General features: G+C 72.9%; 48 protein-coding genes (1 of these 48 only partly in view). 24 read left to right on the plus strand and 24 right to left on the minus strand.

Translation table 11 applies throughout. The features are described 5' to 3' along the window. Positions 1 to 94 precede the first annotated feature (94 nt). From AB0C78_RS29035 to AB0C78_RS29050, 4 genes are all read left to right on the plus strand, one after another. Entirely contained in the window at positions 95 to 1,543 is a 1,449-nt protein-coding gene (locus tag AB0C78_RS29035; protein ID WP_360753801.1) for an FAD-linked oxidase C-terminal domain-containing protein, read from the plus strand. Beyond that, positions 1,543 to 2,748 (plus strand): FAD-binding oxidoreductase, encoded by a 1,206-nt coding sequence (locus AB0C78_RS29040; RefSeq protein WP_360753804.1) that lies wholly within the window; start codon positions 1,543 to 1,545, stop codon positions 2,746 to 2,748. Before AB0C78_RS29035 ends, AB0C78_RS29040 begins: the two co-directional genes overlap by 1 nt. Continuing rightward, positions 2,749 to 4,035 carry a heterodisulfide reductase-related iron-sulfur binding cluster gene (locus tag AB0C78_RS29045; protein WP_360753807.1) on the plus strand — a complete coding sequence of 429 codons (1,287 nt, stop codon included), beginning with the start codon at positions 2,749 to 2,751 and terminating at the stop codon, positions 4,033 to 4,035. Between the two features lie 141 nt (positions 4,036 to 4,176). Continuing rightward, positions 4,177 to 4,881, plus strand: coding sequence for a hypothetical protein (locus AB0C78_RS29050; RefSeq protein ID WP_360753810.1), 705 nt, complete (start codon positions 4,177 to 4,179; stop codon positions 4,879 to 4,881). 6 nt (positions 4,882 to 4,887) lie between these two features. Here the strand turns inward: AB0C78_RS29050 and AB0C78_RS29055 are convergent, their stop codons facing one another. The 4 genes from AB0C78_RS29055 to AB0C78_RS29070 are packed head-to-tail and all read right to left on the minus strand — an operon-like array spanning position 4,888 to position 10,512. Then, complete coding sequence (locus tag AB0C78_RS29055; RefSeq protein ID WP_360753812.1) at positions 4,888 to 6,570, minus strand: ABC transporter family substrate-binding protein; 1,683 nt, start codon at positions 6,568 to 6,570, stop codon at positions 4,888 to 4,890. Next, positions 6,567 to 8,612 (minus strand): ABC transporter ATP-binding protein, encoded by a 2,046-nt coding sequence (locus AB0C78_RS29060; RefSeq protein WP_360753815.1) that lies wholly within the window; start codon positions 8,610 to 8,612, stop codon positions 6,567 to 6,569. Before AB0C78_RS29060 ends, AB0C78_RS29055 begins: the two co-directional genes overlap by 4 nt. Beyond that, a complete protein-coding gene (locus tag AB0C78_RS29065; protein ID WP_360753817.1) occupies positions 8,609 to 9,514 on the minus strand; it encodes an ABC transporter permease in 906 nt (301 codons plus the stop codon). The genes AB0C78_RS29060 and AB0C78_RS29065 overlap by 4 nt, the downstream gene beginning before the upstream one ends. Continuing rightward, entirely contained in the window at positions 9,511 to 10,512 is a 1,002-nt protein-coding gene (locus AB0C78_RS29070) for an ABC transporter permease (RefSeq protein WP_360753820.1), read from the minus strand. Before AB0C78_RS29070 ends, AB0C78_RS29065 begins: the two co-directional genes overlap by 4 nt. 327 nt (positions 10,513 to 10,839) lie before the next feature. Here AB0C78_RS29070 and AB0C78_RS29075 point away from each other — a divergent pair, with 327 nt between their 5' ends. Next, positions 10,840 to 12,804 carry a sensor histidine kinase gene (locus AB0C78_RS29075; protein WP_360753822.1) on the plus strand — a complete coding sequence of 655 codons (1,965 nt, stop codon included), beginning with the start codon at positions 10,840 to 10,842 and terminating at the stop codon, positions 12,802 to 12,804. 268 nt (positions 12,805 to 13,072) lie between these two features. Here the strand turns inward: AB0C78_RS29075 and dapF are convergent, their stop codons facing one another. Together dapF and miaA are read right to left on the minus strand one after the other, a co-directional pair. Next, entirely contained in the window at positions 13,073 to 13,897 is an 825-nt protein-coding gene (dapF, locus tag AB0C78_RS29080; protein ID WP_360753825.1) for a diaminopimelate epimerase, read from the minus strand. Positions 13,898 to 13,927: 30 nt separating this feature from the next. After that, positions 13,928 to 14,818: a tRNA (adenosine(37)-N6)-dimethylallyltransferase MiaA gene (gene miaA, locus AB0C78_RS29085; protein WP_360753951.1), complete on the minus strand. Its 891-nt coding sequence runs from the start codon at positions 14,816 to 14,818 to the stop codon at positions 13,928 to 13,930. Between the two features lie 125 nt (positions 14,819 to 14,943). Here miaA and AB0C78_RS29090 point away from each other — a divergent pair, with 125 nt between their 5' ends. After that, positions 14,944 to 15,156: an antitoxin gene (locus AB0C78_RS29090; protein WP_151538379.1), complete on the plus strand. Its 213-nt coding sequence runs from the start codon at positions 14,944 to 14,946 to the stop codon at positions 15,154 to 15,156. On the opposite strand, the gene AB0C78_RS29095 is transcribed toward AB0C78_RS29090, so the two are convergent. Both AB0C78_RS29095 and miaB read right to left on the minus strand, forming a co-directional pair. After that, the gene (locus AB0C78_RS29095) at positions 15,153 to 15,905 is read right to left on the minus strand and encodes a hypothetical protein (RefSeq protein WP_360753827.1); all 753 of its coding nucleotides are present in this window, start codon (positions 15,903 to 15,905) and stop codon (positions 15,153 to 15,155) included. The two genes, AB0C78_RS29090 and AB0C78_RS29095, sit on opposite strands and share 4 nt — an antisense overlap. Before the next feature lie 7 nt (positions 15,906 to 15,912). Next, the gene (gene miaB / locus AB0C78_RS29100; protein WP_360753829.1) at positions 15,913 to 17,448 is read right to left on the minus strand and encodes a tRNA (N6-isopentenyl adenosine(37)-C2)-methylthiotransferase MiaB; all 1,536 of its coding nucleotides are present in this window, start codon (positions 17,446 to 17,448) and stop codon (positions 15,913 to 15,915) included. 261 nt (positions 17,449 to 17,709) lie between these two features. Between miaB and AB0C78_RS29105 the strand changes: the two genes are divergently transcribed. The 5 genes from AB0C78_RS29105 (at position 17,710) to AB0C78_RS29125 (ending at position 23,326) form a co-directional block, all read left to right on the plus strand. Then, a complete protein-coding gene (locus tag AB0C78_RS29105; RefSeq protein WP_225991328.1) occupies positions 17,710 to 18,432 on the plus strand; it encodes an amino acid ABC transporter ATP-binding protein in 723 nt (240 codons plus the stop codon). A gap of 39 nt (positions 18,433 to 18,471) precedes the next feature. After that, positions 18,472 to 19,341 (plus strand): glutamate ABC transporter substrate-binding protein, encoded by an 870-nt coding sequence (locus AB0C78_RS29110; RefSeq protein WP_151538375.1) that lies wholly within the window; start codon positions 18,472 to 18,474, stop codon positions 19,339 to 19,341. Between the two features lie 106 nt (positions 19,342 to 19,447). Continuing rightward, on the plus strand, positions 19,448 to 20,131 hold the full coding sequence (locus tag AB0C78_RS29115) for an amino acid ABC transporter permease (RefSeq protein ID WP_360753833.1): 684 nt from the start codon (positions 19,448 to 19,450) through the stop codon (positions 20,129 to 20,131). Next, the gene (locus AB0C78_RS29120; RefSeq protein ID WP_360753836.1) at positions 20,128 to 21,135 is read left to right on the plus strand and encodes an amino acid ABC transporter permease; all 1,008 of its coding nucleotides are present in this window, start codon (positions 20,128 to 20,130) and stop codon (positions 21,133 to 21,135) included. The genes AB0C78_RS29115 and AB0C78_RS29120 overlap by 4 nt, the downstream gene beginning before the upstream one ends. 199 nt (positions 21,136 to 21,334) lie before the next feature. After that, complete coding sequence (locus AB0C78_RS29125) at positions 21,335 to 23,326, plus strand: prolyl oligopeptidase family serine peptidase (protein WP_360753838.1); 1,992 nt, start codon at positions 21,335 to 21,337, stop codon at positions 23,324 to 23,326. A gap of 112 nt (positions 23,327 to 23,438) precedes the next feature. Here AB0C78_RS29125 and AB0C78_RS29130 read toward each other — a convergent pair whose 3' ends face one another. The 4 genes from AB0C78_RS29130 to recA all read right to left on the minus strand — a co-directional run bounded on the left by AB0C78_RS29130 (position 23,439) and on the right by recA (position 28,820). Beyond that, positions 23,439 to 24,377 (minus strand): trypsin-like serine protease, encoded by a 939-nt coding sequence (locus tag AB0C78_RS29130; RefSeq protein WP_360753841.1) that lies wholly within the window; start codon positions 24,375 to 24,377, stop codon positions 23,439 to 23,441. 53 nt (positions 24,378 to 24,430) lie between these two features. After that, entirely contained in the window at positions 24,431 to 26,002 is a 1,572-nt protein-coding gene (rny, locus tag AB0C78_RS29135) for a ribonuclease Y (RefSeq protein WP_360753844.1), read from the minus strand. 438 nt (positions 26,003 to 26,440) lie between these two features. After that, on the minus strand, positions 26,441 to 27,031 hold the full coding sequence (locus AB0C78_RS29140; protein WP_360753846.1) for a regulatory protein RecX: 591 nt from the start codon (positions 27,029 to 27,031) through the stop codon (positions 26,441 to 26,443). 640 nt (positions 27,032 to 27,671) lie between these two features. Further along, entirely contained in the window at positions 27,672 to 28,820 is a 1,149-nt protein-coding gene (recA, locus tag AB0C78_RS29145; protein ID WP_360753848.1) for a recombinase RecA, read from the minus strand. Between the two features lie 244 nt (positions 28,821 to 29,064). On the opposite strand from recA, the gene AB0C78_RS29150 reads away from it, so the two are divergent. The 3 genes from AB0C78_RS29150 (at position 29,065) to AB0C78_RS29160 (ending at position 31,598) form a co-directional block, all read left to right on the plus strand. Beyond that, a complete protein-coding gene (locus AB0C78_RS29150) occupies positions 29,065 to 29,934 on the plus strand; it encodes an ATP-grasp domain-containing protein (RefSeq protein WP_360753849.1) in 870 nt (289 codons plus the stop codon). A 186-nt stretch (positions 29,935 to 30,120) separates the two neighbouring features. Continuing rightward, positions 30,121 to 30,438, plus strand: coding sequence for a hypothetical protein (locus AB0C78_RS29155; RefSeq protein WP_192808608.1), 318 nt, complete (start codon positions 30,121 to 30,123; stop codon positions 30,436 to 30,438). A gap of 2 nt (positions 30,439 to 30,440) precedes the next feature. Beyond that, positions 30,441 to 31,598 (plus strand): glutathionylspermidine synthase family protein, encoded by a 1,158-nt coding sequence (locus AB0C78_RS29160; RefSeq protein ID WP_360753851.1) that lies wholly within the window; start codon positions 30,441 to 30,443, stop codon positions 31,596 to 31,598. Positions 31,599 to 31,616: 18 nt separating this feature from the next. On the opposite strand, the gene AB0C78_RS29165 is transcribed toward AB0C78_RS29160, so the two are convergent. Next, positions 31,617 to 31,811 (minus strand): DUF3046 domain-containing protein, encoded by a 195-nt coding sequence (locus tag AB0C78_RS29165; RefSeq protein ID WP_151538366.1) that lies wholly within the window; start codon positions 31,809 to 31,811, stop codon positions 31,617 to 31,619. 9 nt (positions 31,812 to 31,820) lie between these two features. Continuing rightward, on the minus strand, positions 31,821 to 33,128 hold the full coding sequence (locus AB0C78_RS29170) for an alpha/beta hydrolase (RefSeq protein ID WP_360753854.1): 1,308 nt from the start codon (positions 33,126 to 33,128) through the stop codon (positions 31,821 to 31,823). A gap of 99 nt (positions 33,129 to 33,227) precedes the next feature. Here AB0C78_RS29170 and AB0C78_RS29175 point away from each other — a divergent pair, with 99 nt between their 5' ends. Further along, entirely contained in the window at positions 33,228 to 37,883 is a 4,656-nt protein-coding gene (locus AB0C78_RS29175; protein ID WP_360753856.1) for an ATP-dependent helicase, read from the plus strand. 6 nt (positions 37,884 to 37,889) lie between these two features. Here AB0C78_RS29175 and secA2 read toward each other — a convergent pair whose 3' ends face one another. Beyond that, positions 37,890 to 40,223: an accessory Sec system translocase SecA2 gene (secA2, locus tag AB0C78_RS29180; RefSeq protein ID WP_360753858.1), complete on the minus strand. Its 2,334-nt coding sequence runs from the start codon at positions 40,221 to 40,223 to the stop codon at positions 37,890 to 37,892. Positions 40,224 to 40,455: 232 nt separating this feature from the next. Between secA2 and AB0C78_RS29185 the strand changes: the two genes are divergently transcribed. Beyond that, entirely contained in the window at positions 40,456 to 40,590 is a 135-nt protein-coding gene (locus AB0C78_RS29185) for a hypothetical protein (RefSeq protein WP_360753861.1), read from the plus strand. Positions 40,591 to 40,728: 138 nt separating this feature from the next. Here AB0C78_RS29185 and AB0C78_RS29190 read toward each other — a convergent pair whose 3' ends face one another. Next, a complete protein-coding gene (locus AB0C78_RS29190) occupies positions 40,729 to 41,952 on the minus strand; it encodes an ROK family transcriptional regulator (RefSeq protein ID WP_360753862.1) in 1,224 nt (407 codons plus the stop codon). Positions 41,953 to 42,204: 252 nt separating this feature from the next. Here AB0C78_RS29190 and AB0C78_RS29195 point away from each other — a divergent pair, with 252 nt between their 5' ends. The 6 genes from AB0C78_RS29195 to AB0C78_RS29220 all read left to right on the plus strand — a co-directional run bounded on the left by AB0C78_RS29195 (position 42,205) and on the right by AB0C78_RS29220 (position 48,616). After that, on the plus strand, positions 42,205 to 43,479 hold the full coding sequence (locus AB0C78_RS29195; RefSeq protein WP_360753865.1) for an extracellular solute-binding protein: 1,275 nt from the start codon (positions 42,205 to 42,207) through the stop codon (positions 43,477 to 43,479). Positions 43,480 to 43,569: 90 nt separating this feature from the next. Then, positions 43,570 to 44,541, plus strand: coding sequence for a sugar ABC transporter permease (locus AB0C78_RS29200; RefSeq protein ID WP_360753868.1), 972 nt, complete (start codon positions 43,570 to 43,572; stop codon positions 44,539 to 44,541). Continuing rightward, complete coding sequence (locus AB0C78_RS29205; protein WP_360753871.1) at positions 44,538 to 45,428, plus strand: carbohydrate ABC transporter permease; 891 nt, start codon at positions 44,538 to 44,540, stop codon at positions 45,426 to 45,428. The genes AB0C78_RS29200 and AB0C78_RS29205 overlap by 4 nt, the downstream gene beginning before the upstream one ends. Beyond that, on the plus strand, positions 45,425 to 46,891 hold the full coding sequence (locus AB0C78_RS29210; RefSeq protein WP_360753873.1) for a glycoside hydrolase family 3 N-terminal domain-containing protein: 1,467 nt from the start codon (positions 45,425 to 45,427) through the stop codon (positions 46,889 to 46,891). The genes AB0C78_RS29205 and AB0C78_RS29210 overlap by 4 nt, the downstream gene beginning before the upstream one ends. Positions 46,892 to 47,346: 455 nt before the next feature. After that, complete coding sequence (locus tag AB0C78_RS29215) at positions 47,347 to 47,811, plus strand: Rrf2 family transcriptional regulator (protein WP_151538359.1); 465 nt, start codon at positions 47,347 to 47,349, stop codon at positions 47,809 to 47,811. A gap of 16 nt (positions 47,812 to 47,827) precedes the next feature. Then, the gene (locus AB0C78_RS29220) at positions 47,828 to 48,616 is read left to right on the plus strand and encodes a DNA-formamidopyrimidine glycosylase family protein (protein ID WP_360753876.1); all 789 of its coding nucleotides are present in this window, start codon (positions 47,828 to 47,830) and stop codon (positions 48,614 to 48,616) included. Here the strand turns inward: AB0C78_RS29220 and AB0C78_RS29225 are convergent. Both AB0C78_RS29225 and AB0C78_RS29230 read right to left on the minus strand, forming a co-directional pair. Next, the gene (locus AB0C78_RS29225; protein WP_360753879.1) at positions 48,613 to 49,194 is read right to left on the minus strand and encodes a hypothetical protein; all 582 of its coding nucleotides are present in this window, start codon (positions 49,192 to 49,194) and stop codon (positions 48,613 to 48,615) included. The genes AB0C78_RS29220 and AB0C78_RS29225 overlap by 4 nt on opposite strands. Further along, the gene (locus AB0C78_RS29230; RefSeq protein WP_360753882.1) at positions 49,191 to 49,769 is read right to left on the minus strand and encodes a TetR/AcrR family transcriptional regulator; all 579 of its coding nucleotides are present in this window, start codon (positions 49,767 to 49,769) and stop codon (positions 49,191 to 49,193) included. Before AB0C78_RS29230 ends, AB0C78_RS29225 begins: the two co-directional genes overlap by 4 nt. 202 nt (positions 49,770 to 49,971) lie before the next feature. On the opposite strand from AB0C78_RS29230, the gene AB0C78_RS29235 reads away from it, so the two are divergent. Continuing rightward, positions 49,972 to 50,856 carry a LysR family transcriptional regulator gene (locus AB0C78_RS29235; protein ID WP_360753886.1) on the plus strand — a complete coding sequence of 295 codons (885 nt, stop codon included), beginning with the start codon at positions 49,972 to 49,974 and terminating at the stop codon, positions 50,854 to 50,856. Between the two features lie 305 nt (positions 50,857 to 51,161). Here AB0C78_RS29235 and AB0C78_RS29240 read toward each other — a convergent pair whose 3' ends face one another. From AB0C78_RS29240 to AB0C78_RS29255, 4 genes are all read right to left on the minus strand, one after another. Next, positions 51,162 to 51,629: a DNA starvation/stationary phase protection protein gene (locus AB0C78_RS29240; protein WP_190856244.1), complete on the minus strand. Its 468-nt coding sequence runs from the start codon at positions 51,627 to 51,629 to the stop codon at positions 51,162 to 51,164. Between the two features lie 154 nt (positions 51,630 to 51,783). Further along, positions 51,784 to 52,137 carry a helix-turn-helix transcriptional regulator gene (locus AB0C78_RS29245; RefSeq protein WP_151538353.1) on the minus strand — a complete coding sequence of 118 codons (354 nt, stop codon included), beginning with the start codon at positions 52,135 to 52,137 and terminating at the stop codon, positions 51,784 to 51,786. 111 nt (positions 52,138 to 52,248) lie between these two features. Then, on the minus strand, positions 52,249 to 53,544 hold the full coding sequence (locus AB0C78_RS29250) for a CinA family nicotinamide mononucleotide deamidase-related protein (RefSeq protein WP_360753889.1): 1,296 nt from the start codon (positions 53,542 to 53,544) through the stop codon (positions 52,249 to 52,251). Between the two features lie 522 nt (positions 53,545 to 54,066). After that, positions 54,067 to 54,579 (minus strand): DUF1990 domain-containing protein, encoded by a 513-nt coding sequence (locus tag AB0C78_RS29255; protein WP_360753891.1) that lies wholly within the window; start codon positions 54,577 to 54,579, stop codon positions 54,067 to 54,069. An 88-nt stretch (positions 54,580 to 54,667) separates the two neighbouring features. Here AB0C78_RS29255 and AB0C78_RS29260 point away from each other — a divergent pair, with 88 nt between their 5' ends. Continuing rightward, complete coding sequence (locus tag AB0C78_RS29260; RefSeq protein ID WP_360753893.1) at positions 54,668 to 55,450, plus strand: MOSC N-terminal beta barrel domain-containing protein; 783 nt, start codon at positions 54,668 to 54,670, stop codon at positions 55,448 to 55,450. A gap of 13 nt (positions 55,451 to 55,463) precedes the next feature. Here AB0C78_RS29260 and AB0C78_RS29265 read toward each other — a convergent pair whose 3' ends face one another. Further along, entirely contained in the window at positions 55,464 to 56,039 is a 576-nt protein-coding gene (locus AB0C78_RS29265; RefSeq protein WP_225991319.1) for a CDP-alcohol phosphatidyltransferase family protein, read from the minus strand. 8 nt (positions 56,040 to 56,047) lie between these two features. After that, on the minus strand, positions 56,048 to 57,294 hold the 3' portion of the coding sequence (rimO, locus tag AB0C78_RS29270) for a 30S ribosomal protein S12 methylthiotransferase RimO (protein ID WP_360753897.1). The gene runs 169 nt beyond the window's last position; only the last 1,247 of its 1,416 coding nucleotides appear in the window; the start codon falls outside the window, past its right edge — the gene reads right to left on this strand; its stop codon occupies positions 56,048 to 56,050.

The following is a 57,294-nucleotide window of genomic DNA, read 5'->3' on the forward strand; positions in this document are numbered from 1 at the left end:
ATGCAGACCCAGGTCCCCGACCACTCCGCCACGCTGCGCTCCTGATCGGGGACGCTGGTCAGGTCCGTTCCCATCCGCGGCGGACCGGGACCGCGTGGAACCGCTACTGGAGGCGCTGGGCCCGCGCCTGGACGCGCTGCTCGGGCCCGACCGGGTGATCACCGACCCGGTGCGGCTGCGCACGTACGAGTGCGACGGCCTCACCAACCACCGCTCGACGCCCGGGATCGTCGTGCTGCCCGACACCGCCGAGGAGATCGCGGCGATCGTGCGCGCGTGCGCGGACGCGGGCGTCCCCTACGTGGCGCGCGGGTCCGGGACGGGCCTGTCCGGCGGGGCGCTCCCCCGCGCGGACGGGGTGCTGATCGTCACGTCCCGGATGCGGCGGATCCTGGAGATCGACATCCCGGGGCAGCGGGCCGTGGTCGAGCCCGGCGTGATCAACCTGGACGTGACGCGGGCCGTCCGCCCGTACGGGTACTACTTCGCGCCCGACCCGTCCAGCCAGCAGATCTGCTCGGTCGGCGGGAACGTGGCGGAGAACTCCGGCGGCGCGCACTGCCTGAAGTACGGGTTCACCGCCCACCACGTGCTCGCGTGCGAGGTCGTGACGCCGGACGGCGAGCTGGTGGAGCTGGCGGCGGACGGTCCCGGCTACGACCTGCTCGGCGTGTTCGTCGGGGCGGAGGGCACCCTCGGCATCACCACCAAGATCACGGTGCGGCTGACGCGGGTGCCGGAGACGGTGCAGACGCTGCTCGCGGCGTTCGAGTCGATCGAGGCGGGCGGCAGAGCGGTGTCGGCGATCATCGGCGCGGGGATGGTGCCGGCGGCGATCGAGATGATGGACGCGCTGTCGATCGAGGCGGCGGAGGCGGCGGTGCGCTGCGAGTACCCGCCGGGCGCGGGCGCGGTGCTGATCGTGGAGCTGGACGGCCCGGACGCGGAGGTCGCCGCGCAGTTCGCCGAGGTGGAGCGGCTGTGCCGGGACGCGGGCGCGTTCGAGATCCGGATCGCGGCGGACGACGCGGAGCGCGCGCTGATCTGGAAGGGGCGCAAGTCGGCGTTCGCGGCGGTCGGCCGGATCAGCCCCGCCTACATCGTGCAGGACGGCGTCATCCCGCGCACGGCGCTGCCGCGGGTGCTGGCGCGGATCGACGCGCTGTCGGCCGAGTCGGGCGTGCGGGTCGCGAACGTGTTCCACGCCGGGGACGGCAACCTGCATCCGCTGGTGCTGTTCGACGACGCCGAGCCGGGCGCCGCGGAGCGCGCCGAGGAGGTGTCGGGCGCGATCCTCGACCTGTGCATCGAGCACGGCGGGTCCATCACCGGCGAGCACGGCGTGGGCGTCGACAAGTCCCGCTACATGCCGCGGATGTTCACCGACACCGATCTGGACACGATGCAGATGGTCCGCTGCGGGTTCGATCCCGCGGGACTGTGCAACCCGGGGAAGGTCTTCCCCACGCCGCGGCTGTGCGGCGAGGTCCCGGGCGTGCGGAAGGGCCCGCACCCGTACGAGGGAAAGGCGGACATCTTCTGATGCGGCCGTTGGAGGCTCTGGCGAAGGTCTGCGACGACGTCCGCGCCGGCGAGCCCGAGGAGGGCGTGCTGGGTGTGCAGCCCGCGCTGGTGGCGGCGCCGTCGTCGGTCGCGGAGGCCGCGGAGGTGATGCGCGTCGCCGCCGAGCAGGGCCTGTCCGTGGTCCCGCGCGGCGCCGAGACGCGGCTGGACTGGGGGACTCCCCCGGAGCGCTGCGACCTGCTCGTGGACACCCACCGGCTGGACAGGCTGGTCGAGCACGCCTCCGGCGACCTCGTCGCCACGGCGGAGGCCGGCCTGCCGCTGGAGACGCTGGCGGAGAGGCTCGCGGAGAAGGGGCAGCGGCTGTCCCTGGACGTCCCGCTGCCCGGTTCCACGGTCGGCGGGACGATCGCCACCGGGGCCGCCGGCCCGCTCCGGACGCTGTTCGGGACGCCGCGCAACCTCGTCATCGGACTCACGGTCGTGCGGGCGGACGGGAAGATCGCACGGTCCGGCGGGAAGGTCGTCAAGAACGTCGCGGGCTACGACCTGGGGCGGCTGTTCTCCGGCTCGTACGGGACCCTCGGGCTCATCGTGGAGGCGACGTTCCGCCTCCATCCGGTGCCGGCCGCGACGGCGTGGGTCACGCGCCGGGTGAGCGGCCCGGAAGAGGCACACGAAGCCGTCCAAGCCGTCCTGCACTCCCCCACCTCGCCGAGTGCTCTCGAGTACATCGGTCCTGGGACGGTCGCGGCGCTGCTGGAAGGCGTTCCGGACGGTGTCGCCGCGCGCGCTGGGCAGCTCGTCAAGCTCCTCGGTGGCGATGCCCGGGTCACCGAGGATGCGCCGGACGGCTGGGGCCTGTACCCGGACGGCACCACCCTCATCGACGTGACCGCACCACCGCCGTCCCTCCGCGAACTCATCGGCCTTGTCGACGGCCTACAGCACGACGTGGCGATGACATGGAGCGGCAGCGGACACGGACAGATCGGTCTCCCCTCCGGGATGGCGGCCGAGGAAGTGGCCACGACGCTCGGCGCACTGCGCGACGTCCTAGGCCGCCACAAGGGCGGCGCCGTCGTCCGCTACGCGCCGCAGGATGTGCGCGGTGAGATCGATCTGTGGGGGCCGGTTCCGGCCCTCTCGTTGATGCGCCGGGTGAAGGACCAGTTCGATCCCGATCATCGGCTGTCCCCCGGCCGCTTCGTGGGAGGAATCTGAATGAGCGCCCAGGACGACCTCCCGAAACTCCTCGGGGACTGCGTGCACTGCGGTTTCTGCCTGCCGACCTGCCCCACCTACGTGCTGTGGGGCGAGGAGATGGACTCCCCGCGCGGACGCATCCACCTCATGCAGCAGCACGTCGAGGGCGCGCCCCTCAACGCGCCGATGGTGCAGCACTTCGACCAGTGCCTCGGATGCATGGCGTGCGTGACGGCGTGCCCGTCCGGCGTGCAGTACGACCGGCTCATCGAGACGACGCGGGCGGAGGTGGAACGCGAGCATCCCCGTTCGCTCAAGGAGCGGGCCATACGCGAGGCGATCTTCCGCCTGTTCCCGTACAGGCGGCGTCTGCGCGCGCTCCGCGGCCCACTGCGCGCCTACCAGAAATCGGGCCTGGACCGGCTGGTGCGGCGCAGCGGCGTCCTGGAACGCATCTCGCCGTCCGTCGCGGCGATGGAACGGCTCGCGCCGCCCCTGGGCAAGGCGCCGCGCCTGCCCGAGTTCGTCGCCGCGCGCGGCAAGCGCCGCGCGACGGTCGGGATGCTGACGGGCTGCGTCCAGGGCGAGTTCTTCCCCGGCGTCAACGCGGCCACCGCGCGCGTCCTCGCGCTTGAAGGCTGCGACGTGGTCATCCCCCGGGACCAGGGCTGCTGCGGGGCGCTGTCGCTGCACTCCGGCCGCGAGGACGAGGCCCGCGCCTTCGCCCGCCGGACGGTCGAGACCTTCGAGTCCGCCGACGTCATCGTGGTGAACTCGGCGGGCTGCGGCTCGGCGATGAAGGAGTACCGGGCGCTGCTCGCCGACGACCCGGCCTGGGCCGCCCGAGCCGAGGCGCTGTCGGCCAAGACCAGGGACCTCGCCGAGTTCCTCGTGGAACTCGGGCCCCGCGCGGAACGTCGGCCACTTCCGGTCACGCTCGCCTACCACGACGCGTGCCATCTGTCCCATGCGCAGGGCGTCCGCGCCCAGCCGCGGGCCCTGCTGGGCGGCATCCCGGAGCTGACCGTCGTCGAGATCGCCGAACCGGACCTCTGCTGCGGATCCGCCGGCACCTACAATCTCCTCCAGCCGGAGGCCGCCTCCGCGTTGGGCGACCGCAAGGCGGTGAACGTGGACGCCACCGGAGCCGAACTACTCGTCGCCGCCAACCCCGGCTGCTCCATGCAGATCGCCACCGCGCTGCAACGCCGCGGCGCGCACATCGCGGTCGCGCACACCGCGCAGGTGCTCGACGCCTCGCTGCGTGGGCTCGGCCGCGACGCCCTTGTCGGACGCACTTCGTAAGGTCCTGACCAGGTGGTTCCGCCGCTTCCCCGGCCGGGGAGGCCCGGCCGCCACGGTTCCGGCCGTCCTGTATCGTGACTGGCCCCTGCAGGCAGGACGCGCTTACTGGGCAGGAAACGGGCCCGAGGGAGCACGAGGAACGTGTCGAACAGCTACCACTCACACCGCCGAAGAAGGAAGAGCGGCGCGGGCCGGCTCGGCCTCGCCGGCGCCGTCACGGGCGTCGTGGGCATCGCCGCCGTCGCCGCCGGGATCGTCTACTTCCGGCCGTCCGGCGACGCGGGCGGCACCGGCCGGCCGTCGCTCGCCAGCCAGGGCGAGACCGGGTCGCAGAGCGCCGCCCCGCTGCCGAAGACCGGGCCGCCCGTCAACTTCACCACCCCCGAGGGCTACGGCTACAGCCTCGCCGCGGTGAAGGCCGGGACGGACCGGCAGCCGCTCGGCGCGACCGAGGCGCCGCCGTCCGGCACGACGTACGCCTACGCCGACTACGTCCTCACCAACAGCCAGCGCAGGCCCGTCCTGCTGGACTTCCCGGCGGACCTGTTCATGCCGAAGTCGCAGGTCCCCCCGGACGCGCAGTCCCGCTGCATGCCGCAGCCGGGCATCCCCGACGACCTGTGCACGCTGCCCAACCACAGCAAGATCACCGCCCGGCTCGGCGGGTCGAAGGCGCCGGTCAACGACGACGGCGACCAGATGATGCCCGCGGGCGCCTCCTACCTGGTGCGGATCGCGACGGACCTGCCGGTCAAGGACGCGCTGTCCGCCGGCGACCTGAAGATGTACGTGTGGAACGCCCGCTACACCAGCGACCGCAAGGGCGTCGAGATCGGCTTCCCCTAGCCGCGATCATCCCGGGCTCGTGAAGCCGATGTCCTGGTAGCCGGGTTCGTAGAAGCCGCGGGCGCCGATGTTGGCCAGGTCGGCGCGCACCGCGACGAGCTGGGGACGCTGGTAGAGGGGCAGGACGGTGGCCTGCTGCCAGACCAGCCGGTCCGCCTCGTTCACAAGGACGTGAATCCTCGCAGGATCGACCTCCGCGATCGCGCGGTCCATGGCCGCGTCGATGGCGGCCGTTCCCGTGCGCGAATAGTTCTGCTGGACGCGGTCCCCGTGCGGCCGCGCGAAGACCGCTTTCATGGGCGACACAGGGAACGACGTGCCCAACCAGGAGAACGGGACGATGTCGAAGTTCCCGGGGGTGACGTAGTGGTCGAACACGTCGTCGGCGGGGACGGCGTCGATGTCCACCCGGACGCCTACGCGCCGCAGTAGCGCGCGCGTGAGCTCCCCTTCCTGCTCGCTGATCGGGACGCCGGAGGGGATGACGAACCGCAGCGCGAGCGTCCGGCCGCCCTTCGCGCGGTACCGGCCGTGCCGGGTCCAGCCGGCCTGGTCGAGGAGCCGCCGCGCGGCCGCCGGGTCGTAGCCGCCCAGGTCCCCCGAGTCGTCCTGGTAGCCGTCCTGGGTGTTGACGTAGAAGTGGTTGCCGAGCGTCTGGATCGGCACGCCCAGCCCGGACAGGTCGGAGCGGGCGATGGCGCGGCGGTCGATGCCGAGCATGATGGCGCGCCGGACCCTCAGATCGGACAGAATCGGCCCGGCGGCGTTGAACGTGAAGTGCCGCCAGTCGGGGCCGCCGGCCCTGCGCACGACGGCCCCGGGGACGGACTCGGCGCGGCGCAGGGCGCCCGCGTCCATGCCGACGTCCATCAGGTCGATCTCGTTGGCGGCGAACGCGCCGGGCATCGCGCTGGTGTCCATCGCCCGGTAGACGATCCGGTCGAGCTTGGCGGGCGGGCCCCACCAGCCCGAATCGCGGACCATCGTGACGGTCTCGGCCGTCTGGTCGATCCTCTCGAGGCGGAACGGGCCCGCGGTGACCGGCATGCGGTCGATCCAGCCCGTGTTGAACGCGGCGGGCGTCGAGTAGGCCACCGCCGGATAGAGGGGGCTGAACAGGCTCCGCCAGTCCGCGTACGTCCCAGCGAAGGTCACCTTGACGGTCTGAGGGTCCGCGCCTTGCTCGACGCGCTGGATCTCCTTGTATCCGGTGACGGTGGAGACCTCGTAGCGGGGGTCGCGGCCGGACAGCGCGCGCGCCTGCGCGGCGAAGTCGCGATAGCTGAGGGGCCGGCCGTCGGACCAGTGCGCGTCGGGGTTGAGCCGGTAGGTGACGACCTGGCCGTGCCCGCTGCGCCGCAGTTCCGCCGAGCGGAGGTACTCGGGCACGGGGTGCGGGACGGCCTTCTCGTCGGCGCGCATGAGGTGGGGCAGCGCGCCCTGGATCACCTGCTCGACGGAGCCTTTCGTCCCGTTGACGTCGTTGAAGTTCCACTGCGACGGGAACTCGGGGAGCGGCCAGCGGAGCGTGCCGCCGTTGCGGACGTGGTCGCGCGGCGTCGGGTTGACGTCCGACGCGGGCAGCCCGCCGGCCGCGCGGGTCGTCGCCTCTCCGGGGCCCGGGCCGCCGCATCCGGCGGCGACCGCGGTCGCGGCGGCGAGCAGGAGGGCGCCCAGGGGGCGTTTCACGAACCGGCTCCGGCTTCGGCGAGGGGGTGATGGCAGGCGGCCCATTGATCGCTTTCTCGGTCGGTGCTCATGGGGCGGGGCATGGGGTCGTGCTCTTCGCATCGGCGGGCGTCCACCGCGCCCAAGGCCGCGTACCGCGGGCAGCGCGACCGGAAACGGCAGCCCGCGGGCGGGGCCATGGGGTCGGGGAGATCTCCCCGCAGCGGGACGCGTCGTCTGCGGCGCTCCAGACGCGGATCCGGTAGCGGCACCGCGTCCAGCAGCGCGCGCGTGTAAGGGTGGGCGGGCCGTCCGTACACCTCGTCCACGGAACCGATCTCCACGATGCGTCCCATGTACATGACGGCGACGCGGTCGGCGATGCGGTGCACGACCGCCAGATCGTGCGCCACGAACAGGTACGCGATGCCGAGGCGGTTGCGCAGGCCTTCGAGCAGGTCCATGACGCCCGCCTGAACCGACACGTCCAGCGCCGCGACGGGCTCGTCCAGCAGCAGCAGCCGCGGCTCCAGCGCGAGCGCCCGCGCGATGCCGACGCGCTGCCGCTGCCCACCGGACAGCCCGTGCGGGTACCGCCCGGCATGGGCCGGCTCCAGCCCCACCAGGTCGAGCAGTTCCCGGACGCGCCCGCGCGGCGCCCGCAGGCCGTGCGCCGCGAACGGCTCGGCGATGATGTCGGCGACGCGCATCCGGGGATCGAGCGACGTGAACGGGTCCTGGAAGACGACCTGGACGTCGCGCCGCAGCGCCTTGCGGCGCGCCGGACGCAGCGCGGCGGTGTCCTGCCCGAGCACGGCGACGCTTCCGCGCTGCGGGCGCGCCAGCCGCAGGATCTCCATCAGCGCCGTCGTCTTGCCGCAGCCCGACTCCCCCACGAGCGCGAGCGTCTCGGCCTCCCGGACGTCGAACCCGATGCCGTCCACGGCGTGGACGGTGCCCGCGCGCCGCCTGAGCAGCGTCCCCCGGTACAGCGGATGGTGGCGGACCAGGCCGTCCACCTCCAGGACGACGGGGCGCTCGCGCCGGGGCGGGCGCGCGGGCCGCGGCACGGCGTCGGGCAGCGGGAACACCGCGTCCGGGTCGGCGGTCGCCTCGGTGTTGACGCACGCGGCCGTGTGCCCGGACGGCCCGACCAGGACCGGTTCCGGGTCCCGGCCGCCGCACGCGTCCACCGCGACGGGGCAGCGCGGCCGGAAGGCGCACCCGCCGCCCGCCGCCGGCGCCGCGGGCGAGGCCCCGTCGACCGGCACCGGGCGGGCGGCCCCGGCCGCGCCCATCCGGGGCAGGGACTGCAGCAACCCGATCGTGTACGGCATCCGCGGGCGCCGGTACACCTCCTCCACCGGCCCCGACTCCACCGCCCGGCCCGCGTGCATCACCATGATCCGGTCGGCGAACCCGGCGACGACGCCGAGGTCGTGGGTGATCAGCACGATCGCGGCGCCGGTGGCCTCCTTCGCCGCCTTCAGCACGTCCAGGACCTGCGCCTGCACGGTCACGTCCAGCGCCGTCGTCGGCTCGTCCGCGACGATCGCGACCGGGTCGTTGGCGATCGCCATCGCGATCATCACGCGCTGCCGCATCCCGCCGGAGAACTCGTGCGGGTGGGCGCGGGCCCGCCGCGCCGCGCCGGGGATGCCCACGAGGTCGAGCAGCTCGACGGCCCGTGCCCGCGCCGCCGCCCGGGTGGCGCCCGAGTGGACGCGGACGGCCTCGGCGATCTGGTCGCCGACCGGGTGGACGGGCGTCAGCGCGGACAGCGGGTCCTGGAACACCATCGCCAGGTCCCTGCCGCGGATCCGGGACAGCTCGGCGTCGGACCGTCCGACCAGCTCCTCGCCGCGCAGCCGGACCGAGCCGGTGACGCGCGCGTCCGGCGGCAGCAGCCCCACCATCGCCAGCGCCAGTGCCGTCTTGCCCGACCCCGACTCGCCGACGACGCCGAGGACCTCGCCCGCTCCGACATCGAAGCCCACGCCGCGGACGGCGGGCACGCCCGGCGCGTACCGGACCGTCAGGTCCCGCACCGCGAGGAGCGTCACCGGTCGCCCCGCCGCGGGCCGGCCTCCGGGTCCAGGACGTCGCGCAGCCCGTCCCCGAGCAGGTTCACCGCCAGGACGATCAGCACGAGCATCGTCGCGGCCGCCGCGAACGGCCACGGGCAGGCGGGCGCGGCGCCCTGCCCCGCGGCGACCAGCGTGCCGAGCGAGACGTCCGGCGGCCGCACGCCGAAGCCGAGGTAGGACAGCCCGCTCTCGGCGACGACCGCGACGCTGACGTTCACGCTCGCGTCCACGACCAGCAGCGACGCCAGCTGCGGCAGCACGTGCCGGACGATCACCCGCGCCGGGCCCGCGCCGAGGAAGCGGGCGGCGAGCACGTACTCGCGCTCGCGCAGCGAGACCGTCATGCCCCGCACCGACCGCGCGCCGACCATCCACAGCACCGCCGCGAGCAGCGGCACCAGCGCCCCGCCGCCGAGCAGCGGCGCCAGCACGGCGACGAGCAGGAACGACGGCACGACCAGCAGCAGGTCGGTGCCCCACATCAGGATCCGGTCGAGCCGGCCGCCGGCGAACCCGGCGACGGTGCCGACCAGCCCCGCGAGCCCGGTCGACAGCACGGCCACGGACAGGCCGATGACCAGCGACCGGCGGGTCCCGCGCAGGGTGAGGGCGAGGACGTCCCGGCCGCTCTGCGTGGTGCCGAGCCAGTGCCGCGCGGACGGACCCTGCCGGAACGCGGTGAAGTCGGTGTCGTCCCAGCCCCAGCGGGACAGCAGCGGCCCGCAGAACGCGACCGCGAACAGGGCCGCGAGCAGGACGAGTCCCGCGACGGCCCGCCTGTTGCGCGCGATGCGGCGGGGCAGCCGGGGCGGTCCGGCGGGAGATGGCGTGCCGGCCGGCTGCTCGGGTGCCGTGCGGGCGGCGAGTCCGGTGGTCACGCGGCGGCCCCGGACCGGACGCGCGGGTCGAGGACGCCGTGCAGGACGTCCGACGCCAGCCCCGCCGACAGGACGCCGCCCGCCGCGAGGCAGCTGATCGCCGCGACCACGTTGACGTCGCCGCGCGAAATCGCCTCGACCAGCCATTCGCCCATGCCGTGCCAGCCGAAGGCCTGCTCGCAGAACATGCCGCCCAGGACCAGGAACCCGAACGAGTAGGCGAAGTAGGTCGTCATCGGTATCAGCGCGGTCCGCAGGCCGTGGCGCAGCAGGGCCGTGCGGTGCCGCAGCCCTTTCGCCCTCGCCGTCCGGACGAAGTCGGCGTGCAGGACGTCCAGCATCAGGCCACGCTGGTAGCGGCTGTAGAAGGCGATCTGTGTCATGGCGATGGTGACGGTCGGAAGGAACAGGTGGCGTGCGCGGTCCGCCAGTCCGCCGAGCGCGCCGAACGGTCCGTAGGCCGCCCCTGGGCTGGTCTCCCCCACCCAGGCGAACAGGTGCATCCCCATCGCGTCGTTGGCCTTGGCCGCGACGATCTGCAGCAGCACGGCCAGCACGAACACCGGCACGGCCAGCAGCAGGTACGAGCCGAACGTGATGAACCGGTCCGCCGCACGTCCCTGCCGTATCGCGGCGTAGGCGCCGAGCAGGATCCCTAGGGCCGACCCCAGTACCGCGCCCGGAGACAGCAGCCGCACGCTCACTCCCAGCCGTCGCCACAGTTCCGCGTTGACGGGCCGTCCTTCCCACGTGCGGCCGAAGTCGCCGTGCAGGACGCCCGCCGCCCAGGTGCCGTACCGCACGGCCAGCGCCGTGCGGTCGTTCAGGTTGAGGCGGGTGAGGCGCGCGTCCACGACCGACTCGGGCGGGCGGGGCGCGCGGTCGTCGAAATTGGACCGCGGGTCGAGCGCGACGGCGGCGAGCAGGTAGGCCAGGCTCGTGGCCGCCACGGCGAGCACCGCGTAGTTCGCGAGCCGCCGCAGCAGGAACGCCGCCATGTCCCTCCTCCCGCCGCACGCGCCGATCACACACTGTCATGGATCGATCACGCGAAGCGTGGGAGAAACGCCGACGGTTCCCGTTTCCGTTACCGGACGCCGCTGCGCGGGCCGGCGCGAAGCCGCTCCCTCGCGCCCGCGACCGTCCGGAGTGTCCTGAGCTGGGACATCTGTTCCCTGTGCCGGGTTCCGCGGCTACCATCACGGCACGCGCGCCCCCGCCGCGCGGCGCGCCGGACCCGCTGTCCTGAGGCGGACGCCGCCATCAGTGCAGGACGGTGCGCCGGACGTTTTAACATTCCATTACTTTTGATTCGGGGAGCCGCCATGGACACCGCCGGGCACGGCCGCGGGCACGCGGCACGCGCGGCGGTCCCGCTCGCCCTGGCGGCGGTCCTGGCCGTCGCCGCGACGCTCCTGCTCGGCACCCGCCTGCCCGCCGGCACGCGGCTGGTCTGGTGGCACCCCGAGATCGTCATCGCGCTGTTCTGGACGCCGGTGGCCGCCGCGCTGCTGCGCAAGCGGGCCGGGCTGCGGGTCGGCTGGCTGATGCTCGGCTCCGGGTTCAGCGCGGCGGTGTACGTCCTGGTCCTCAACCTCGCGCCGTGGTTCACGCTGCACGGCTGGGCCGGGGCCGCGTTCCTGCGGTGGCTCGGCACGTGGCTGTGGGCCGTCGACACCTACGCGCTCACGCTGGTCCTGCCGCTGATCTTCCCGGACGGGCGGGTGGTGACGCGCTGGTTCCGGCCCGTGCTGTGGCTCGCCTGGCTGGTACCGGTCGTCGTGTGCGTCCACCTGACGATCGACCCGGGCGCCCGCCGGTTCCACAACGGCGTGTCGGTGTACCCGTTCGAGGAGATCCCGGTCCCGATCAGCGTCCTGATCCTCGGGACGCTCGCCGGGGGCCTGCTGTCGCTGGTGGTCCGGTTCGCCCGGTCCGCTCCGGACGTGCGGCGGCAGATCGCGTGGGTCGTCTACCCCGGCGTGATCGCGCAGGCCGTGATCTTCGTCGGGGAGAACAGCGCGATCGGCGACCCGCTGCGCGACCTCAGCATCGCGGCCGTGCCGATCTGCATCGGGATCGCCATCCGCCGCTACCGGCTGTACGACATCGACCTCGTGGTCAGCCGGACGCTGGTCTACGCCGGGCTGGTCGTGGTGATCACCGGCGTGTACTTCGCGCTGGTCGGGGCGGCCGGCCTGCTCGCGCACGGCTACGGGACGCTCGCCGGGCTCGCGGGCGCGATCGTCGCCGGCGCGGTGTTCGAGCCGGTCCGGCGGCGGCTCCAGCGCGCCGTGGACGGGCTGATCCACGGCGAGCGCGACCCGTACCGGATCGCGGACCGGCTGAACCGGCGGCTCCAGACCGCCGTCGACCCGGCCGCCGCGCTCGCGGTCGCCGCCGAGGTGGCCCGCTCGGCGCTGCACGCCACGGGCGTCGTGATCGAGGTGCTGGACCGCGAGGGCCGGACGGTCTCGGCGGAGGACGGCGTGCTCGGCGACCGCCCGCAGCTCGTCCCGCTGGTGTGGCACGGCGAGCCGGTGGGCCGGCTGCTGTTCGGCGTCTCCCGGCCGCCGGACGCGCGGATGTCCGGCATCCTGGCCCGCAACCTCGCCGAGCTGGCGAACGCCGCCCGGCTCACCGCGGACGTGGCGCGCTCCCGCGAGCGCATCCTGCGCACCCGGGAGGAGGAGCGCCGCCGCCTGCGCCGCGACCTGCACGACGGCCTCGGCCCGACGCTCGCCAGCCTCGCGATGACGGTGGACGCGGCGCGCATCACCCTGAAGACCGACCCCGAGGCCGCCGACGCGCTGCTGGAGAACCTGCGGACGATGATGGGCCGCACCATCGGCGACATCCGCGAGCTGGTGTACGGGCTGCGCCCGCCCGCGCTGGACGACCTCGGGCTCGCGGGCGCGATCCAGGCGCTCGGCGGCGTCGTCGCGACGGGCGACGGCCCCCGGGTGGACGTCCACGTCGAAGGCGATCTGGAGCGGCTCCCCGCCGCCGCCGAGGTCGCCGCGTACCGGATCGTCCAGGAGGCCCTGACGAACGTACACCGGCACGCCAGGGCCGACTCGGCGGTGGTGCGGCTTTACCTGAACGGCGATCTGCACGTGACCGTCGACGACGACGGCGTGGGGCTTCCCCCGCAGATGCGTTCGGGGATCGGCATGTCGTCGATGCGCGAGCGCGCGGCGGAACTCGGCGGCTCCTGCACGGTGGGTCCCGGTCCCAAGGGCGGGACGCTGGTCCGCGCGCGGCTGCCGGTCAACGGCGCCCGCGGCTGAGTCCCCCGCCGGCCGTCCCGTGCCTCTGCTGCGTCCCGTGCCTCTCCTGGTGGGAGGGCCGGTGACCGCCCCCCGCCAAGAAGGTCGCCACCGGCCCTCGGGCTCCGTACGGCGCCGGGGCTCCCATCCCGGTCCATACGGGCCATTCACCAGAGGGTGTGCAAGAGAGAACTTACGCGGTGCGCGGTCCCGTTGCGGAGGGACACTTGTCCCGATCGATCCGGGACCGCGACGGAAGCACCGTCTGCCCTGGTCAGGGCGGAGTTCGTCAGATCCAGCCGGGCCGGGTCTCGCCCTCGGCGACCAGGACGGCCGGGCCGCGCAGGTGGCTGGTGCGGCCGTCGAGGGTGACGGTCAGCCGCCCGCCGGGGACGTCCACGGTCCACTCGCCGGGCCCGGTCCCGCCGGCGGCGGCCACCGCGGCGGCCACGGTCCCGGTGCCGCAGGAGCGGGTCTCGCCGGAGCCCCGCTCGAACACGCGCATCTCCAGGTGCCGGTCCCCGATGGGGCGGTAGAACTCGACGTTCACGCCGTCCGGGTAGACCGCGGGGTCGAAGTCCGGGGCGCGGGAGAGGTCCAGCGCGGCGACGGGCCGGTCGGTGCGGCACGCCAGGTGCGGGTTCCCCATGGACACGCGCTCGCCGCGGAAGACGGCGCCGCCGATCGAGGCCTCCCCCGGGCCGAGCGCCACGGGCGCGCCCATGTCGACGCTCACCTCGCCGGACGCGCCGAGCGTCACCCGCTTGAGCCCGGCCCGCGTGGCGATGTCCCACTCGCCCGGGGCGGCGAGGCCCGCGTCGACGAGGTAGCGGGCGAACACGCGGGTGCCGTTGCCGCACATCTCGGCGATGCTGCCGTCGGCGTTGCGGTAGTCCATGAACCACTCCGCCTCGCCGAGCCCCGCGTCGTCGAGTCCCGCGCCGTCGAGGTCCATCGCCTTCGTCCGGACGACCCGCAGCACGCCGTCCGCCCCGATGCCGGCGCGCCGGTCGCACAGCCGGGCCACCGCCTCCGCCGTGAGGTCCAGCGCGCCGTCCGGGTCGGGCAGGATCACGAAGTCGTTCTCGGTGCCGTGCCCCTTAACAAACCGCATTCCCCGATCGTACGGTCTCGGCCGGGCGGCTCATCCGACCAGGCCGAGGGCCCGCTCCAGCAGGTCGGGGGCGTCGTGGGGCAGCCAGTGGACGCGGGGGTCGCGGCGGAACCACGACTCCTGGCGGCGGGCGAAGCGCCGCGTCGTCCGGACGGTCTCCTCCTTGGCCCGCTCCTCCGTCCACTCCCCGGCGAGGAACCGGAGGACCTGCGCGTAGCCGAGGGCGCGGCCGGCGGTCAGGCCGTCGCGCAGCCCCCGCTTCTCCAGGGCGCGGACCTCGTCCACCAGCCCCGCGTCCCACATCCGCTCGACGCGCAGCGCGATCCGCTCGTCCAGCCGCTCGCGCGGGACGCTCAGCCCCACCTGGACGACGGAGCCGTAGCGGTAGGCGTGCTCGGGCAGCGTGGCGGTGAACGGGCGGCCGGAGATCTCGATGACCTCCAGCGCGCGGACGATCCGGCGGCCGTTGCTCGGCAGGATCGCCTCGGCCGCCGCCGGGTCCCGCTCGCGGAGGCGGGCGTGCAGGGCGACGCTCCCGTCCCGTTCCAACTCGGCTTCGAGACGCGCCCGGACGGACGGGTCGGTGCCGGGGAACTCCATCCGGTCCAGCGCGGCCCGCACGTAGAGGCCGGACCCGCCGACCAGGACGGGGAGGCGCCCGCGGGCGCGGATCCCGGCGATCGCATCGGCGCTGAGCCGCTGGTACTCGGCGACGCTCGCGGTCTCGGTGACGTCCCAGACGTCCAGCAGATGGTGCGGGACCCCGCGCATCTCGGCGGGCGTCAGCTTCGCCGTGCCGATGTCCATGCCGCGGTAGAGCTGCATCGAGTCGGCGTTGACGGCCTCACCGCCGAGGCGGAGCGCCAGTTCCACGGCGAGGTCGGACTTGCCCGCGGCCGTCGCCCCCACGACCGCGATCACATCTGGAGAGGTCACGCCTGCAATTGTGGCAACAGATTGGGTATGGGCCTGCTTGTACGGGCTCCGCGCGAGGCCGCTCGAGGCCGCGGGGAGCCGCCGAGCCGAGGGATCCGGGGGGAATCGCGATGTCCTTCGTCGACAAGGTCAAGGAAATGCTGGGCCAGCACTCCGACCAGGCCAAGAAGGGCGTGGACAAGGCCGGGGACATGTTCGACCAGAAGACCGGCGGCAAGTACGCCGACAAGGTCGACAAGGTCCAGGACAAGGGGAACGACTACATCGACCGCAGCAGCGAGGGCGGTACCGGTGGCGAGGCCGGCCCGAACGAGCCCCGCTAGGACGTCCTGAGGCCTTCCATAGACCAGCTCGCGACGAAGTAGCCGACTCCATAGGGCGCCTCGTCCGCCAGTAGAGCGGCCGCCGACGCGGCCGTGGCGGGCGGAGCGCCTTCGGCGTCCATGGCCATGGCGGCGCCTGCGAGCACCTGCCACGCCGCGCGCCCGGCCGCCTGGAGTTCCGCGGAGACGCCGGGATCCAGCGCGGCGAGGGCGGCGGCGTCGGCCTTGCCGAGAGCGCGCGCGACGCCCTCGTCGTAGCCCTGCGCGCGCGTGTCGAGATACCCGGGCGCCTTCTCCGTCCGGCACGCGGATCCGTCGCCCATCACCAGCAGCGCCACCCGCGCCGCCGACCCGGCGAGTTCCGCGCCCAGCCGCAGGCAGGCGTCCGGATCCGCGTCGGACGCGACGGACTGGTAGCGCGCGTCCGCGGCGAAGCCGTGCCGTTCGAGAAGCCAGTACCCGATGGTGAGGGACAGCGGCAGCGCCTCGCCGCCGTATCCGTCCGCCAGGTCGACCGGGCTCGTCCAGTCCAGCCCGTACGGGCGGAGGGTCGCGTAGGCGCCGGCGCCGTAGGCGCGCGTCTCCGCGGCCCCGCCGACGACGATCAGCGCGTCCGCGTCGCGCACCCCGAGCCGGCCGACGGCCTCGTCGCAGGCCGCGCGCAGGCCGTCCAGCTCCGGGGCGGCCCCCGCCGCGAGAGCGGGCACGAGGATGGGCGGATGCGGGCACACCGCCGCCGAGATCAGCACCGGACGATCATGCCTGGGTCGGGGCGGGGACGGCGCATCCGGACGCGGCGGCCTGGCTCGGCGCGGGGCGGCCGATGGTCGGCATGCCCAGCGAGACGCCCTTCGGGCCCTCGCCCTGGCGCGCCTCCCACGCGTCGCCCGCCCGCGTACGGCGGACGTTCTGGACCGGCTTGTCGGCCACCAGGTGGTGAGGCGCCGCATAGGTCACCTCTACGGTGACCATGTCGCCGGGACGGACGGGCTCGTCCGGCGCCTGGAAATGCACCAGGCGGTTGTCGGGCGCGCGGCCCGACAGGCGGCGGGTCTCCTCGTCCTTACGCCCCTCGCCCTCGGCCACGAGCACCTCAAGCGTGCGGCCGAGCTGCTTCTTGTTCTCCGCCCAGGAGATCTCCTCCTGCAGCGCGATCAGCCGCTCGTACCGCTCCTGCACGACCTCCTTGGGCAGCTGCCCGTCCATGGTGGCGGCGGGCGTCCCGGGGCGCTTGGAGTACTGGAACGTGAACGCCGAGGAGAAGCGCGCCTCGCGCACCACGTGCAGGGTCTGCTCGAAGTCGGCCTCGGTCTCGCCCGGGAAGCCGACGATGATGTCGGTGGTGATCGCGGCGTCCGGGATGGCGGCGCGGACCTTCTCGATGATGCCGAGGTAGCGCTCCTGCCGGTACGACCGGCGCATCGCCCGCAGCACCGCGTCCGACCCCGACTGCAGCGGCATGTGCAGCGACGGCATGACGTTCGGCGTCTCGGCCATCGCCGCGATCACGTCGTCGGTGAAGTCCTTGGGGTGCGGCGAGGTGAACCGGACGCGCTCCAGGCCGTCCACGTTCCCGCACGCGCGCAGGAGGCCCGCGAAGGCGGAGGACCCGTCCGCGGTCATCGCGCGCACCTCGTCCGGCGCGGCGGACAGCGCCCCGAAGCCCGAGCCGTAGGCGTTCACGTTCTGGCCCAGGAGCGTGATCTCCAGGACGCCCTCGGCCACCAGCGCCTCGACCTCGGCGAGGATCTCGCCGGGCCGGCGGTCCCTCTCCTTGCCGCGCAGCGACGGGACGATGCAGAACGTGCAGGTGTTGTTGCAGCCGACGGAGATCGACACCCACGCGGCGTACGGGGACTCGCGGCGCGTCGGCAGCGTCGACGGGAACGTCACCAGCGACTCTTCGATCTCGACCTGCGCCTCGCTCTGCACCCGCGACCGCTCCAGCAGCGCCGGCAGCGACCCGATGTTGTGGGTGCCGAACACCACGTCCACCCAGGGGGCGCGCTTGACGATCGTGTCGCGGTCCTTCTGCGCCAGGCAGCCGCCCACGGCGATCTGCATGCCCGGATGACCGTCCTTGACGGGCCGCAGATGCCCCAGGTTCCCGTAGAGCCGGTTGTCGGCGTTCTCCCGCACCGCGCAGGTGTTGAACACCACCACGTCGGGCTCCGCCTCGCCCGCGCGCACGTAGCCGGCCGCCTCCAGCAGGCCGGACAGCCGCTCGGAGTCGTGGACGTTCATCTGGCACCCGTAGGTACGGATCTCGTACGTGCGGGGGCTCGTCTCCATAGGCGCACTCATGACAGTCCCCAAGCGTACGCGCCGGAGGGTGCGCGCCGGGCACGGATGATCACGCTGCGGCGCCCGATCCACCCGCCGAACTGCGCAGTCGTGATCGGATCGGTACCGCGACGGGACCAATGCGTACAACCGCATGACGTAGAGTCCGACCGCATGACGGACAGCGAAGGCGGGCCCGACCTGACCAAGGGGCAAGGGCCGGAGGACGCCATCACGCAGGCCGCCGCAACCGGCACGGGACCGCTCGTCGTGGTCGAGCACGTCCACAAGCACTTCGGCGAGCTGCACGTGCTCAAGGACATCAACCTCACCGTGGACCGCGGCGAGGTCGTCGTCGTCATCGGCCCGTCGGGCGGCGGCAAGTCGACCCTGTGCCGGTCGATCAACCGGCTGGAGCCCATCGACGGGGGCCGGATCCTGGTCGACGGCAAGGAGCTGCCCAAGGAGGGCAAGGAGCTGGCACGGCTCCGCGCGGACGTCGGGATGGTGTTCCAGTCGTTCAACCTGTTCGCCCACAAGACGATCCTCGAGAACGTCACGCTGGGGCCGGTGAAGGTCCGCAAGCAGGGCAAGCAGGAGTCGGAGAAGCACGCGATGGAGCTCCTCGAGCGCGTCGGCATCGCGAACCAGGCGGCCAAGTACCCCGCCCAGCTCTCCGGCGGGCAGCAGCAGCGCGCCGCGATCGCCCGCTCCCTCGCCATGAAGCCGAAGGTGATGCTCTTCGACGAGCCCACCTCGGCGCTCGACCCCGAGATGGTCAACGAGGTCCTCGACGTCATGACCGGCCTCGCCAGGGAGGGCATGACGATGATCGTGGTGACCCACGAGATGGGCTTCGCCCGCCGGGCCGCGCAGAAGGTCGTGTTCATGGCCGACGGCCAGATCGTCGAGGAGAACACGCCCGACGAGTTCTTCACCAACGCGCGCACGGACCGCGCGAAGGACTTCCTTTCCAAGATCCTCACGCACTGAGCCGCGGGGCTCCTCAGAGAAGCAGAGGTGTGACGAGTAATGCGATTCAAGCGTTTCGGCGCTCTGATCGGCGCGGGCCTGGCCCTGTCGCTGGCCGTGTCGGCCTGCGGCAGCGACAAGGAGAAGACCGAGGCGAAGACGGTCGTCCAGAAGGCCAAAGAGGACAAGAAGCTGACGATCGGCATCAAGTTCGACCAGCCCGCCCTCGGGCTGAAGAAGCCGGACGGCACGTTCGCCGGCTTCGACGTCGACGTCGCCCGGTACATCGCCAAGCAGCTCGGCGTCCCCGAGAGCGGCATCACCTTCAAGGAGACGACCTCCGCCAACCGCGAGTCGTTCCTCGGCGGCGGCCAGGTCGACCTGGTGGTGGCGACCTACTCCATCACCGACGCGCGCAAGCAGCAGGTCACCTTCGGCGGCCCCTACTACGTCGCGCACCAGGACACGATGGTCCAGGCCAAGAACACCTCCATCAAGAAGGCCCAGGACCTCAAGGGCAAGAAGCTGTGCCGCGCGGCCGGGTCGAACTCCTTCCGCCGCGTCACCGAGCCGCCGCCGGACGGCAAGCTCAACATCAAGGGCGTCACGCTGGTCGACGCGAACAGCTACTCCGACTGCGTCAGCAAGCTGAAGTCGGGCGCGCTGGACGCGGTCAGCACCGACGACCTGATCCTCGCCGGCTTCGCCGCGCAGCAGCCCGGCCAGTTCAAGGTCATCAACGACCCCTTCACCGACGAGAAGTACGGCGTCGGCATCAAGAAGGGCGACAAGGAGACCTGCGAGGCCGTCAACGCCGCCATCCAGAAGATGTACCAGGACGGCAGCGCCAAGACCTACCTGGAGAAGAACTTCACGGGCACGGGCCTGAAGCTCAACACGACCGTCCCGCAGATGGAAGGCTGCGCCTGATCCCAGGCTGAGGCTCCCCCTCGGCCGGTGCCTCCCCGGGGACGCGCTCCCCGGGGAGGCACCGGCGTGGACTCGACCGGCTGGAACGCTATGGAACAGCTAAGCAATGTTTGACTTCAGCGCCTTCTTCGACCACTTCGACGAGATCCTCCAGGGGTTCTGGGCGACGATCCGCCTGGCCGCGGCGTCGGCGGTCCTGTCGCTGATCATCGGCACGCTCCTCGCGAGCTTCCGGGTCTCCCCGGTGCCGGTGCTGCGGTCCTTCGGCGCGGGCTACGTCAACATCGTCCGCAACACCCCCCTGACCCTGGTGCTGCTGCTGTGCGCCCAGGGGCTCAACGACACGCTGCACCTGACGTTCTCGTCGAACTCCTCGACGACGTACTACTGGTGGGCGGTCCTGGGCCTGTCGGGCTACACCGGCGCGTTCGTCTGCGAGACGCTGCGCTCGGGCATCAACACGGTGCCGCTCGGCCAGGCCGAGGCGGCGCGGTCGATCGGGCTGACCTTCACCCAGTCGCTGCGGATGATCATCCTGCCGCAGGCGTTCCGCTCGGTGATCGCGCCGATGGGCAGCATCCTCATCGCGATGATCAAGAACACGACGGTCGCGGCGGCGGCCAGCTACGCCGAGGTGGCGCTGGTGAGCAAGACGCTGCTGGACGCGCCGACCTTCACCGGCGGCGCGATCCCGCTGTTCATCGGGGTGGCCGTCGGCTTCATGATCCTCATCCTGCCGACCGGGTTCTTCTTCGGCTGGCTGGCCAAGCGGATGGCGGTGGCGCGATGAGCAAGGAAGCGACGGTCCTCTTCGACGCCCCCGGCCCGCGGGCGCAGGCGCGCAACCGGGTGATGACCGTCGTGTCGGCGGTCGTCCTCCTGGCGATCTTCGCCGCCCTGATCTGGCGCTTCAACGACAAGGGCCAGTTCGCGGGCGAGCTGTGGAGCCCGTTCGTGAAGTGGACGGTCTGGAAGGAGCTGATCCTTCCCGGCCTCGGCAACACGCTGAAGGCCGCCGCGGTCGCCGCGGTGCTGGCGATGCTGTTCGGGATCGTGTTCGGCCTCGGCCGGCTGTCGGACCACCGGTGGATCCGGATCCCGGCGGGCGCGGTGGTCGAGTTCTTCCGGGCGATCCCGCTGCTGATCCTGATCTTCCTGATGTTCTTCGTGCCGAACAAGATCAGCCCGTCGATCGCCGACTCGCAGTTCGGCACCCTGCAGCGGGTGCTGGTGGACGACTTCTTCTCGCTGTTCGGCGTGGAGATCAACGCCGGGACGATCATCGTGCCGGCGTTCGCCGCGGTCGTGTTCGGCCTGGTGCTGTACAACGGCTCGGTGCTGGCGGAGGTCGTGCGGGCGGGCGTGCTGTCCATCCCGAAGGGGCAGGCGGAGGCCGCCTACTCCATCGGGCTGCGCAAGAACGGCGTCATGCGGCTGGTGCTGCTGCCGCAGGCCATCCGGGTGATGATGCCGGCGATCGTGAGCCAGCTCGTCGTCCTGCTCAAGGACACCGCGCTCGGGTTCATCATCGCCTACAGCGAGCTGCTCAACGCGGGCTTCAACCTGATCCCGGCGAACTACCACAACAACAAGATCCAGGCCGGGATCGTCATCGCGATCATCTACATCGCGATCAACATGGCGGTGAGCCGGTTCGCGACGTGGCTCGAGGGCCGCGGCCGCCGCAACCGCAAGACCGGCGGGACGACGCTCGGCGCCGGGGCGCCCGCGGCCGCGCCCGGGATGTCGGTCAAGGACGTGACCGCCGGCGAGATGGGATCCGGCGCGATCTGACCTGCGCCGGGAGCGGGCCCGACCGCTCCCGGCGGCCTCGCGGGGCGCCACCGGCCACCGGTGGCGCCCTCCGCTTTCCCGCCCTCCGCCGCGCGTACCGCGGAACGCCGCCGATCACCCGTGACCGGCACATATCTTTCCGAAGTCAAAGCGCCCGTCATGGCCCCAACCGATCCCCGTATGCGGGACGATTCCTGGTATGACCGCTCGTGCGACCCTCCCCTACGGCTCCTGGCCTTCCCCCATCTCCGCGGCCGATGTGGCCCGCGCCCGGCTGCGCCTCAGTTTCCCCACCGTCGCGGGTGATGACGTGTGGTGGCAGGAGACCCGTCCCGAGGAGGGCGGGCGTACGACGGTCATCCATCTGAAAGGCGGTCACCGTACCGAGGTCCTCCAGGCCCCCTGGGACGCCCGTACCCGCGTGCACGAGTACGGCGGGCGGTCGTACCTGCCGGTCCGCACCGCCGACGGCGTGTCCCTGGTGTTCTCCAACTACGAGGACCAGCGCCTCCACCGGCTGGACGAGGGCGACCCCAAGCCGTACCCGCTCACGCCCGAGCCGGCCGTCCCGGCGGGGCTGCGCTACGCCGACTACGTGCTGTCCCCCGACGGCACCGAGATCTGGTGCGTGTGCGAGGGGCACATCGCCGAGCCGCCCGAGGGCGGGGACACCGCCGCCGGGATCCGCCGCGCGATCGTCGCCGTCCCCCTGGACGGCAGCGCCGCCGACGACGCCGGGGCCATCCGCGAGCTCGTGACCGGCGCGCACTTCTACGCGTCGCCTGCGCCGTCGCCGAGCGGCGGGCACCTCGCCTGGGTGCAGTGGAACCACCCCCGCATGCCGTGGGACGGCACGGAGCTGCGCGTGGCGGCCATCGAGGACGGCACCACGGTCGCGCCCCGCACCGTCAAGGGCGGCCTCACCGAGTCCGCCGTCGCGCCGCTGTGGCGCGACGACGAGTCCCTCTACGTCATCTCCGACTGGCCCGGCTGGTGGAACATCTACCAGGTCGGCCTGCACGGCGAGTCCCCGCAGGCGCTGTACCCGGCCGAGGAGGAGTTCACCGGGGCGCTCTGGCAGCTCGGCGGCATGCCGTACGCGCTGCTGGGCGACGGGCGCCTCGCCGTCCTGCACGGCGAGGGCGACATGCGCCTCGGCATCTACGACCCCGAGACGCTCGACCTCGTCGACCTGGAAGTGCCCTACGAGGACTGGCACCCGCAGCTGTCCGCCGACGGCACCACGATCGTCGGCATCGCGGGCGGCCCGGACCTGCCGACGTCGGTGGTCCGCGTCGACACCACCACGAGCCGCGTCGAGGGCCTGCGCCGCGAGCTCGCCGAACTGCCCGACGTGGCGTACCTGTCCAAGCCGCGCACCGAGCGCCTCGAAGGCCCGTTCGGACGGCCCGTCCACGCCTACGTGTTCCCGCCGACCAACCCGGAGGCCGCCGCACCGGAAGGCGAGCTGCCGCCCTACGTGGTGTTCGTGCACGGCGGCCCGACCGGCCGCGTCTCCAAGGACCTCGACCTGGAGCGGTGCTACTTCACCAGCCGCGGTATCGGCGTCATCGACGTCAACTACGGCGGATCCACCGGGTACGGGCGCGCCTACCGCGAGCGGCTGCGCCGCCAGTGGGGCGTGGTGGACGTCGAGGACGCCATGGCCGCCGCCCAGGCGCTCGTCGACGGCGGCATAGCGGACCCGGCGCGGCTCGCCATCCGCGGCGGCTCCGCGGGCGGCTGGACGACGCTCGCCGCCGCCACCCAGACCGACCTGTTCAAGGCCGCCACGTCCTACTTCGGGATCAGCGACCTGCAGAGCTTCGCCGCGGCCACGCACGACTTCGAGTCGCACTACCTGTTCGGGCTGATCGGCCCGCTGCCCGGCTTCGAGCGGGCCTACGAGGAGCGCTCGCCGCTCAACCGGGCCGACCGGACGGCGTGCCCCGTGCTGCTCCTGCAGGGCCTCAACGACCCCGTGGTGCCGCCGGACCAGTCCGAGCGGTTCGCGGTCGCGCTGGCCGCCAAGAAGATGCCGTACGCCTACCTGACGTTCGAGGGCGAGTCGCACGGCTTCCGCCGCGCCGACACCGTCATCAGGTGCCTGGAGGCCGAGCTGGCGTTCTATGGCCAGACCCTCGGGTTCGAGCCGCGGGATGTCGCTCCCATCGACCTGACGGTGGCTTGAGCCCCCCGTCCCGTCCGCCGGCGGCCTCCGGGCCTCGGCGGACGGCACCGGCCCTTCGGGCCACGGCCCGGACGGGCGCAGGCCAAGCGAGTGCGGGTCAGGCGGGCGCGGGTCAGGCGGCGCGCTTGTCGGCGGCGGCGCGCAGGTTGTAGACGTCCTTGTCGAAGTACGCCGAGAACGACCGGTCCGCCGTCCAGCCGCCGCCGTGGTAGCCGCCGATGACGCCGTTGATGTCGCCCTTCTGCGTCGTGTAGCTGTAGTTCAGCAGCCACGGGCTGCCGCTCGTGCCGCCGTAGAAGCCGGTGCAGTCCATCCGGATCTGGTACGTGGACTGCCGCGCCGTCGTCGTCCGGCAGTAGATCGGCCGGTCGCGCGGGTCGAAGGTGATCTTCGGGTAGCCGGCCACGTTCACCGTCTTCCCGACGCCCTGGTTGATCGCGAGCCGGTTGTAGCCGACCGCCTTCTGGATCGTCTTGCCGCTCCGGTCGTTCAGCGCGATGAACCCGAAGTCCAGGTCGGGGTCGGTGCTGGTGATCCAGCGCTGGTCGACCAGCAGCATCTTGGCCGTCCACGTGCCGTAGGGGCGCTTGCCCTGGTCGTACTTCGGGACGAACGCCACCTTCGTCGCGTACTGCTTGCCCTTGCCGCCGTGGATGCAGTGCGCGGCGGTGATCAGCAGCCGCTGCGACGAGCTCTGCACGACGCTCGCCGTGCAGAAGTGGTCGCCCTGGCCGTTGTTGAAGAACAGCGCGCCGATCGTCGGCACGCCGCCGAACGCCTTGGACTGCGGGATCGACTGCGCGGTCAGCGTCCGCCCTGACGCCGCGCCGCCCGGCCGGTCGATGGGCGTCGCCGCGGCCATCCGCTTCGCCGTCCAGTAGCGGGACGCGTCGCCGGCGTCGGCCGCGCTGATCCGCATGCTCGCGGACGTGTCGGCCACCGTGCGCCCCTGGGCGTCGCCCTCCGTGTACCAAACCGTCGCGGCCCCCGCCGCGACGATGCCGGCGCAGGCGCCGCCCGCGGCCGTCCACCGCATCCACCGATTGCGCATCGCGCAAAACTACCGATCTCCACGCCCCCGCACAACGAGAACGATCACACCGGTCAGCGCGCGAACTCGATCGCCCGGGACTCGCGGACCACGGTCACCCGGATCTGCCCGGGATAGGTCAGCTCGTCCTCCACCTGCTTGGCGATGTCGCGGGCGATGACCTGCGCCTGGATGTCGTCCACCGAGTCCGGCTTCACCATCACCCGGATCTCCCGGCCCGCCTGCATCGCGAAGACCTTCTCGACGCCCTCGTGCTTCTCCCGGGCGATCTGCTCCAGCCGCTCGAGCCGCTTGACGTAGGCCTCCAGCGACTCCCGGCGCGCCCCCGGGCGGCTGCCGCTCACCGCGTCCGCCGCCTGCGTGAGCACGGCCTCCACCGTGCGGACCTCGACCTCGTTGTGGTGCGCCTCGATCGCGTGCACCACGTCCTCGTCCTCGCCGTACCGGCGCGCTATCTCCGCCCCGATGAGCGCGTGGCTGCCCTCCACCTCGTGCGTGAGCGCCTTGCCGATGTCGTGCAGCAGCGTGCACCGCTTGGCGACCTCCACCGGCAGCCGCAGCTCGCTCGCCATGATCCCGGCGATGTGCGCGGATTCGATGAGGTGCTTCAGCACGTTCTGCCCGTAGGACGTCCGGTACCGCAGCCGGCCGAGCAGCGCGATCAGCTCCGGGTGCATGTCGGCGATGCCGACCTCCACGAGCGCGTCCTCGCCGGCCCGCACGCACCGCTGCTCGACGTCGCTCCGGCTGCGGTCGTAGACCTCCTCGATCCGCTGCGGGTGGATCCGCCCGTCCAGCACGAGCTTCTCCAGGGTCAGCCGCCCGACCTCCCTGCGCACCGGGTCGAAGCAGCTCAGCAGCACGGCCTCCGGCGTGTCGTCGATGATGAGGTTCACGCCGGTGGTGGTCTCGAACGCGCGGATGTTGCGGCCCTCGCGCCCGATGATCCGGCCCTTCATCTCGTCGCTCGGCAGGTGCAGCACCGACACGACCGACTCGGCGGTCTGCTCGCTGGCCACCCGCTGGATCGCCAGCGTCACGATCTTGCGGGCGCGCTTGTCGCCCTCCGCCCGCGCCGCGTTCTCGATCTCCCGGGTGATCGGGATGGCCTCCCGCTTGGCCTGGTTCTCGATCGCCGCGACGAGCTCGCCCTTGGCCTGCTCGGCGGTCAGGCCGGCCGCGCGCTCCAGCACCTTGCGGCGCTCGTCCTCGACCTCGGCGAGCTCCTTCTTGCGCGCCTCCAGGGACCGCTTGGTCTCGGCGAGCCGGTCCGCCCACTCCTGGAGCCGGCGCATCTCGCCGTCCAGGCGCTGCTCCCGCTCCGCGAGCCGGGTCTCCCTGCGCTCCAGATCCTCCCTGGCGGTCCGCAGGTCGTCCCGGAGGGCCCGGGCCTCCTCCTCGGCGTCCGCGCGCGCCGACGCGGCGATCCGGTCCGCCTGCGCCTCGGCCTGCTCGCGCGCCTCCCGGGCCTCCTGCTTGGCCCGGCTCCGGATCCCGTCGGCCTCGCTCTGCGCGCGGGCCATCTCCGCCGCCGCCTTCCCGGGCACGCCGGGCCGCCACAGTATGACGATGACGAGAGCGACCAGGGTCACCAGCAGCGCTGCACCCAGCAGGACGCTCTCCATGAGGCAGATCCTTCCTCGCCGCGGGCCCGCCCGGGATCGGGGCCCTGACTAGCGAGGATTTACTCGCGCCAGGCGGACGGCCGGGTACACGGCACCGCCGGGCCGCGGGCGCGCCCCGGGAGTTCCGGCCGGTTCCGGTCGACGAACGTGTCCTGTATGCCTCTCAGCTGCTGGAACGTGCTCGGTCGTATGGCAATCCGCGAGACGCGGAGTAACTCCTCACTGCCGTAACGGTAAGCGGCATGGAGGTAATGAGCAAGCAAACCCCGGGCATTCCGGACTAACCGAACGTGCACGTGAGTCCTTCCTTACCGCTTCCCCTGACCGCCCGCACCCCGCGCCACCTGCCCGATCGTCCGGCGCCGGAGTCAGGGAAGGAGCGGCGCGCCGTCAGCCTGCCCGTCATTCCCGGCGTGTCGCCCCGACCGGAACGCCGGGTCAGTCGAACGGCGGCGGCTCGTCGGGGAAGGCGTCCGGGTCGGTGCCCTCGTCGGCGAGGGCCTCCTTGACGACCCGGTAGGACAGGCCCGGCGGGTAGCCCTTGCGGGCGAGCATGCCGACGAGCCGGCGCATGCGCTTGGCGGGGTCGACTCCCCTGGTGCCGGGGAGCCTGCGGTCGACCAGTGCGCGCGCGGTGCGCTCCTCCTGGTCCGGTTCGAGCTCCTCGACCGCGTCGCTGACGGTCTCGTCCGCGACGCCGCGGCGGCGCAGTTCGGCGGCCAGCGCGCGCTTGGCAAGGCCCCGCCCCGCGTGGCGGGACTGCACCCACGCCCGCGCGAAGGCCTCGTCGTCGATAAGGCCGACGTCGGTGAACCGGCCGAGGACCTTCTCCGCCACCTCGTCGGGGACGTCCTTGCGCCGCAGGGCGTCGGCGAGCTGCGCGCGGGTGCGCGGCGAGGACGCCAGCAGCCGCAGGCACACCTCCCGGGCCGCGGCCTCGGGATCTGCGGGCTCCCGCCCGCCGGACCCCGCACCGCCCTTCTCACGCCCTCCGCCGCCCCGGCGCCGGCCGCCCCTACGCTCCTCCACGCCCCTCACCTCCGCTTCCATCCGCCGCCCGACCGATGACGAACGAACGACCAAGCGCCACCACGCCGACCAGCCCGCCAAGACGCACCGACCTAGAGCAGCGCGATGCGGCAACCGGAGCAGCCCGACCCGGACCGTCGCGACCACACGCGAGCACGTAACCGTGCTTCACAGCTGGGCCATGCGCCGAACTCGACCGGCGCGACCACGAGCAAGCACGTATCACCCACCGCGACCGACGCCGTGCTTCACAGCTGGGGCCATGAACCGAACCCGACCGGCGCGATCACGAGCGAGCGAGGATCAGGGACCGCAACGGACGCGAAGGCTTGTGCCCGGCCACGCGACGACCTCAAGCGTCGCGATCGCGAGCGAAGCCGGATTCGAGCGAAGCGAGAATCCGATCGCGCAGCGAGCCGCTAGGCGAGCCGGAGCGATGCAGCGATCGCACGCATTGCCCGCCGAAGGAAGGCCGTCTAGCGGCCTGACGCCAAGGGCAATGCAAAACAAACTAGAGCGACGGCGCCGTCGGGGAAGGTCCGCGCATCGGCGTGCCGGTGCGCGGTGGGGCGCCGCCGCCCTGCATACGAGATCATCGCTCACTCTTCGTCAGGAGTCACCCGGAACGGGGGATTCGCCGTCAGGAATCACCCGCGGCCTTGCCCGCCTTGGCCTTCTTCGCCGCGGCGGCCCGGCCGGTGGCGGGCGCGGGGGCGGGGGCGGCGACGGGGGCCGGGGCGGGGTCGGCGGCGCCGTCGACCGGCACGGCGGCCGGCTCGGCCTCCTTGTCGACCTTCGGCCCGATGCCGAGCTTCTCCTTGATCTTCTTCTCGATGCCGTCGGCCATGTCGGGGTTGGCCTTGAGGAAGTTGCGGGCGTTCTCCTTGCCCTGGCCGAGCTGGTCGCCGTCGTAGGTGTACCAGGCGCCGGACTTGCGGACGAAGCCGTGCTCCACGCCGAGGTCGATGAGGCCGCCCTCGCGGCTGATGCCCTGGCCGTAGAGCAGGTCGAAGTCGGCGACGCGGAACGGCGGGGCCATCTTGTTCTTGACGACCTTGACGCGGACGCGGTTGCCGACGGCCTCGGTGCCGTCCTTGAGGGTCTCGATGCGGCGGACGTCCAGCCGGACGGAGGCGTAGAACTTCAGCGCGCGGCCGCCGGTGGTGGTCTCCGGCGAGCCGAACATGACGCCGACCTTCTCGCGCAGCTGGTTGATGAAGATGGCGGTGGTCTTGGTCTGGTTGATGGCGCCGGTGAGCTTGCGCAGCGCCTGCGACATGAGGCGGGCCTGCAGGCCGACGTGGCTGTCGCCCATCTCGCCCTCGATCTCGGCGCGGGGGACGAGCGCGGCGACGGAGTCGATGACGACGATGTCGATCGCGCCGGAGCGGATCAGCATGTCGGTGATCTCCAGGGCCTGCTCGCCGGTGTCGGGCTGGGAGACGAGCAGGGCGTCGATGTCGACGCCGAGCTTGCTGGCGTACTCGGGGTCGAGGGCGTGCTCGGCGTCGACGAACGCGGCGATGCCGCCCTTCTTCTGCACGCTGGCGACGGCGTGCAGGGCGATGGAGGTCTTGCCGGAGCCCTCGGGGCCGTAGACCTCGACGACCCGGCCGCGGGGCAGGCCGCCGATGCCGAGCGCGATGTCGAGGGAGATCGCGCCGGTCGGGATCACCTCGACCGGTGCCCGCGCCTCCTCGCCCATCCGCATGACGGAGCCCTTGCCGAACTGCCGCTCGATCTGGGCGAGTGCGGTCTCGAGAGCCTTCTCCCGGTCGTTCGCTGCCATGTGAGATGTCCTTCGCGTTGTGACTTGTCGGCTCTCGGCCGCTGGTTGCGATGTCGAGGGCGACGTTACGGCGGGCCACCGACACTTTCGAGATGCGGGCGCGGTTGTGGACGACGACACCGGCCGGGGCCAGCTTACCGAACACTCGTTCGATCATCGCCCGGTGTGCCGATTCGGGTGGGAATCACCGTGCGCGCCTTGGTCCGGACCCCGTACGCTGGCGCCGTCAACGGAGGGTTCCATCATGACGCTGACCGTCCTCTTCTGCGTCGATCCGATCCACCCCCGGCGCGTTGACCCCCACTATGCACGCGAGGCCGCGGCCGTGCGGGACCACTATGGCGAGACGGCGCTGCTGGACCACGACGCGCTGCGGCGCGGGGACGTGGAGGCCGCGGTGCGCGCGGTGCCCGCGGACCTGGGTCCCGTCTGGTATCGCGGCTGGATGGTCACCGGCCCGGAGTACGCCGCGATGGCCGGTGCGCTGAAGCGGCGGGGGACGGTGCTGCTGACGCACCCCGACGACTACACGCGCGCGCACGAGCTGCCCGGCTGGCACGACACGTTCGCGGGGCTGACACCGCAGAGCGTGTGGCGTCCTCTCTCCCCCGGGCAGGATCCGGGGGACCTGAACGCGCTCGCCGAGCTCGTCCGGCCGCTGCGGCCCGGCCCCGGCGTGGTCAAGGACTACGTGAAGTCGCGCAAGCACGAGTGGGACGAGGCGTGCTTCGTCCCGGACGTGAAGAACCTCGCGCAGCTGCGCGACATCGCCGCCAAGATGATCGCCCTGCAGGACGAGTACCTGGCGGGCGGCCTGGTGGTGCGCGAGTTCGAGTCCTATGACGGCGAGGGCGAGGCGCGCGTGTGGTGGGTGGACGGGGAGCCCGCCCTGGTGGGGCCGCATCCGGACACGCCGGGCGTGGAGCCCGATCCGGAGCTGGACGCGGTCGCGCACGCGGTCCGGGCGCTGGGCTGCCGCTTCATCACGACCGACCTGGCGCGCCGCGCCGACGGCGAGTGGCGGGTGGTGGAGGTCGGCGACGGCCAGGTCAGCGACCTGCCCGCGTCGGTGGACGCGATGGACCTGTACGCGCACCTGCCCGTCCCGGACTGACGTACGGCCGGGGCCTCCGCACGGCATGTGCCCGGGGCGTGACGGAACCGGTATATGTCCTCTTCCGTCCCATGTTGGGCCGCCCCTAGGCTGTGGCCGCTGTTCAGCCCCCTTGCGAAGGACGTGTTCGCCTTGCCTCCTCAGGAGCCCGGTCGCCGGCTCAGTTCCCGCAGCGTCAAGGTAGGGATGGTGAGCGCGCTGTCGCTGACCCTGGTCGCCTGCGGTTCCAGTTCCACCACGGCGCGGTGCGTCGACCGCAACGCGCCGTCGGGCAAGGGCGGCTACAAGGTGGTCTCCGACAGCTACTGCGACGTCGACGACATCGACAACGGGAGCACCGGTTCCTACAACCGGTACTTCTGGTACTACGGCGGCAAGCGGGGATCGAACGGTTTCGTCTCGGGCGGCAGCCAGTACCGGCCGAGCGACGGGAAGATCAAGTCCGGGAGCGGGAAGACGCTGAGCCGGGGCGGCTTCGGCGGCAGCGGCAAGAGCGGGGGCTGACCGTGCGCCGGACGCGTTCGACGCCGAGGGACGGCTGGGCCGAGAAGGTCGAGGCGCACGGGCTGGCGTTCCACCGGACCGCGCACCCCGAGCATCTGACGCGCCCCTACTGGGACGAGTCCGTGCACTACGTCTTCGACATGGACGAGGTGCTGGCGCTCGAGGCGGTCGTCGAGGAGCTGCACGGGATGTGCCTGCAGGTGGTGGAGCACGTCGTCAGCACGGGCCGGTACCACGTGCTCGGCATACCCGACTGGGTGGCGCCCCTCATCGAGGAGTCGTGGCGGCGGCGCGACCCGCATCTGTACGGGCGGTTCGACCTGCGTTACGACGGCCACGGTCCCGCCAAGCTGCTGGAGTACAACGCCGATACCCCGACCGCGCTCGTCGAGAGTTCGGTGGTGCAGTGGTACTGGCTGCAGGACGTGTATCCGCACGACGACCAGTGGAACTCCATCCACGAGCGGATGGTCGCCCGCTGGAAGGACCTCGTGCCGCGGCTCGGCGGCGGGCCCGCGCACTTCGCGTGGACGACGGATGACGAGACCGGCGAGGAGGTCATGACGATCGCCTACATGCAGGAGACCGCCGAGGAGGCGGGCCTGCCTGGCGTGGCGATCGCGATGGAGGACATCGGCTGGGATCCGGTGCGGCGCCGGTTCGTCGACATGGACGAGCAGGAGATCCGCACGCTCTGCAAGCTCTACCCGTGGGAATGGATCGTGGCGGAGCCGTTCGGGCGGGAGATCCCGGGCGCGCCGACGTCCTGGATAGAGCCGATCTGGAAGATGGTCCTGTCGAACAAGGCGCTGCTCGTGCTGCTGTGGGAGCTGTTCCCGGGGCATCCCAACCTGCTGCCGACGTATCTGAACACACCGTCGGGCCTGACCTCCTACGTGCAGAAGCCGCTCCTGGGGCGGGAGGGCGCGAGCATGCGGATCGTCGCGCCAGACGGCAGCGAGCAGCGGACCCAGGGCGACTACGGCGCGGAGGGCTTCGTCTTCCAGGAGTTCTGCGCGCTGCCGGAGTTCGACGGCGAGCATCCGGTGCTGGGCGCGTGGGTGATCGAGGACGAGCCGGCGGGCGTGGGCATCCGCGAGACGTCGGGGCTCATCACCGATGACACGTCGTCGTTCGTCCCGCACCGCATCGCGCTGTAGCGCGGTGAAGCGGCGGTGCTACTGGAGCCTGGAAGGGACGTCGAAGGTGGCGACGACGGCCTGCCAGACCTGCTTGGCGGGCTCGCCGTCCGCGAGGGCCTGCTCGATGGTGCGCCCACCCAGTTCGGCCATGACGTAGTCCTTGGCCACGCTCTGGGCGTAGGCCTCCCCGAACTGCTGGTTCATCCGGTCCCAGAAGACTGTTAGGCGCACGCGTCCACGCTATCCGACGGACGGCCCGTCCAAGGACTGCGCGACCTCGCCGGGGACGGCGGGGCCGGTCCCTTGGCGGTACTGGCGGTGCAGGCCGGTCAGGTAGCGTTCGACGCCTTCGACGACGCGGGCCGTCCGGTAGGAGGGGAAGACGTCGAAGGCGTGCTGCCCGCCCTTCATCTCGGCGTAGATGACGGGCGCCTCGGAGACGTCGCGCAGCCGCTCGACGAAGCGGCGCGCCTCCGGGACGGGGATGAGCGAGTCGTGGCTTCCGTGGATGACGAAGAAGGGCGGCGCGTCCTTGCGGACATAGGTGACGGGCGACGCCTTGGCGTACACCTCGCGGTTCTCCTCGAACGGCAGTTTGACGACCATCTTCTCCATGATCCGGGTCGCCCCCATGGGCACCGGCCACGGCCCGGCGTCCACGAGGTTGTAGACGCCGTAGAAGGGGACGGCGCCCTGGACGGTGGTGTCCACGTCCTCGAAGCCGGGCTGGAAGTCGGGCACGTTCGCGGTGAGCGCGACCAGCGCGGTGAGGTGGCCGCCCGCGGAGCCGCCCGTCACGCACAGGAAGTCGGGGTCGGCGCCGTACTCCTCGGCGTGCTCCTTGTACCAGGCCAGGAACCGCTTGAGGTCGATCAGGTGCTCCGGCCAGGTGGCGCGCGGGCTGAGCCGGTAGTTGACGTTGAATCCGACCCATCCCTGGACGGCCATGTGGTTGAGCAGGGGCAGCCCTTGTTCGCGCTTGTCGCCGATGACCCATGCGCCGCCGTGGATCTGCATGAGCCCCGGCCGCAGCCCGTCGGCGGGGCGGTCCTTCGCGGGGCTGTACACGTCCAGTTTCAGGCGGAGCCGGCCGTCCTGGTGGTAGACGACGTTGCGCTGCACCTTCACGCCCTTGCGCGGGATCAGGCACAGGGGCGGGACGAACAGGGGCGCCAGCGGGAAGCGCGGTGCGCCGTCCGGGTCGAGGTCGAGGGGCGCTCCGCTCTCCCGGAGCGTGACGACGGTACGGCGGGACGCCAGGATGATGGCGACGGTCCCGGCGGCGGCGAGGACGCCGAGGACGAGGCCCGCCCAGCCGGCCCAGCCGTCCAGCCCGCCGTACGCGGCGGTGAGGGCGAGCGCGGCGATCTCGGTGACGAGCAGGTGCGGGGCCATCTCGATGGTGAGCCAGCCGGAGAAGAAGCTCGGCACCAGCAGGAGGGCGCTGCGCCTGGGGGCGTGCGCGTTGGCCGCCAGCAGGGCGAAGATGATCCCGAAGGCGAGCAGCAGGTAGGGCATCGCGACTCTCAGCAGTCTTCTCGGCGGCATGCGTCCTACCGGTAGACCATGCCCATACAAGCGCTTGCTTACAACGTGACGCGCGCCACGCCTTCGCATTCTGTCGGACCCGCGAGGCAGTATGGCGCCATGGGCGGTGACGTGCTCGAACGCTTCTCCCCGGCGACCCGCGAATGGTTCACCGGGGCGTTCGCCGCGCCCACCCCCGCGCAGGCGGGGGCGTGGGAGTCGATCGCCGGCGGCGACAACACCCTGGTCGTGGCGCCGACCGGGTCCGGCAAGACCCTGGCCGCGTTCCTGTGGTCGCTGGACCGCCTCACCGCGACCCGGCCGGGCTCCGGCGAGCCCGACGCCGCGGCGAAGCCCGATCCGCTGCGCCGCTGCCGCGTGCTGTACGTCTCGCCGCTGAAGGCTCTGGCCGTCGACGTGGAGCGCAACCTGCGCGCACCGCTCACCGGCATCCGGCACGCCGCCCGCCGGCTCGGCCTGCCCGAACCGGACGTCCGGGTCGGGATGCGGTCGGGCGACACCCCGGCCGACGAGCGCCGCCGGCTCGCCGTGAAGCCGCCCGACATCCTGATCACCACGCCGGAGTCGCTGTTCCTGATCCTCACCTCGCGCCCCCGCGAGTCGCTGCGCGGCGTCGAGACGGTGATCGTCGACGAGGTGCACGCCGTCGCGGGCACCAAGCGCGGCGCGCACCTGGCGCTGTCCCTGGAGCGGCTGGACGCCCTGCTGGAGCGGCCCGCCCAGCGGATCGGCCTGTCGGCGACCGTGCGGCCGCCGGAGGAGGTCGCGGCGTTCCTCGGCGGGACGCGGCCCGCGTCGGTCGTGCAGCCGGGCTCGGACAAGGTGTTCGACCTCGACATCGTCGTCCCCGTCGAGGACATGGGCGAGGTGGGGCAGTTCGTCGCCGAGTCCGGCACCGCCGATCCGCGGCAGCGCAGCATCTGGCCACACGTGGAGGACCGGCTCCTCGACCTGATCCAGGCGCACCGCTCGACGCTGGTGTTCGCCAACTCGCGGCGCCTGGCCGAACGGCTCTGCGGCCGCCTCAACGAACTCGCCTATGAGCGCGTGACGGGCGAGCCTCTCCCGGAGAACCACTCCCCCGCCGAGCTGATGGCCGAGGCGGGCTCGGCCCGGGGCGCGCCGCAGGAGATCGCGCGCGCGCACCACGGGTCCGTCTCCAAGGAGGAGCGGGCCGGGATCGAGAACGCGCTCAAGGAGGGCCGCCTCCCGGCGGTCGTCGCCACCTCCAGCCTGGAGCTGGGCATCGACATGGGCGCCGTCGACCTGGTCGTCCAGGTGGAGTCGCCGCCGTCGGTGGCGAGCGGCCTGCAGCGGGTCGGCCGCGCCGGGCACCAGGTCGGCGCGGTGTCCAAGGGCGTCATCTTCCCCAAGTACCGCGGCGACCTCGTCCAGACGGCCGTGGTGGCCGAGCGGATGCGCGGCGGCGAGATCGAGGAGCTGCACTACCCGCGCAACCCCCTCGACGTGCTCGCGCAGCAGATCGTCGCGATGGTCTCCATGGACGAGTGGACCGTCGACGACCTGGAGTCCCTCGTCAAGCGCGCCGCCCCGTACGCGACGCTGCCGAGGTCGGCGCTGGAGGCGACCCTCGACATGCTCGCCGGGCGCTACCCGAGCGACGAGTTCGGGGAGCTGCGCCCGCGCCTGGTCTGGGACCGCGTCACCGGCGTCCTGCACGACCGGCCGGGCGCGCAGCGCCTCGCCGTGACGAGCGGCGGCACCATCCCCGACCGCGGCCTGTTCGGCGTGTTCCTCGTCGGGGAGAAGTCGTCGCGGGTCGGCGAGCTCGACGAGGAGATGGTCTACGAGTCGCGGGTGGGCGACGTGTTCGTCCTGGGCGCCAGCTCGTGGCGGATCGAGGACATCACCCCCGACCGCGTCCTGGTCTCGCCCGCGCCCGGGCAGCCCGGCAAGCTGCCCTTCTGGCACGGCGACGCGCTCGGCCGCCCCGCCGAGCTGGGGCGCGCACTGGGCGCGTTCACCCGCGAGCTGGCGGGGCTGCCCGCCGAGGAGGCCCACGAGCGGGTCACGTCCGCCGGTCTGGACGCCTGGGCCGCCGGGAACCTCGTGTCGTACCTGGGCGAGCAGCGGGAGGCCACGGGGCACGTCCCCGACGACCGGACGATGGTCGTCGAGCGGTTCCGCGACGAGCTAGGCGACTGGCGTATGGTCGTGCACTCCCCGCTGGGCGCGCGCGTGCACGCCCCGTGGGCGCTGGCCATCGCGGGCCGGCTGCGCGAACGGTACGGCGTCGACGCGCAGGCCATGCACGCCGACGACGGCATCGTCATCCGCATCCCCGATATGGACGAGCCCCCGAGCCTCGACCTCGCGGTGTTCGACGCCGACGACATCGAGCGCATCGTGGTGGACGAGCTGGGCGGCTCGGCGCTGTTCGCGGCGCGGTTCCGCGAGTGCGCCGCGCGTTCCCTGCTGCTGCCGCGCCGCCGCCCCGACAAGCGGATGCCGCTGTGGCAGCAGCGCCAGCGCGCCGCGCAGCTGCTGGCGGTCGCGAGCAAGTACCCGTCGTTCCCGATCACGCTGGAGACGATGCGCGAGTGCCTGCAGGACGTGTTCGACGTCCCGGGCCTGGTCCAGCTGATGCGCGACATGTCCGGCCGCAAGGTCCGGCTCGTCGAGGTGGAGACGCCCGAGCCGTCGCCCTACGCGCGCTCCCTGCTGTTCCACTACGTCGGCGCGTTCATGTACGAGGGCGACTCGCCGCTGGCGGAGCGCCGCGCCCAGGCGCTGGCGCTCGACTCGGCGCTGCTCGCCGAGCTGCTCGGCCAGGCCGACCTGCGCGAGCTGCTCGACCCGGACGCCGTCGCCGACATCGAGCGCGAACTCCAGCGCCTGACGCCCGACCGCCGCGCCCGCGACCTCGAAGGCGTCGCCGACCTGCTGCGCACCCTCGGCCCGCTCACCACCACCGAGGTCGCGCTGAGAACGACCCTGGCACCCGACGCCGCCCCGGATCCCGATGGCGAACCCGGTCCCCTCGATGCCGACGCCGCGCCGGACGTGCTCGTCCACGCGTCGCGGTGGCTGGAGGAGCTCGAGGCGACCCGCCGAGCGATCCGCGTCCGCGTCGCCGGGGAGGAGCAATGGGCCGCGATCGAGGACGCGGCGCGGCTCCGGGACGCGCTCGGCGCGCCGCTGCCCGTCGGCGTCCCCGAGGCGTTCCTCGAACCGGTGGACGACCCGCTGGGCGACCTGGTGTCCCGCTACGCGCGCACACACGGTCCCTTCCGGACCGGCGAGGTCGCGGTGCGCTTCGGGCTCGGCGCGGCCGTGGTCGCCGAGACGCTCCGCCGGCTGGCGGGCGCGGGCCGGGTCGTCGAGGGCGAGTTCCTGCCCGTCGAGGCCGTCGCGGGCCCGCTGACCAGCGAATGGTGCGACACCGGGGTGCTGCGGACGCTGCGGCGCCGGTCGCTGGCGCGGCTGCGCGCCGAGGTGGAGCCGTCGCCGCCGGAGTCGCTCGGCCGGTTCCTGCCGGTCTGGCACGGCATCGCGGGCGGGTCGCGGCTGCGCGGCATCGACGCGCTCGTCCAGGCGATCGAGCAGCTCCAGGGCGCGGCGGTCCCGGCTTCGGCGCTGGAGTCGCTGGTGCTGCCATCGCGGGTCGCGGGCTACTCCCCCGCCATGCTGGACGAGCTGACGTCCGCCGGCGAGGTGGTCTGGGCGGGCCAGGGCGGGCTGCCCGGCGGCGACGGCTGGGTCGCGCTGTACCTGGCCGACACCGCGCCGCTGCTCATGCCGGAACCCGCGGAGATCACCCTCACGCCCGCGCACCAGGCCGTGCTGGACGCCCTCGACGGCGGCGGCGCGCTGTTCTTCCGTACCCTCTCCGACCGGGTGAACGCGCAGGTCACCACCGCCGACGCCGACCTCGCCACGGCCGTGTGGGACCTGGTCTGGGCGGGGCACCTGACCAACGACACCCTCGCCCCGCTGCGGGCGGCGCTCGGCTCGGGCCGGCCCACGCACCGGTCGCGGACGACCCGGCGCGGCCGTCCCGTCCTGCCGTCCAGGACGGGCCCGCCGACGGTCGCGGGCCGCTGGTGGCCGCTGCCGGCGCGCGAGACCACCGCGACGCTGCGCTCGCACGCGCTGGCGGAGGCGCTGCTGGAGCGGTACGGCATCGTCATCCGCGGCGCCGTGGCGGCCGAGCGCACGCCCGGCGGGTTCTCCGCGGTGTATCCGGTGCTGCGCGCGTTCGAGGAGAGCGGCCGGTGCCGGCGCGGGTACTTCGTCGAGGGCCTGGGCGCGGCGCAGTTCGCGCTGCCCGGGGCGGTCGACCGGCTCCGCGCGCTGCGCCCGTCGGCCGCGGCGCCCGACGACATCTCCGCGCTCTGGGAGACGCCCCGCAAACCGGACGTCCGCGCGCTGGTGCTCGCCGCCGCCGACCCCGCGAACCCGTACGGCGCCGCGCTGCCGTGGCCCGGCCGCGACGACGAGGTCGCGAGCGGCCACAAGCCGGGCCGCAAGGCGGGCGCCCTCGTCGTGCTGGTCGAGGGGCGCCTCGTCCTCTACGTGGAGCGCGGCGGCAAGACGCTGCTGACCTGGGACGACGACCCGGACGTGCTGCAGCCCGCGGTCGACGCGCTCGCGCTCGCGGTCCGCGAGGGGGCGCTCGGCAAGCTGACCGTCGAGCGCGCCGACGGCGCGGCGATCAACGACTCGCCGCTCGCCGCCGCCCTGGAGTCGGCGGGCTTCCACCCCACCCCCCGGGGCCTGCGCCTGCGCGCGTGACGGGGCTCAGCGGCGGCGGCCCTTGAACATGGAGATCAGGCCGCGGAGGGCGCGCTCGTCGAGGGAGCCGAACGGGTTGTCGTGGACGAGGTACGTCCAGGTCGCGGACGGCCGCTTCAGGCCGGCGGCGTCGAGGTCGACGCCGGCCTCGGTCGCGGTGAGGTCCGCGAACGCGGCCGCCGCCCGCCGCCGGGCGTCGCCGAGGAGGCGCTTGCCCGCCGGGACGGCCTCCCGGTTGAACTCGACCAGCGGGTCCAGCCCGCGGCCGAGGGAGCGCAGGTGGATGCCCTCGCGCAGGTCGGCGAGGAAGGCCAGGTGCTCGGCCCAGCAGCGGTCCAGCTGGTAGAGGACGACCTGCCGGGCGGCCTCCGCGACCGCGTCCGCACCGGCGATCTTCACCAGTTCGGCGTGCTCGGCGGGGGCGTCGGCCGCCATGGCCTTGTCGGCGGCGTCACCGGTCAGGACGGCGTCGCGCTCGGTGAGCACCTCGCGGCGCTGCAGCCCGATGAGCTGGTTGTAGCGCCAGGTGTTGCGGTGCAGTTCGAGGTCGACGCCCTCGGCGACGCGCTGGGCGTGGCCGACGATCCAGTGCGCGCCCTTGTCGTCGACGCGGCCGTCGTCCGCGGCGGGGCCCTTGTAGGTCTCGTCGGGCGCGTAGCGGGTGACGAGGTCGTCCTGGAGGCTGGTGAAGAACACCGACCCGCCGGGGTCGCCCTGCCGGCCGGCGCGGCCGCGGAGCTGATCGTCCAGGCGGCTGCTGTGGTAGCGGCCGGTTCCGATCACGAGCAGGCCGCCCGCGTCGGCGACCTGGTCGCGGCGCGCCGCGTCCCGGTCGGCGGGCGCGGTGCCGGGGACGGGCGCGCCGGGGCCGCCGCCGAGCCGGATGTCGGTGCCGCGGCCCGCCATCTGGGTGGAGACGGTGACCGCGCCGGGCGCGCCGGCCTCGGCGATGATCGCGGCCTCCTCGGCGTCGTTCTTGGCGTTGAGGACGACGGGGTCGACGCCCGCGCGGACGAGCCGCCGGGCGAGCCGCTCGGACTCGGCGACGTCGCCGGTGCCGACGAGGACGGGCCGCCCGGCGGCGTGCGCGGCGACGATCTCCTCGACGACCGCGACCTCCTTGTCGGCGGTGGTGGCGTACAGGCGGTCGGGCTCGTCGTCGCGGACGCAGGGCCGGTTCGGCGGGACGACGGCGATCTGCAGCCCGTAGAACTCGGTGAGCTGCCCCGCGACGGCCATCGCGGTGCCGGTCATCCCGCAGCGGACCGGGTAGCGGCCGATCAGCTCCTGCACGGTGATCGAGTCGAGGATCTCGCCGGACGGCGACGCCTCCAGCTCCTCCTTCGCCTCGACGGCCGCCTGCAGGCCGTCCGGCCAGCGCTGCAGCAGCGCGACCCGGCCGCGCGACTCGCTGATCAGCTTCACGGCGCCGTCGCGGACGATGTAGTCGACGTCGCGGTGCAGGAGCACCTCGGCGTGCAGCGCGACGTTCACCGCGGTCAGGGTCGCGAGGTTCTCGGGGGCGTACAGGTCGAGGCCGAGGACGCGCTCGACCTCGCGCGAGCCCGCGGCGGTCAGCTGGACGTTGCGGGCCTCCTCGTCGGTGGCGTAGTGCAGGCCGGGCCGCAGCCGCCGGACGAGGTCGGCGTACCGGGGGTCGGCGGGGTCGAGGTCGGCGGCGCCGGCCAGCACCAGCGGCACCATCGCCTCGTCCACCAGCACCGAGTCGGCCTCGTCGATCAGCGCGACGGACGCCGCGGCCTGCACGGCGTCGGCGGGGTCGGTGACGAGCCGGTCGCGGAGCAGGTCGAAGCCGATCTCGCTGACGGGCCCGTACACGACGTCGGACCGGTACGCGGCGCGCCGCTCGTCCGGCGTGGAGGACTGGCCGATCGAGGCGGCCGTCACCCCGAGCATGGCGTAGAGCGGTCCCATCCAGGCGGCGTCGCGGCGGGCGAGGTAGTCGTTCACCGACATGACGTGGACGCGTTCGCCGCGCAGCGCGTACCCGGCGGCGGCGAGGGCGCCGGCGAGGGTCTTGCCCTCGCCGGTGGCCATCTCGGCGACGTGCCCGGCGAGCAGCGCCAGGGTGCCGGTGAGCTGGACGTCGAAGGGCCGCTCGCCGATCGCGCGGCGGGCGGCCTCGCGGCCGAGCGCGCAGAACTCCGGCAGGTCGGCGATCAGGTCCGGGGCGGACGCGGCGGCGGTCAGCTCCGCGTCGGTGAGGCCGCGCACCCGCTCCTCGCGCCGTCCGGCCTCCTCGGCGACGGCGCGGAACGGTGCGAGGTCGACGCTTCCGGGCTTCTGGACGAGCCGCCGGAATCGGTCACGCAGCGCCATAACGCCCCCTCGATGGCTCGGTCACGGTCCCCCCAACGGCCGGGTCGGATCCCTCGTTCCACATGATCACCGCGGAAGGTCTCCGGAAGATCTCCGGGAGGTCTCCGCACGAGGTCTGACCTCGAATTCATCCCCAAGATGGATCCCCGCGAGCCCCTTGTTTGAGACCATGGAGGCATTACGGGGTTGCGGTGGCCACGGGGAGAGCGTCACCGCGGAACGGGGTTTCGCCATGACACCTACGGCACGGTGGGCCGCCGCGCAGCGGCGCAAGCGCCAGATCATCAGCCAGACGGTCATCGACCGCGCGCTCAACGACCCGCGGCGCCATGACCAGCCCGCGGCCGTCGCCGCGCAGGAGAAGTAACCGGCCACCCGGCGCACGCGCCGGGTGACACAGGTACGAGTGAGCGCCCCCGCGTCAGGCGGGGGCGCTTCGGCATGCCCGCACGAGCCGCGCCACCCCGCCACGCCCCGCCACGGCCCAGCGCGGCCCGGACCGGGGTCAGTCCTCGCCCGCCGAGAAGACCTCGTCGCGGGCGCGCTCCAGGGCGGCGTGCAGGGCGCCGCGCAGCACCGGGTTGCCCTCCACCTCCGTCACCGCGACGGTGGGACGGGTGGGGCTGATCCGCCCGACGGCCCGTTCGATGCGGGTGGCGAGGGGCGCCCCGCCGGCCCGTCCGAGACTGCCCGACAGCACCACCAGCCCCGGGTCCAGGACGATGTTGACCGAGGTCACGCCGTAGGAGAACCGGTTGGCGAGCTCGTCCAGGAACGCCCCGCCGCGGGACTCGTCGGCCGCCGCCGCCCGGACGCACTCCACCGCGGTCGCCTCGGTGATGCCGTGCTCGTGCGCGAGGGCGCGGACCCCGTCCGCGCCGACCAGGGCGCCGTAGCCGCCGGCGAGGGTCGGGATCCCCCACGAGGTCGACTCGGTGACGCCGCCCTCCTCCTCGGGGACGCGGCGGGCGGTGCTCAACGGCAGCGGCGCCCCGGGGACGGGCAGGTACCCGATCTCCCCCGCGCCGCCGGACCGGCCGCGGTGCAGCCGGCCGCCGAGCATCACCGAAAGGCCCATGCCGCGGTCGAACCACATCAGCGCGAAGTCGTCGGTGTCGCGCGCGGCGCCGTAGGCGCGCTCGGCGACCGCGGCGAGGTTCACGTCGTTCTCGATCGTCACCGGGCGGCGCAGGTCGGTGCGCAGGGCGGCGAGCACGCCCTCGTGCCAGGCGGGAAGGTCGAAGGAGAACTGGACGTCGCCGGAGCGCGGGTCGACGACGCCGGGGGTGCCGATGACGAAGGCGCTCAGCCTGTTCACCGCCACCTTGGCCGAGCGGCACGCCTTGACAACCGCGTTGTGGACCATCTTGACGGGCTCGTCAGCGCCGTTCGGATCGACGGTAACCTGGGCGACCATGCGTCCGGTGATGTCGGCGACGCCCGCGGTGACACCGTCCGGCCCCACCTCCAGACCCGCGACGTAGGCGCTCGACGGCACCACGGCGTACAGGGCGGCGTTCGGCCCGCGGCCCCCGGCCTGTTCCCCGACGACCGCCACCAGACCGCGCTCCTCGAGCCGGGACAGCAGTTGGGAGGCGGTGACCTTGGAGAGCCCGGTGTGCTCGCCGATCTGCGCGCGCGTCAGCGGGCCGTGCTCGACGAGCAGGTCCAGCGCCGCGCGGTCGTTCAGCTCACGCAGCAGCCGCGGTGTTCCCGGGCGTCTGGCCATGCTGGTACCCCTCGATGTCTCAATCCGCTAACGGGCGGTTTTGTTTAGGAAAGTTTCTTGTTAGTTTACCCGCAAGCGCCGACCGTCCCCTCATCCGGGGAGGGGCGTGCAGAGCGCCGACTGGCGAGCAGGGCGCCCGCGAGCGACGCGACGGCGAGCGGGGCATGTCCCGGACCCTAAAGGGTCGGGGCGTGCTCCACTCGCACCGCAGGCCACAAGGCCCCGCGAGGCGATGCCGGAAAGGAACCCCCAGTGAAGTACATCAAGGTTGCGGCCACGGCGGCCGCGATCGCCCTGGCCGCCACGGCCTGCGGCGGCGGAGACGGCAAGAAGGACGACGACTCCGGCGCGGGCAAGGACCCGGCGCAGCTCAAGGTCTGGATGATGGGCGACGGGACCACCGAGCAGACGAACTTCCTCAAGGGCGTCGAGACGGAGTTCAAGCAGAAGCACCCGAACACGGCCGTGCAGATCAAGTACGTGCCGTGGCCGCAGGTCGCCACCACCTTCCAGAAGGCCGCCGCCGGCGGCGAGGGCCCGGACGTCACCGAGCTCGGCAACACCGACGTCCAGTCGCACATCGAGCAGGGCAACCTCGCCGAGGTCACCGACGAGATGGCGGGCTGGGCGGACAACAAGACCCTGAACAAGACCGCCCTCGCCAACGACCAGGCGGACGGCAAGACCTACGCCGTGCCGTGGTACGGCGGCGTCCGCGCCATCTGGTACCGCAAGGACTGGTTCGACGAGCTGAAGATCCAGCCGCCCGCGAACTGGGCGGACCTGGTCGCCGCCGCCAAGAAGGTCCAGGACGCCAAGAAGGTGCCCGGCATCGGCGCCCCGAGCGACCAGACCAACGCCCTGGTCAGCTTCATCTGGGGCAACGGCGGCGAGGTCGCGGTCAAGGACGGCGGCAAGTGGACCGGCAAGCTCGACCAGCCGCAGGCGATCGAGGCGGTGAACTTCTACGCCGGCCTCGTCAGCAAGGAGAAGGTCGCGCCGGAGAAGTACGTCGGCAAGAACGAGCTGGACGGCCCGCAGCGCGACTTCGCGCTCGGCAAGCTCGGCATGTACATCGACGGCAGCTGGGCGCTGGCGCAGATGAAGAAGATCTCCCCGAAGAACGCCGACAAGTGGGCGGTCTTCCCGATCCCGGCCAAGACGGGCGGGAACGCGCCGGTCATGGCGGGCGGCTCCGACCTCGCCGTCTGGAAGGACAGCAAGGCCAAGAAGGCCGCGTTCGACTACATCACGATCCTCAACAACGCCGCGAACGCCAAGAAGTGGGCCGACATCAGCGGCTTCTCCTCGATGCGGTCGGACGTCCAGTTCTCCGACCCGGCGCTGGCGCCGTTCACGCAGATCGCGACCAACACCAAGTTCACCCCGATCAGCGCCGGCTGGGGCGACTTCGAGCAGTCCAAGAAGGTGCTGCCGAACGCGGTGAAGGCGATCATGCAGGGCAAGTCGGCCGACGACGAGATGAAGAAGGCCAACGAGCAGGCCAACGAGCTGCTCAACCAGTAGCACCGAACGTCCGGCGGGCCCGCGCCGCATGTCCCCCGCGGGCCCGCCGGACTCGGTGAGGCCACCCGTCCCCGCTGATCGGAAGCGTTCATGCTCGACACCGCTCCCGCGGTGCGCAGGCCGCCGGGCCGCAGACCGTCCGGCCGCGGGCGCCCGCGCCGCCGGCCCCGATTCGGGCCCTACCTGCTGATCGCGCCGACCGTCGTCGTGATCGCCGTGCTGATGTTCTGGCCGATGGTCCAGATCGGGATCATGTCGTTCCAGAAGGTCGGCAACCGCCAGCTGCGCGGCGAGCCGGCCGAGTCGGTCGGCACCCAGAACTTCGACACCATCCTCAAGGACCCGCTCTTCTGGGCGGCGTTCCGGCACACCGTGCTGTTCGCGATCGTCGCCGTCACCCTGACCATGGTGATCGGGACGCTGGTCGGGCTGCTGCTCAACAAGCTCGGCAAGCGGATGTCGAGCTTCGTCTCCGGCGGCGTGATGGTCGCCTGGGCGACCCCGCCGGTCACCGCCGCGATCATCTTCAGCTGGCTGTTCGGCTCCACCGGCGGCCTGGTCAACTGGTTCCTCGACAAGCTGCCGGACGCCCTGGTCGGCGGCGGCTGGAACGACTACAACTGGTTCTCCACGCCGCTGTCCACCTACACGGTGCTGACGGTCTGCGTGGTGTGGCAGGCCTGCCCGTTCGTCGCGGTGTCGGTGCTCGCCGGGCTGAAGAGCGTCCCGCGCGAGCTGTACGAGGCGGCGCGGGTGGACGGCTCCGGCCCGTGGCGGACGTTCTGGAGCCTCACCTACCCGATGCTCAAGCCGATCTTCCTCGTCGTCCTGGTGATGTCGATCATCTGGGACTTCAAGGTGTTCACCCAGCTGTTCATCATGTCCGGGATGGCCAACCGCGACGCGTTCAACCTGTCGCTGTACGGCTACTCCGAGGCGTTCGGCGCGCTCAACCCCAAGCTCGGGATGGGCTCGGCCATCGCGGCGGTGCTCACGCTGATCCTGCTCGTCGTCACCGCGCTGTACGTGCGGGTCATGGTGCGTCAGGGGGAGACCCGATGACCCAGGCAACCCTCAAGGCGGGACGGTCCCGGCGCGGCCGGCCGGCCGCGCGGAGGCGGGCCCGCAAGATCGGCCTCAACGGGCTCGGCGTGCTGGTGTTCGTGCTGGCGGTGTTCCCCGTCTTCTGGATGGCGTCCACCGCGTTCAAGCCGAACAGCGAGATCTTCAGCACCACGCCGAAGCCGCTGCCGACGCACCCGACGCTGGCGCACTTCGACTTCGTCCTCAACGGCGGCATCGCGCAGGTGTCGTTCTGGACCTACTTCCGCAACAGCATCCTGCTGGCCCTGATCACCGTCGTGGCGTCGAGCCTGCTGGCGCTGCTGGCGGCGACGGCGGTAGCGCGGTTCCGCTTCCGGTTCCGCACCACGTTCCTGGTCATGCTGCTGGTGGTGCAGATGGTGCCGTGCGAGTCGCTGGTCATCCCGCTGTTCCTGGACCTCAAGCGGCTCGACATGCTGAACACGCTGCCGGGCCTCGCGGTCGTCTACATCGGGTTCGCGGTGCCGTTCGCGATCTGGATGCTGCGCGGCTTCGTCGCGGCCGTCCCGAAGGAGCTGGAGGAGGCCGCCGCGATCGACGGCGCCGGCCCGGTCCGCACCTTCTTCACCGTCATGCTCCCGCTCGTCGCGCCCGGCCTGGTCGCGACCAGCATCTTCTCGTTCATCACCGCGTGGAACGAGTTCATCTTCGCCTTCACGTTCCTGGACGACCAGGACAAGTACACCCTGCCGATCATGCTGCAGTTCTTCTTCGGCCGCAGCAGCACCGCCTGGGGGCCCATCATGGCAGCGTCGACGCTGCTCACCATTCCCGTCATCGCCTTCTTCCTGCTCGTCCAGCGCCGCATGGTGTCCGGGCTGACCGCCGGGGCGGTGAAGGGGTGACCGCCGACGACATCGCGACCACCGGCGAGATCGCCCGGCTGGCGCGGGGCACCCTGCTGCCCTCCTTCCCGGGCGCGGCGGCGCCGCGCTGGGTACTGGACGAGCTGGAGGCGGGCCTCGGCGGCGTGACGCTGTTCGCGCTGACCGGCAACGTGCCGAGCCCGGAGTCCCTCGCCGCGCTGACCGCGCAGATGCGCAAGGCGGGCGACCCGTTCGTCACGATCGACGAGGAGGGCGGCGACGTCACCCGGCTCGGCGGGCACGCCACCGGCAGCCCGTACCCGGGCAACGCCGCGCTCGGCGCGGTCGACGACCCGGAGCTGACCCGGCGGATCTACCGCTCGCTGGGCGCGGAGCTCGCCGAGGTCGGCGTCAACCTCAACTTCGCGCCGTCGGTGGACGTCAACACCGCCGACGACAACCCGGTGATCGGCACGCGCTCGTTCGGCGCGGACCCGGACCTCGTCGCCCGGCACGCGGCGGCGGCCGTGACCGGCACGCAGGAGGCGGGCGTCGCCGCCTGCTGCAAGCACTTCCCGGGGCACGGCGCGACCGTGGACGACTCGCATCTCGGGGTCCCGATCGTCGACGCCGACCTGGAGCTGCTGGACCGCCGCGAGCTGGTCCCGTTCCGGGCGGCGATCGCGGCCGGCACCCGCGCGGTGATGACCGGGCACCTGAACCTGCCCGCGATCACCGGCGGGGTGCCGGCGACGCTGTCGCCCGCCGCGATCACCGGGCTGCTGCGCGAGCACCTCGGCTACGAGGGCGTGATCGTCACCGACGCGCTCGACATGCAGGGCGCGAGCGGCGCGATCGGCATCCCGGAGGCGTCGGTCCGGGCGCTGATCGCGGGTGCGGACCTGCTGTGCCTCGGCCCGAACGAGCACGCCGAGACGCTCCGGGCGACGCTGGCGGCGATCGACGAGGCGGTGCGGACCGGGCGGCTGCCGGCGGCCCGGCTGCACGACGCGGCGGAGCGGACGGGGCGGCTGCGGGCGTGGCTCGCCGGCAGCAGCCCCGCCGCGGTGGACCGCGCCGCCGGGCTGGAGGGGGCCCGCCGCGCGATCCGGGTGACGGGGGCGCTGCCGGGCTGGCACGGGGCGCCGCTGGTCGTCGAGGCGGAGGCCACCGGCAACATCGCGGTGGGTCCGACGCCCTGGGGCCTGCACCCCTGGGCGCCCGACGCCGTCCGGGCCGCGGGGGCGCCCGGAGAGGCGGAAGGTGTCCTGGAACGTGCCAGGGGGCGGGGTCTGGTGGTCGTGCTGCGGGACGCCCACCGGCACGCGGCGCAGCGGGCGCTCGCGAACGCCCTGCTCACCGCCCGCCCGGACGCGGTGGTCGTGGAGATGGGCCTGCCGGTCTGGCGGCCCGGCGCGGCCGTCTACCTGGCCACCTATGGCGCCGCCGCCGCCAACGCCCAGGCCGCCGCCGAGCTCCTGGGGCTGGTCTCCGCCGCCTGAGCGCGGCCCGAGAGCCGTGGCGCGCCCGCCGGTCAAAGGCCCGGTACCAGCGGGCGCGCCACGTTCCACACACCCGGAAGACCAGACAGCCCCGCGCTGATCTCACCAAGGACGCCACGACCGTCGCGATCGCGAGCGAAGCCGGATTCGAGCGAAGCGAGAATCCGACTTCGCTCGCGAAACCTTCAAGAACCGACCGCCAAGGGCAACGCCGTAAGCAAGCCCAGGATGCCCTTGCCCAGCCACGCGACGACCGGGACCGTCGCAATCGCGAGCGAAGCCAAGTTCGAGCGAAGCAAGAACTTGATCGCGCAGCGAGGCCCCCAGGGCCGAGCCGGAGCGATGCAGCGATCGCACGCATTGCCCGCCGAAGGGAGGGCGCCCAGCGCCCGACCGCCAAGGGCAATGCAATAGGCAGAGCCCGACCAGTCCGATCGGCAAGGGATAATACCTACATGCGATTGTCCGCCCGGGTCGACTACGCGTTGCGTGCCGCCGCGGAGCTGGCGGTGGCCGGGAGTCACCCGGTGACCGCGGTCCAGCTCGCGGAGGCCCAGCAGATTCCGCCCAAATTCCTGGAGAACATCCTCGGTCAGCTGCGCCGGTCGGGGCTCGTCCGGAGCCAGCGCGGCCCTGAGGGGGGCTACTGGCTGGCGCGTCCGGCCGAGCAGATCTCCCTTGCCGACATCATCCGCGCCATCGACGGGCCGTTGCTCGGCGTGCGGGGCGAGCGCCCCGAGCACGTCGGCTACGAGGGCCCTGCCCGGTCCCTGCAGGAGGTGTGGATCGCGTTGCGTGCGAGCGAGCGCGCCATCCTCGAGCGGGTGACTCTCGCGCACATCGCCGCCGGCGAGCTGCCCGAGGGGGTCCGCAAGCTCACCGAGGACCCGTCCGCGTGGGAGAGCCCCTCTCTGATCTAGCGGCGGGGTCGGGTCCGTGCCGGAAGGCGATGTCGTCTGGCTGACCGCCCGGCGCCTGCATGAGGCGCTCGCCGGGCGGCCTCTGACGCGTGCCCAGTTCCGGGTGCCGCGTCTCGCCACCGCGGATCTGCGCGGCCGGACGGTGCTGGAGGTCGTGTCGCGCGGTAAGCATCTGCTGATCCGTGTGGAGGGCGGCCTGACGATCCACACGCATCTGCTCATGGAGGGCCGCTGGCAGATCCGGGCGGCGGGGCCGTTGCCGCGCGACCACCGGGTCCGGCTGGTGCTGGCGAACGCGGAACAACAGGCGGTGGGCCAGTCGCTCGGCCTGGTCGAGCTGCTGCGCACGGCCGAGGAGGACGCGGCCGTCGGGCATCTCGGCCCGGACCTCCTCGATCCCGGCTGGGACGACGATCTCGCCGCGCGGGCCGTCGCGCGGCTCGAGGAGCAGCCGGACCGGGCGATCGGCGAGGCGCTGCTGGACCAGACGCGGCTCGCGGGGATCGGCAACGTCTACAAGGCCGAGGTCCTGTTCCTGCGCGGTGTTCACCCCTGGACGCCTGTGGCCGCCGTCCCCGACCTTCCCGCTCTCGTGGAGCTCGCTCACCGGCTCCTGGACGTCAACAAGGCACGGCACGGCCACGTCACCACGGGGAACATGGGACGTGGCCAGGAGCACTGGGTGTACGGCCGCGCGGGGCGTCCGTGCCGCCGCTGCGGCACCCGGATCGAGCGCGCTCCGCAGACGTCCGGGGTGGGCGACCGGACGGCCTTCTGGTGCCCTCGCTGCCAGCCGGCCCGTTAGGACGCCCGTTCGGCGCGGCGGGCGGCGGCGCCGAGGATCTCCAGCCGGATGAAGCCGGCGCCGCCGGCCCGGATGAGCAGCCAGTACGGCGCGAACACGCGGCGCGCGAACGCGTCGGTGCCGCGCACCCGCGTCTCGAACGCGAGGAGGGAGCCGGGGCCGTCGGGCGCCACGCGCAGCGACATCGCGACCTTCGCCCAGCCGGGGCCCTCGAAGGCGGTGAACGCGGCGGGGTCGCCCGGTTCCACCGGCGCCGTCTCGGGGCGGACCCGCCAGAACTTGGCGATCTTGCCTTTGACCAGCTCCGTGCCGTCGTCCCGGAGCAGGGTCGGGGTAGGGAACGTCTCGACGAGGGGGCCGCTGAGCCGGGTGCGCCCGGCGGAGCGGAGCGCCATGAGGCGGCGCGACACGGGCAGGTCCTCGGCGGCCAGGGTGGTCAGGGCGTCCCAGACGGCCGCCGGTTCGGCCCGGACGCGGCGGATGTAGCGGGAGCGGAAGTCGGCTTCGGGCAGGACGCGGTCGAGCAGCAGCGGGGACGGGGCGGACGCGGCCGGCGCGGGCGGGGTCGGGTGCTTCACGGGCTCTCCTTCGTGGCGAGCGCGGCGACCGCCGCGTTCGCCAGCCGGTCGGCGAGGCCGGGCGGCGTTTCGCCGCCCGCCAGGAACAGGTAGGTGTAGATCGGGCCGAGCAGCAGCGCGTGCACGAACGCGGGGTCGCCGCCGGCCGGCTCGCCGCGCGCGCGGGCGCGGTCGAGGATCTCGGCGACGAGGGCGCGCTCGGCGTCGATGACCCCGGCCTGGAAGCGCGCGGCGAGTGCCGGGTCGGCCGACAGGTCGGCCGCCAGGCCCGGCAGGACGAGCCGGGCGTGCGGGCCGGACAGCAGGTCGATGATGTGCTCGGCGAGCGCGGCCAGGTCGCCGCGCAGCGAACCGGAGTCGGCGGGCGGGACGGGATGCGGGCCGTGCACGGTGACGGCGAAGACCATCTCGGCCTTGGACCGCCAGCGGCGGTAGATGCCCGCCTTGCCGACCCCGGCCCGCGCGGCGACGCCGTCGATGCTCAGCGCCTGGTAGCCGGACTCCGCCAGCAGCGCGCGCACCGCGTCCGCGACGGCCTGGTCCACGTGCCCGGAACGGGGGCGGCCTCGGTTCATGGCCCGAGCATAAACGAAACGGATCGGTCCGTAAATGAAATTGTGGCGGTCGGCGCCCGTGCCGCGCCTCGAGGTCGCGGACGGGTCGCCGCCGGAACGCGGGTCGCCGGATCCTGCGCCCGCAGAAGCATCCTCCGATTGCGATCGTTCCAAGTCAATTCTCGGGTTTTCTTATCGATCCCCCAGGTCTACCTTTGAGCGCGTGACCCTCGACGACCTCCGCGTGTTCGTGGCCGTCTGCGCGGCCGGCAATCTGAGCGCCGTCGCGCGCGACCTGTCGTGCAGCCAGTCCGCGGTCAGCCAGCACGTCAAGCGGCTCGAACGGGAGACCGGGCTGGTGCTGCTGGAGCGGCGCCCGCGCGGCGTGCTGCCCACCCGCGCGGGCCGGATCCTGCACCAGGCCGCCACCGAGGGCATCGCCGGGATCGACGCGGCCCTGCGGCACCTGGACGACCTGCGCCGCGGCGTCGGCGGCACGGTCCGGATCGCGACGGGCGCCACCACCGTCCGGCACTTCATGGCCGCCGGGGTGGCCGCGTTCCGGGCCCGCCATCCCGAGGCGGCGCTGCAGTTCGAGACCGCCGGGTCCAGCCGCCGCTGCCTGGAGGCGGTGCGGGCGCACACCGCGGACCTGGCGTGGGTCACGATCGGCCCGCCCCTCGACGGCGTCGAGCAGCGGGCGTCCTGCGAGCTGCCGTGGATGCTCGCCGTCCACGCCGGCGACCCGCTGGCCGCCCGCGAGACGATCGCCCTCGACGACCTCGCGGGTATCCGGCACATCGAGCTGCCCGCGCACTCGACGTCCCGCGTCCACCTGGAGATGCATCTCGAACGGCACGGGGTGCGGCTGACGTCCACGACCAGCGTCGCCGACTGGGACACCGCGCTGCTGCTCGCCGAACTCGGCCTCGGCCACGCGATCCTGCCGGCGCTGCCCGGCTGGGGCGGCGGCCGGGGCGAGGTGCGGCTGATCCCGATCCCGGACCTGCCGCCGCTCACGGCGGGCTGGGCGGCCCGGCGCTGGGACGCGCTGAGCCCGCTGGCCATCGAGTTCGCCGACACCGTCCTGGAGCACCTGCGCCGCTGACCACGCCGGGACCCCCTCGCAGAGCGCGCCACCGACAGAGCACGCCTAGAAAGCGCGGCACGGGCGGAGCGCGCCCAAGAGAGCGCGCGCCACCGACGGAAGGCGCCCAGAGAGCGCGGCACGGGCGGAGCGCGCCCAAGAGAGCGCGCGCCACCGACGGAAGGCGCCCAGAGAGCGCGGCACGGGCGGAGCGCGCCCAGGACATGGAAAGGCCCGGCCCCAGGAGAGGGGCCGGGCCTTTTCCGCTCGGATCCGGGTCCGCGCCGAGGATCGCGGCGGCGCGGGGGATCCGCGATCTATGCCGATCAGGTCTGGGCCTGGAACATCCAGTGCTGCTTCTCCAGCTGCGCCGCGATGCCGATGAGCAGGTCCTGCGTGACGGGGTCCGGCTCGTCGGTCGCCGCGATCCGCTCGCGGAACCGCGCGATGATCTGCGCCAGCACGTCGGTCACCGCCGCGACGACCTTGTCGTCGGCCAGGTATCCGGCCTCCAGCTGCGGGATCTCGGTGCGGTCGGCGACCGTGCGGGCACGGCCGTCGGGGTTCACGCCGATCGCGACGGCGCGCTCGGCGACGTCGTCCTGGCCGGCGCGGGCGAGGTCCACGACCTCGTCCAGGTGTTCGTGCACGACCTTGAAGTTACGGCCGGTCAGGTTCCAGTGGGCCTGCTTGGCCACGAGCGAAAGATCGATGAGGTCCACCAGCGCGCCCTGCAGGGCCTGCCCGGTGACCTTCAGTGCCTCGTCCGAGAGCGGGCTCTTGACGGCCGCCATGATTCGGGCTCCTTCCGCGTCGTTACGGGATGTCCGTTACAACGGGGAAGGCTGCCCGCCTATGCCGAGCTCATGCGTGAGACCGCGCACACCCGCGGCCCCGGTCGGGCATGAACCCGGCGCCGCGGCGCGCACCGCGGGCCGGTGCCGGTGACTAGGCGGCGACCATGTCGCCGCGGAACTCGCCGGTGATCTCCTCGGGGGTCTCCGGAATGCGTTCGGCGGGGATCCGCTCGTGCTCGGGCGCGCCCGCCATGACGGGCTCGTGCTGCAGCTCGGCGAGGGCCAGCGAGTCGGCCACCTCCCTGAGCACGTGCGACAGCGGAACGCCCAGCGCCTTGCAGATCGACGACAGCAGCTCGGAGGAGGCCTCCTTCTGCCCTCGTTCGACCTCGGACAGGTAGCCGAGGGAAACCCGCGCGGCCGCGGACACCTCACGGAGGGTGCGTCCCTGGCGCAGCCGCAGCTGCCGCAGTACGTCACCGAGCAGCTGGCGAAGCAGGACCATCGTCTCGCTCCCTCCCTCAGTTCGGACCATCTGCCGGTTCCACCGTACCCGGCTTGACGGTGGCCATGGCAGACCGTTGATTTCGTGTTCGCTCGGAACGTAACGCTGTAATCAGCCCCTAACTTCCCGATCTTCCCGAGCGTCCCCGGTCTCGACCTCGGCGTCAAGTCCCAGCAGCTCGCGTCTGAGCAGCTCAAGCGCGTGCACGACGGTCATCCGGCGGAGCACCGCGCGGATCTCCGGGCCGGTGCCGGGCACGGGGAGTTTCGGCCTGACCACGGTGCGCGTATTCCGGGGTCCGGTCACGCCGATATAGACCGTTCCCACCGGGGAGCCGTCCTGCGGCTCGGGGCCCGCGACGCCGGTCACGGCGAGCCCGTACGTCGCGCCGAGCCGGTCCCGGACGCCCTCCGCCATCGCCGCGGCCACGTCCGGGTGGACGGCGCCGTGCTCGGCGAGCAGCACGTCGGAGACGCCGAGCAGGCGGTGCTTCAGCTCCGTCGCGTACGTCACCATCCCGCCCGCGTACGTCGCCGACGAACCGGGCATCGCGGTCAGCTCGGCGCCGATGAGGCCGCCGGTCAGCGACTCGGCGACCGCGACGGTCGCGGACCGCTCGGCGAGCAACCGGTGGACGACGCGGTCCAGCGTCTCGTCCTCCACGCCGTAGACGACCGGGCCGAGCAGCTCGCGGACGCGCTTCTCCACCTCCGCGAGACGGCCCTCGGCGTCCGCGCCGGCCACCGTGATCCGGATCTTGACCTCGGCCGGGTCGGGCAGGTAGGCGAGCTTCACCCCGTCCATCGCCTCGACCTCGGCGAGCCGCGTCGCGACGACCGACTCCCAGATCCCGGCGGTGCGCAGCGTCCGGCGGGCGACCGCGGGCAGCCCGGCGATCCCGGCCAGCTCCGGCAGCACCACCTCGTCCATGATCGTGCGCATCTCGAACGGGACGCCGGGCAGCGCGTAGACGATCCCGCCGTCCAGCTCGACGCGCAGGCCGGGCGCGGTGCCGGCGGAGTTGCGCAGCAGACCGGCGCCCTTCGGGACCTCGGCCATGCGGAACGCCATCGGCTGGAGCTCGCGGCCCGCCGCCTCGGCCCGCTCGTGCAGCCGCCGCTCCAGCGCCGGGTCGCGGACGAGCACGACGCCCGCGGCCTCGGCGAGCGCGTCGCGGGTCACGTCGTCGTAGGTGGGGCCGAGCCCGCCGGTGGTGATGACCGCGTCGGCGCGCTCCAGCGCGGACCGCACCGCCGCGACGATGACGTCCATCTCGTCGCCGACGACGACGCTGCGGGTCACCTCGACGCCGTGCTCGGCGAGCCGCCTGCCGAGCCAGGCCGCGTTCCCGTTGATCGTGTCGCCGAGGAGCAGTTCGTCCCCGACGGTGAGCAGTTCGACCCGCATCGCTTCCGCCTCCCCGTCGCCGGTCCCCCGAATCTACCGGCGGGGGACGACGGTCCGCGCGGCGCGGCGCCGGCGGTTGCGGGCGACGGCGGCGCGGGGCGCCGGGTTCACCGCATGCGTGGCCGAATCAGGACGAACACCTCTTTGTTCGACTAACACCCGCTCGTCCGATCGGTCCCGCATATCGCATTTCGTTCGCCGGGAAAAACGTGAGCCGTGCATTGTGTCACACACCCGCCGGGCCCCGCACACTGCGCGCGAGTGGGAACGCGACCAGGGCGCGCATCGTCGCACCGCCCCCGACCTGCGCCATTGCGGCGACGGTCCACCATCGGCCAACCGCGCCGTCATTTTGTGAGTCAGAACTCATTTGCCATGTCGCGACCACTCCCCATTCACGGGGATAATTGTCGGTGCGGCCGCCATGAACGGGGCTGCGGGGCACGACCGGGGTGGGCGTGCTCCCGCAGCCCGCCATGGCGGCCGTGCTCGTCCCCGCCCGGTCGCGGGCCGCCCCGGTGGTCAGGGGCGCGCCAGGCGCCGCAGGACGGCCCCGCAGCGGCGCGCGTACGCGCGCTGGGCCACCGGCGCGAGCGGACCGGCCAGCCGCGCCGCCGCCGTCGCCGGTCGGCTGAACGAAGTGACGGTCAGCCACACCTCGCCCTCGTCGTCCAGATGCACGACGAACGCCTCCTCCCCCGACATCGGGTGGCCCTGCAGCGTCCCGTACGCCCATCCGGCGCGGCGGTCGTCCTCGCGCGTCCACACGACCCGGCACGGGGCCATCAGCCGGAACGGCCCGAGCCCGACGCCCATCTCCACGCTGACGCCGGGTTCGGCCCGCGGGGCCGACGCCCGCACGCGCGCGGGGAGCGCCCGGTGCATCCAGAACTCCATCAGCGCGTCCGAGGCGTTGCGCATCACCGCCGGACCCGCGCCGACGAGCGTCCGCACCCGCAGGTGCCGGTAGCCCGCCGGACGCTCGGCGTCCCGCGTCGCGCCGACCTCCGGATAGGTGAAGTCCTGCCCGCTCATAGCCGTCCGGCCTCCAAACTGACGAATCGGTGTCAGGTACCACCGGTTCTCCTGGTCACCCGCGCGGGTGCCGCTCTACCGTCGCATCATGATCGCCGTCATCGCCGCACTGCACGTGTACCCGGTCAAGAGCGCGGCCGGCGTCCCGCTCGCCGAGGCGGAGATGACGCCGGAGGGGCTGCGCCACGACCGGGCGTTCATGCTCGTCCGCCCGGACGGGCGGCACCTGTCGCAACGGGAGGTGCCCGGCCTCGCGCTGGTCCACCCCGCCTACGACGGGACGAAGCTCACCGTCACCTCGCCGCTCGCGGACGCGCCGCTGGTCTGCGCGGCGGCCGGCGGCCCGGCCCGCGACGTCACCGTGCACCGGCGCCCCTGCCAGGGCGTCGACCAGGGCGACGACGCCGCCGGCTGGTTCTCCGAGGCGCTCGGGATCTCCTGCCGCCTCGTCCGCTTCACTGGGACGCGTCCCACGCGACGCGGCGGCGGGACGCTCGCGTACGCCGACGGCTACCCGGTCTCGGTGCTGTCGCAGGAGTCGCTCGACGACCTGAACCGCCGGATGGACGGGCCGCTGCCGATGAACCGGTTCCGCCCCAACATCGTCCTGAGCGGCCTCGGCCCCTACGGCGAGGACGCGGTGACCCGGCTGCGCGGCTCCGCCGAGATCGAGCTCGTCAAGCCGTGCGGGCGCTGCGTCATCATCAACACCGACCAGGAGACGGCCCAGCGGTCCCCCGCTCCTCTGCGCGCGCTCGCCGGGTACCGCACCGGGCGCTTCGACGGCGCCCGCGAGATCGTGTTCGGACGCCTCGGCATCCCGCGCGCGCTCGGCACGCTCCGCGTCGGCGACGAGCTGACCGCGTCCTGAGCCGCGAGCAAGGTCAGCTACGGGGAGCACGCCGCAGGCGCCACGCCTGGACGACGTAGTCGGCGCCGGTCACCACGGTGACGATCAGCGCGGCGCCCATCGTCACCCAGCGCAGGTAGTCCAGCGGGCCGGGCAGGATGTAGAAGCCGATGGCGAAGACCTGCAGCATCGTCTTCAGCTTGCCGCCCTTGCTGGCCGGGATCACCCCGTACCGGATGACGACGAACCGCATCAGCGTGATGCCGATCTCGCGGACCATGATGACGATGGTCACCCACCACCACAGCTCGCCCAGCGCCGACAGGCTGACCAGCGCCGCGCCGGTCAGCGCCTTGTCGGCGATCGGGTCGGCGATCTTGCCGAAGTCGGTGACCAGCCCGCGGGACCGGGCCAGATCACCGTCGATCTTGTCGGTGACGGACGCGGCGGCGAACACCGCGAACGCGCCGATCCGCCAGCCGGTGCCGTCCATGAACAGCAGCCACACGAACAGCGGCACCAGCGCGATGCGCAGCAGCGTCAGCGCGTTGGCGATGTTGTAGACGCTCGCGGGCGGCGGATCGGGCGCCCCGGCGACCGGTTCGGGCATGCCCGCGATCATGACACGTCCGCGACGAGGTCCACCCCGTCGCTCCCGGTGACCCGGGCGGCGACGATCTCGCCGAGGGCCAGGCCCTCGCCGCGGACCAGCACCGTCCCGTCGACCTCGGGCGCCTGGTGCGCGGCGCGGCCCTCGAACCCGCCGTCCGCCTTGTCCTCCAGCAGCACGTCGACCCGCGAGCCGACGCGGTCCTCGGCGCGCTGCGCGGTCAGCTCCTCGGCCAGCCCCGACAGCTCCTCGACGCGGCGGGCGATCTCGTCCGGGTCGACCTTGCCGTCGAGGTTCGCGGCCTCGGTGCCGTCCTCGTCGGAGTAGCCGAACACGCCGATCGCGTCCAGCCGCGCGGCGGACAGGAACTCGGCCAGCTCCTCGAAGTCGTCCTCGGTCTCGCCGGGGAACCCGACGATGAAGTTCGACCGCACGCCCGCCTCCGGGGCCTGCGCGCGGATCTGGTCGAGCAGCTCCAGGAACCGGACGCGGTCGCCGAACCGCCGCATCGAGCGCAGCACCGGGCCGCTGGCGTGCTGGAACGACAGGTCGAAGTAGGGCGCGACGCCGGGCGTGCCGCAGATCGCCTCGATCAGCCCCGGCCGGGTCTCGGCGGGCTGCAGGTAGCTGACCCGGACGCGCTCGATGCCGTCCACCGCGGCGAGGCCGGGCAGCAGCTTCTCCAGCGCCCGCAGGTCGCCGAGGTCCTTGCCGTAGGACGTCGAGTTCTCGCTGACGAGCACCAGCTCCCGGACGCCGTGCCCGGCGAGCCAGCGGGCCTCCTCCAGCACCTCCGCCGGGGGACGCGACACGTACGCGCCGCGGAACGCCGGGATCGCGCAGAACGTGCAGCGCCGGTCGCAGCCGGACGCCAGCTTGAGCGGCGCCACCGGGCCGCCGCCGAGGCGCCGCCGCAGCACCCGCGGGCCCGACGCGGGCGCCACGCCGTCCGGCAGATCGCCGGGACCGCCGTGCCCCGGGATCGCCACGCCGTCCGCGGACGCGGACCGCTCGACCGGGCTGATCGGCAGCAGCGTGCGGCGGTCGCGCGGGGTGTGCGCCTCGCGCGCGCGGCCCTCCATCACGTCGTCGAGCCGCTCCCCGATCGTCAGGTAGTCGTCGAAGCCGATCACCGCGTCGGCCTCCGGCAGCGCCTCCGCCAGCTCCTTGCCGTACCGCTCGGCCATGCAGCCGGCCGCGACGACCTTGGCGCCGGAGTCGTGCGCCGCCAGCAGCGTGTCGATGGAGTCCTTCT

This window comes from Actinomadura sp. NPDC048394, assembly GCF_040651755.1.
In the GTDB taxonomy this organism is placed as follows: domain Bacteria; phylum Actinomycetota; class Actinomycetes; order Streptosporangiales; family Streptosporangiaceae; genus Spirillospora; species Spirillospora montaniterrae.

Coding starts and splice junctions, on each gene's coding strand:
- AB0C78_RS29040 (WP_360753804.1), top strand. CDS start 1,543: ATGCGGCCGTTGGAGGCTCTGGCGAAGGTCTGCGACGACGTCCGCGCC.
- AB0C78_RS29045 (WP_360753807.1), top strand. CDS start 2,749: ATGAGCGCCCAGGACGACCTCCCGAAACTCCTCGGGGACTGCGTGCAC.
- AB0C78_RS29070 (WP_360753820.1), bottom strand. CDS start 10,512: ATGGCGGCGTTCCTGCTGCGGCGGCTCGCGAACTACGCGGTGCTCGCC.
- AB0C78_RS29075 (WP_360753822.1), top strand. CDS start 10,840: ATGGACACCGCCGGGCACGGCCGCGGGCACGCGGCACGCGCGGCGGTC.
- dapF (WP_360753825.1), bottom strand. CDS start 13,897: ATGCGGTTTGTTAAGGGGCACGGCACCGAGAACGACTTCGTGATCCTG.
- AB0C78_RS29090 (WP_151538379.1), top strand. CDS start 14,944: ATGTCCTTCGTCGACAAGGTCAAGGAAATGCTGGGCCAGCACTCCGAC.
- miaB (WP_360753829.1), bottom strand. CDS start 17,448: ATGGAGACGAGCCCCCGCACGTACGAGATCCGTACCTACGGGTGCCAG.
- AB0C78_RS29110 (WP_151538375.1), top strand. CDS start 18,472: ATGCGATTCAAGCGTTTCGGCGCTCTGATCGGCGCGGGCCTGGCCCTG.
- AB0C78_RS29115 (WP_360753833.1), top strand. CDS start 19,448: ATGTTTGACTTCAGCGCCTTCTTCGACCACTTCGACGAGATCCTCCAG.
- AB0C78_RS29120 (WP_360753836.1), top strand. CDS start 20,128: ATGAGCAAGGAAGCGACGGTCCTCTTCGACGCCCCCGGCCCGCGGGCG.
- AB0C78_RS29125 (WP_360753838.1), top strand. CDS start 21,335: ATGACCGCTCGTGCGACCCTCCCCTACGGCTCCTGGCCTTCCCCCATC.
- AB0C78_RS29130 (WP_360753841.1), bottom strand. CDS start 24,377: ATGCGCAATCGGTGGATGCGGTGGACGGCCGCGGGCGGCGCCTGCGCC.
- rny (WP_360753844.1), bottom strand. CDS start 26,002: ATGGAGAGCGTCCTGCTGGGTGCAGCGCTGCTGGTGACCCTGGTCGCT.
- recA (WP_360753848.1), bottom strand. CDS start 28,820: ATGGCAGCGAACGACCGGGAGAAGGCTCTCGAGACCGCACTCGCCCAG.
- AB0C78_RS29150 (WP_360753849.1), top strand. CDS start 29,065: ATGACGCTGACCGTCCTCTTCTGCGTCGATCCGATCCACCCCCGGCGC.
- AB0C78_RS29155 (WP_192808608.1), top strand. CDS start 30,121: ATGGTGAGCGCGCTGTCGCTGACCCTGGTCGCCTGCGGTTCCAGTTCC.
- AB0C78_RS29170 (WP_360753854.1), bottom strand. CDS start 33,128: ATGCCGCCGAGAAGACTGCTGAGAGTCGCGATGCCCTACCTGCTGCTC.
- AB0C78_RS29175 (WP_360753856.1), top strand. CDS start 33,228: ATGGGCGGTGACGTGCTCGAACGCTTCTCCCCGGCGACCCGCGAATGG.
- secA2 (WP_360753858.1), bottom strand. CDS start 40,223: ATGGCGCTGCGTGACCGATTCCGGCGGCTCGTCCAGAAGCCCGGAAGC.
- AB0C78_RS29185 (WP_360753861.1), top strand. CDS start 40,456: ATGACACCTACGGCACGGTGGGCCGCCGCGCAGCGGCGCAAGCGCCAG.
- AB0C78_RS29190 (WP_360753862.1), bottom strand. CDS start 41,952: ATGGCCAGACGCCCGGGAACACCGCGGCTGCTGCGTGAGCTGAACGAC.
- AB0C78_RS29200 (WP_360753868.1), top strand. CDS start 43,570: ATGCTCGACACCGCTCCCGCGGTGCGCAGGCCGCCGGGCCGCAGACCG.
- AB0C78_RS29205 (WP_360753871.1), top strand. CDS start 44,538: ATGACCCAGGCAACCCTCAAGGCGGGACGGTCCCGGCGCGGCCGGCCG.
- AB0C78_RS29215 (WP_151538359.1), top strand. CDS start 47,347: ATGCGATTGTCCGCCCGGGTCGACTACGCGTTGCGTGCCGCCGCGGAG.
- AB0C78_RS29230 (WP_360753882.1), bottom strand. CDS start 49,769: ATGAACCGAGGCCGCCCCCGTTCCGGGCACGTGGACCAGGCCGTCGCG.
- AB0C78_RS29240 (WP_190856244.1), bottom strand. CDS start 51,629: ATGGCGGCCGTCAAGAGCCCGCTCTCGGACGAGGCACTGAAGGTCACC.
- AB0C78_RS29245 (WP_151538353.1), bottom strand. CDS start 52,137: ATGGTCCTGCTTCGCCAGCTGCTCGGTGACGTACTGCGGCAGCTGCGG.
- AB0C78_RS29250 (WP_360753889.1), bottom strand. CDS start 53,544: ATGCGGGTCGAACTGCTCACCGTCGGGGACGAACTGCTCCTCGGCGAC.
- AB0C78_RS29255 (WP_360753891.1), bottom strand. CDS start 54,579: ATGAGCGGGCAGGACTTCACCTATCCGGAGGTCGGCGCGACGCGGGAC.
- AB0C78_RS29260 (WP_360753893.1), top strand. CDS start 54,668: ATGATCGCCGTCATCGCCGCACTGCACGTGTACCCGGTCAAGAGCGCG.
- AB0C78_RS29265 (WP_225991319.1), bottom strand. CDS start 56,039: ATGCCCGAACCGGTCGCCGGGGCGCCCGATCCGCCGCCCGCGAGCGTC.